Raw genomic sequence first — 43396 nt, forward strand, 5'->3', positions numbered from 1 at the left:
GTGCGGGCGTTGTGCTGATGATCCTGGGGCTGCCCAATGCGGGCCTGCCCCTGGTGGGAGTCGTCGGCGCGTGGACGATTGTGGACCTCTTCCTGCTGCTGTCAGGCACCATGCGGGACCGAGCCGACCACCGGTTGCAGGGCTTCACTCGGTTCGGAGGCATCTGCGCTGCGGCTACCGTATTGGTCCTTGTCGGCTGGCTGATCGTCGCGCTCGTCATCGGCACCAGCTCTGGGGTAGCTGGGTAACTAGCCCTCGGGGTCGATCTTGCCCAGCGCCGTCTTCTTCTCGGCTTGGAACTGGTCTTCAATCCGCCCATAGGCCCAGTAGGCGGAGAGGGACATCCCTTTGCGCGCCATCCCCCAGTCCTGAACAAGCAGCTTCCGGATACGCTTCATCTGCTCGCGTTCGCCATGAATAAAGACCTGGACATCCCCCTCCGGCAACTCCAGTGTCAGAAGGCGGTCCGTCAGCAGAGTGGACTCCGGAGTGAAATCACCTCCGCGGTGGAGCCACTGCACCTCAACACCCGTCGGAGCCGTCAGTGGCACCTCTTCTGAGGCGTCACGGACTTCAATCACGGCGACGCCGCGGGCCTCCTCAGCCATCCCCTCCAACGCGGCAGCGATTGCCGGCAGGGCTGCCTCATCACCGGCGAGGAGGTGAAAGTCGGCCTCTGGCCTGGGTGTGTAGCCGACCCCGGGGCCGAAGAAGCTGATCCGGTCCCCCGGCTGCGCCGCCGCGGCCCAGGGTCCGGCGACTCCCTCGTCTCCGTGGATGACGAAATCCACCCAAATGTGCTGGTGGCCCCAGTCAATGTGCCGGATGGTGTAAGTCCGCTGCACCGGCATCTGCTCTGCGGGAAGCCTCTCGCGCAGTTCCTCCATGTCATAGGGCCGCTCCAGCCCCAGCGCCGGATCGGCGAACAGCAGCTTGATGTACTGGTCCGTGCCGTCCTTGAATTCGATCGCCTCAAACTGGTCGCCTCCGAGGACCACCCGCACCATATGCGGAGTGAGTTGCTCGGTGCGGATCACTTCCAACACTGACTGAACGCGGCGCTTTCGCCCCTTCGTGGGACCCGAGGAAGAGGGGGAGGCATTGGCCTGATTGGGCATATCCACCACACTACAAGAACGCTGGTGCGGACCTGGTGCTCGGATCGGCGAACTGAACATGGGCTGGCAGTTCCGGAATAGTGTCATGAATTTGCCGTTTGGGGCTTTCACCTGTCGGAGGCGCTGTGATTGCATAACTCGGTGGTTACGATCCGATCACGGCGTACAAAGCGACGAGGTCGGCAGCACTGACCCGGGTCTCTCCTAGGAGAAGCCAAAGCGGAGGAGCGCATGCTCTTTGGCTGCGGCTTTTGAATTCGGACCCATACGTCAGGGCTTGCCCCACCAGGGGGTCGCAATCACGTGTCATTATCCCGACAGAAAAGGTGAAAACCGGATGAACGTCAGGCACAGGATTCTCACGACAAGCGCGGTCACTGCCCTAGGGTTGACCGCAGGCATCGGCTCCGCAGTGGCCCAGCCAGCAGAGGTCACCGAGCCTCCAGGTGAGGCTATCTCGGTCAGCGCCCACGAGAAGGAGCAGGGCGAAAGCAACCGAGATGCGGCCCACGCTCACGCACCGGGCCAGCAGAAGAGCGACGACGATGCCCCCGTCGAGGAAACCGAAGACGACGAGGCGCCCGCCGAGGACACCGAGGATGAGGCGCCCGCCGAGGACACCGACGCAATCGTCGACGACGCCGAAGACGAGGCACCCGTCGAAGACACCGACGCAATCGTCGACGACGCCGAAGACGAGGCACCCGTCGAAGACACCGACGCAATCGTCGACGACGCCGAAGACGAGGCACCCGTCGAAGACACCGACGCAATCGTCGACGACGCCGAAGACGAGGCACCCGTCGAAGACACCGACGCAATCGTCGACGACGCCGAAGACGAGGCACCCGTCGAAGACACCGACGCAATCGTCGACGACGCCGAAGACGAGGCACCCGTCGAAGACACCGACGCAATCGTCGACGACGCCGAAGACGAGGCACCCGTCGAAGACACCGACGCAGTCCTTGACGAGGCCGACACGGTCCTCGATGAGGCTGACACGGTTCTCGAGGACGCTGAGGCCGACATCCTCAGCGCTCTGGAAGAGATCGGTGCCCTGCTGGATTCCATCGACGCCCCAGTCGAGGATGACGCAGACGCTGAGACCGAGACCACGGTCGAAGCAGAAGGCGACGTCACTGTCGAGTGACACCAGTCTTGAAGCTCAATGGCCCGGCACCCCAACTGGGGGCCGGGCCATTGGCCTCTTAAGGGCCTATAAAAAGGGTGTGCGCCGCGCCCTCAACGACTCCTCTTCTGCGCAGGCAGGGCACCCAACCTCGACTCTTACAAACTTGAGCGTCTTTGACTCACATTTGGGAATAACTCGCCGCGCGGGACCGTTGAGTCTCCATGACAGTGCCGCAGTGGCACAGTCCACCGTTGTAGGTGATGAGTTGCTTCCCGAAAGGAGCTGATTACTGATGATCAACTCAACGTTTACCCGCCTTGATCCCTTCGCTCTGGTGGACGACTTCCTCCGCCAGTCCCGCATGCCGCAGTTCGACGACGAACAGCGCCGCTCCGGCTTTGTGCCACCGGTAGATGCACGCCGGGAGGGTGAAGACTTAGTCGCAAGCGTCGACCTACCCGGGGTTGACCCAGAGAAAGACATCTCGGTGGAACTGTCCAACGGAGGGCGCACGCTGACCGTCTCCGGCGAGCGGAAAGTCCGGCATGAGGCCGAAGGATTCCGCGAGGTCCGCTACGGCAGCTTCTCCCGCACTATGCATCTTCCGGAAGCTGTCCAGGACAGCGCCATCTCCGCCGATTACGAATCCGGGGTGCTCACTGTTCGCGTGGCAGGTGTCTACGCCGAAGAGCGCCCACAGCGGATCCGCGTCACGTCAAACGCGGGCTCCCAGCAGGTGGGCACTGGAGGGCAGGAGGCCAAAGAGATCCACCAGTAGGGCTGCTGCGCCGAGCAGACACGGAAGCAACAGTAAGGGCCGCTCCTTCCGGCGGCCCTTACTGCTCTTTAACCCTGAAAGACGATGGTGGTGGCTCCGTGCCGGATGACCCGGTCCTCACAGTGCCATTTCACCGCTCTGGAGAGGACCGCGCGCTCCACGTCCGCACCGAATCGGGTGAGCTGGGCGACGTCGTCGGCGTGCGAGACCCGGATCACATCCTGCTCGATGATGGGCCCCTCATCCAGGTCTTCGGTGACATAGTGTGCGGTGGCACCGATAAGCTTCACGCCGCGATCCTTGGCCTTCTGATAGGGACCCGCGCCGATGAACGCGGGGAGAAAGCTGTGGTGAATATTGATCACCGGCACTCCGACCTGATCCAGAAATTCCGGCGAGAGTATCTGCATGTAGCGGGCCAGCACCACCAGATCGACCTTGCCGTGCAGCAGGTTGAGGTGCTCGGACTCGGCGGCCGCTTTGTTCTCGCGATCCACCGGCACATGGTGGAATTCGATACCGAAGCGCTGCACGTCAGCTTCCAGGTCCGGGTGGTTCGACACCACCATGGCGATGTCCATAGGCAGGTCCCCACGGCGGTGGCGCCACAACAAGTCAAGCAGGCAGTGGTCCGTCTTAGAGGCGAAGATCGCCACGCGCTTCGGCTCAGCAGCCGCCGTGAGCTCAAGCTGCATGGAGAAGCGTGGCACAAGCCGCTCTTCAAGCTGTCGCTGCACCTGGTGACGGCGGCGGGCAAAGTCCGGAAGGTGGAAGACTGTGCGCTGGAAGAATTGACCATCCTCCACCCCGGTGGAGTACTGGTCAAGGGTGATGATGTTGCCACCGAGGTCGGCGATCAGTTCCGAGACTGCGGCCACGATCCCATGCTGGTCCGGGCAGGAGATCACCAATCGGGCGATATCGGGGTGCTGCTCAGTGTTCACCGGGACCTCCGAGCTCGTGCTGCCAGCGAAACCAAAATGCCCCCCGCCTGAGGGGCAGAGGGCTCTTGGTGCTTGGCTCCCCCGGCTGGACTCGAACCAGCAACCACCCGATTAACAGTCGGGTGCTCTGCCATTGAGCTACGGAGGAATGGACCTGGAAATTCTAGCAGGCCCGGCAGTCCCATGGAAAATCGGCCACTGCTGTGGTCCCCCTTATAGGATGGGGGCGTGACTGACCTCCACCGCATCACCGTGTTCACCGGCGGGGCATCGGGCCACGATCTGGCGTACCAGCAGCATGTGCGCACCCTGGGGGCCGAGCTGGCCAAGGGCGCTATCGGACTGGTCTACGGCGGCGGAAAAGTGGGGCTGATGGGACAGATCGCGGATGCCGCCTTGGAGGCCCGCGGCGAAGTCATCGGGGTCATCCCCGATGTCCTGATGGAGCGGGAAGTTGCCCACCGCGACCTGACGTACCTGGAGATCGTGCCCGACATGCACTTCCGCAAGGCCCGGCTCGGCGAACTCGGTGACGCGTTTGTGGCACTGCCCGGCGGGATGGGCACTCTGGAGGAACTCTTTGAGGTGTGGACCTGGCAGTATCTGGGGATTCACGCCAAGCCGGTGGCGCTGTACAACATCAAGGGGTTCTGGAACCCGCTGTTGACCATGATCGACCACCAGGTCGCCGAAGGCTTCATCGCCGGGTGGCGGCGCGACGCCCTGGTCATCGCAGACACCCCGGGGGATCTGATTACCCAGCTGCGTGCCTGGCGTCCGCCGGTACAGGACCGGTGAGCCCGGGTTCAGTGATTGACCGGGCTCAGGGGTTGACCGGCTGGATCGTCAACTCACTGATGGCCGACGCAGCCTCATTCTCCACCGCTAGGCGAGCAGTCTTGGCCACCGCCTCCGGAGAGATGAAACGGGCGCCGTCGTACTGTGTGTTTCCCAATGCGGTCTGCAGCGCCACCTGCATATCAGTGTCCACCTGCCCGGGATGCAGTGATGTGACCCGGATCTTGCCGCGCTCCTCCTCACGCAGAGCATCGGTGAAGGCTCGGAGCGCGAACTTGGAGCCGGAGTACAGCGCGCCGTTGGCGCGCGAGCGGTAGCCGGCCCCGGAGTTGATGGCCACCACGTGACCGGAGGCGGCCCGCAGCGCAGGCAGAGCCAGACGCGTCAGCTCCGCTACGGCGAACACATTGAGCTCAAACATGTCCCGCCAGTGCTGCGGTGAGGACTCAGCCACCGGGGAGAGCCAGGCCACGCCCGCTGAATGGACCAATACGTCCAACTGGTCCACCCCTGTGGTATCCCATGCCTCCCGCACGGCTTGAGCGTCGGTGAGGTCCGCCAGGAACGGCGCCGCATTTGGCAGCGCTGAGACCACCTCCTGCACCCGTTCTGGGTTGGTGCCGCCGACCAGCACCCTGTAGTCGGGGGCCAGCTCCTGGGCGATCGCCCTCCCGATGCCGCGCGAACCACCTGTGATCAGTGCAACCTTTTCAGCCATGCCAGACACCCTATCGCCCCCACCCCATGCCGTTCAGTGGCAGGACGATACAGTGGGTTCATGACCTCCCCAGACAACTCCCCCGCCGAACAGCTGACGCTCAGCTCCGGGCTGATCGTTCGTCAACTCAGCAATTACGGGGAGCTGAAGCAGGCTTGCCAACTCTACCGCGGGGTCTTCGGTTACACGGGCGAAGACGAGTCGCTCAATCCGCGCATGCTGAGCTCACTGCTGCGTCACTCGGGTTCGGTAGTCGGAGCAGTTGATCCTTCCGGAACCGTGTTGGCCTTTGCCTACGGGTGGGCTGCAGTCGATACCGGCGAGGACCCGCACATCTATCACTTTTCACAGGCCGCAGTGGTCTCTTCTGTGCTGCAGGGACAGGGTGTGGGCCGGTCTCTGAAGAGGGTTCAAGCGGCCATGGCGGACCGGTCGGGTGCGCAGCGGATGCGGTGGACCTATGACCCGCTTCTGGCCCGGAACGCTCACTTTAATCTGGACGTGCTCGGCGCCCGCGGACGCTGGTACACCCCCGACGCGCAGGGCTTGCCAGGCACCGATCGCGTCACCGTGGAGTGGCGCTTCGCCGACGACGTCGAAGCCTCGCCGCAGACTGCCGCAGAGGCCCACACCCCCCACGTACCGGTGGGTCAGGTGCACACTGACGCTAGCGGAACCCACCTAGGGGTCCCCGCCGCGAAACCGGTGGACCCCGACCTCGCCGCCCGGCTGCGCCAACAGATCCGTGAGATGTTCGAGGAGGGCTTTGCTGCCATCTCCTGCTTCCGCACCGACCCACACACTGCCGTCTACACCTTTGTGAAGGACTGATTCATGCGCATCGTCAACGCGGCGCTCCATGATGTGGAGTTGCCTCTGGTCCACTCGTTCGAGACCTCCAGCCACCGCAAGTCCTCACTGAGACATCTTCTGGTGGAACTCACCGACGAGTCCGGCGCCACAGGGTGGGGAGAGATTGCCTCACCGGCGGGGCCCTACTATGCGTCTGAAACCACGACCATCGCCTGGCACACCTCGACTCAGTACCTCCTGCCCGCAGTGCTGGGCGCCCAATGGGACCACCCGGATCAGGTCACGGAGCTGTTCTCCAAGGTCCGCGGGCACTGGTTCGCCAAGGCCGGTGTCGACATCGCGGCGTGGACGCTGTACGCCGACCAGATCCAGCAGCCGCTGGCGCAGGCACTGGGCGGGAGCCGCAGCACAGTGGTGGCGGGGGTGTCCCTGGGCATCGAGCCGAGCATCGACGCGCTGCTGGAGCAGGTCGCTACCCACGTGGAATCGGGCTATCCCCGAGTGAAGCTGAAGATCGCCCCGGGCTGGGACGTGGAACCGGTCCGGGCGGTGCGTGGAGCCTATCCCGACCTCGACGTTCATGTGGATGCCAACGGTGCATACCCTGGCGATGCAGAGGCCTTCGAGGTTTTCCGCGCCTTGGACCAGCACCGTCTGACGATGATCGAACAACCCTTTGCCCCACGGAATTTCCTCGACTCCGCGCGCCTCCAGGCGGAGCTGGAGACGCCCGTATGTCTGGACGAATCAGTAGAGACATTGGACGACCTGCGGACGGCTCTGCAGCTCCGGGCCGGCGGGGTGCTGAACATCAAGGTCTCCCGCATGGGTGGGCTCAGCGCCGCTCGGGCAGCTCACGACCTTGCTCAGGAGGCCGGCTGGCCGGTCTGGTGCGGCGGGATGCACGAGTTCGGCATCGGCCGGCTGGCCAATGTGGCGATCTCCTCCCTGCCCGGGTTCACTCTGCCCTCGGACGTGTCTGCAAGTTCGAAGTACTACGCCGAGGACATTATTGACCCGGCCGTCAGCGCCGACCACGGAGTGGTCACCGTCCCCACGGTCCCGGGACTGGGTGCTGCGGTGCGCACCGACCTGATCGCAGCCCACGCGGCACGGACCGAGACCTTCACTGCTTAGCCTCGCTCACTGCGAGGCGGCGGTGCCCTCACTCAGGTCGATGTGCACTTCCTCAGCGGAATCCATGTCAGCCTTGTAGCCGCGCGCACGGAGCACAGCCTGAATGGCGACGCCGGCTGCCACGACCCCCAGGCCTACGCCAGAGATAATCACGTCGGGGTAGATCAGCATGATCCCGCCGACGACCAGCAGCGTCCGATCCAGCACCCGGCCTCGGGCGATGAGGTAGCCCGCCAAACCTGAGGACACACCGATCATTCCCAGAATCACGGTGCCGAGGGCCAGCATCAGCTCGGTGAACGTGCCTTCCAGCAGCAGCGCCGGCTCCAAAATGAAGGCGTAGGGGATGAGGAAGCCCGCCACCGCCATGCGCAGCGCGCTGACGCCGGCCCGCATCGGATTGGCTCCAGCGATACCCGCACCCGCGAAGGCCGCAAGACACACTGGTGGCGTGACATCGGCCAGAATGCCGAAGAAGAAGACGAACATATGCGCCGCGATGAGCGGGACGTCAAAGTTCTGATAGAGGATCGGCGCGGCGACGGTTGCCGTCACCACGTAGTTCGCCGTGGTCGGCAGGCCCATGCCAAGGATGATGCAGGCGACCATCACCATGACAAGCACCAGCAAGAAGTTTCCGCCGGCGAGATTCACCAGGCCGGCGCCCAATTGGCCGCCGAGTCCGGTGGAGGTCACCGTTCCGGCGACCATTCCTGCAGTGGCACAGGCCGCAATGACCGGCAGCGCCGTCCGAGCACCTGCGACCAGCATCTGGGCCACCACGTAGACCAGAGCCAGCAGCAGCTTCCCAGTTTCGGTCACGGGGCTCTTGCCGTCTTTGGTCGCTTCACTGAGTACGGGAATCAGGTGGTCGAAGACCGCCCGGAGCAGGCTCAGTGCCAGTGCGGTACCGATTCCGAAGAGCGCGGCCCGCATGGGGCTGGCCCCGCCTAAGAGGGTGCTGATGATCACGACCAGCGGCAGCAGCATGTCGATGCGAGTAATGATGGACTTCCAGCTGGGCAGCTCCGCGGGCGGGATGCCCTTGAGCTCGTTGCGCTTAGCCTCAAAGTGCACCGAGAGGAACGCCCCGGTGAAGTAGAGGGCAGCCGGGATGATCGCGATCACGATCAGCTCGTTGTACTCCAGTCCCGAGATGTTCTGCGCCATGATGAACGCAGCTGCGCCCATGATGGGCGGGACCATTTGGCCACCTGTGGAGGCTGTTGCCTCCGTCGCGGCGGCCACGTGCGGCTTGAAACCTGCTCGCTTCATAATCGGGATGGTGAAGGAGCCGGAGGCCACGGTATTGGCCACTGAGGATCCGGACACCATGCCCTGGAGGCCGGAGGCGGCTACCGCAGCCTTGGCCGGGCCGCCGCTGAACCGTCCGGCAGCCCGGAAAGCGAGATCGTTGAAGAACTGACCGATGTTCGTGCGAAGCAGCACCACGGCAAAGAAGAGGAAGAGGAAGATGAACTCGGAGGAGACCCGGATGGGGGTGCCGAACACACCCTGGTTCGCCGAGAGGAACATGTTGGTGGCGAACTCGCTCCAGTCCTGCCCGCGATGACCCCAGTCCCCTGGCATGCGGGCCCCAGTGGCGAAGAGGGCGTAGGCAATAGCCACACCGGCCACCACCACGATGGGGGTGCCGACGCAGCGCCGGCTCGCTTCCAGCACGAGGAGGACGCCGAGCGTAGCCACCAGGATGTCGGTGTCGCTGTAACCCAGGATCGCGACCTGGTTCGAGACCAGGTACTCGTAGTTGAAGAAGATGTAGAAGCTGCAGACGGTGGCCACCGCTGCGAGCACGACGTCGTACCACGGCACGCCACGGTGCCGTCCGGTGAGCACATCGACCACTTTGTTGCCGGTGGGCTCGACGTGCAGCAGCCGCTTCGACGCGGGATAGAGCAGGAAGGTCAGTGCCAGGGCACCGGCCACGTGCAGGGAGCCGTGCATCCACGCGTTGTACGGCCGCTCGAAAGCGGCATACAGATGGTAGACGGTGAAGACGATGGCCACGCCGCCGACGATCCAGCCCCACCAACCGAGGTCGGTGCGGAATCGGCTGGAGATGTCATGCGCGCGCAGGACCTCTTCAGCCTTCTGCTGAGCCGCAGCCCCGGAGGCGGCATCCTCAGTCTGGGAGGATGCCGACCCCCGGGGTTGCTCGGCTGCGGCAGAGTGGGTCACGGCAGGTCGATGCCCTGCTCGTCGTAGTACCGCTCAGCGCCGGGGTGCAGCGGAATGTCGCCCAGGCCCAGCAGCGCCTCGTCGGTGCTGATGTTCTCGCCGACATCCAGGGTGATGCTGTCGGCGTTGTCGAACAGCGCAGCGGTGATGTCGTAGGCCAAGTCCTCGCTCACCTGGGTGGTGGATGCGGCCAAGGCTGCGAAGACCGACAGGGTGGTGACGTCCTCGTCGAGGAAGTCGTAGGTGTCGGCCTCAATGGCGTAGGTGTCGAACAGACCGCCTTCGGCGATCTCCTCGGCATCGGCCTCATCCAAGGACAGCAGCGTCACATCGGTGGTCGCAGCCAGCGACGTCAGAGCCGCCACCGGAGGACCGGCGACGAACATGGAGGCGTCGATCTGGTCATCGCCGAGCATCTCGGTGGAAGCCCCGAAGTCGGTGACTTCAGGGGTGTAGTCGATTTCGTAGTACTCGAGGATCGCATCGGAGATGGCGCGAGTGCCGGAGCCGGCGTCGCCCACGGCAATGGTCATGCCGTCCAGATCTTCAATGGACTCGACCCCGGCGTCCTCACGCACCACAATGTGCATAGCCTCGGGGTACAGGTTGGCAATCCAGCCCACATTGTCGATCGCAATGCCGTCGAGGTCCTCGAGCTCACCGTTAATGGCCTCGGCCGCGGTGTCGTTCTGAGTCAGAGCCAGCTGAGACTGCTCGTTGTAGATACGGCCCAGGTTCTCCCCGGATCCTCCGGACTCCACGTAGTTGACTGATGCCTCAGTTTCGGCGGAGAAGATTTCGGAAAGTTCACCACCGAGGGGGTAGTAGGTGCCGCCAGTGCCACCGGTGGTGAATTCAAGGTCCGTGATGAAGTCGTCTTCGCTGCCGACCTCGACCTCGCCCTCTTCACCATTGCCGTTCTCATCACCGTTGTCATCGCCACAGGCAGCGAGAGCGGTCATCGCGGCCACGGCAGTCATTGCTGCGGCTGTTCGACGGATAGTCATTGGTCCTCCTGGTAAAAAATGATTCATGGTGCGACCGTGCTGGTTCACCTGGACACAAGCTTACGTCGAGGATGTCCCCAGCCGACCCCGTGCAGATCACACTAGAGCAGGTCAGCAGCATTGGGCCAGTCCACCAGTGGGCTGCAACACAACCGTAACCTTCCTGCTTCTCGGGAGGGTGACTGACACCCCGAACGGGTGAGCATACGTAGGATGGGGGCCATGACTTCTTCAGCTCGTACTGCTTCCGGACATGGATTGGCGACGATCGCCGCCAACGGCAATGTCTTGGACACCTGGTTCCCCTCCCCCGCGCTGGCTCCGCTGGCGGAGAACGACGACGCCGCACTCACCCGTCAGCTCGAGGCGGCGGAGTCCGAGGACGCTGACCGTGGGGTGAAGGTCCGGGCAGTCTCGGTGGAGTCGGACCTCGACGCGGAGGTCACCGGCCCCTCCGATGCGTGGCTGCGCCTCCATCTGCTCTCACACCGGCTCTGTGCGCCGAACTCCATCAACTTGAATGGCATTTTTGGGCACCTCACCAATGTGGTGTGGACCAACTTCGGCCCCTGCAGCGTCGAGGGTTTCGAACGCACTCGGCTGAAGCTGCGCAGCCGAGGTCATGTGACGGTGTATTCGATCGATAAGTTCCCCCGGCTGGTCGACTATGTGACCCCCTCGGGCGTGCGGATCGCCGACGCCGACCGCGTGCGGCTGGGTGCGCACCTGGCGGAGGGCACCACCGTGATGCATGAAGGGTTCGTCAACTTCAACGCAGGCACGCTGGGCACATCCATGGTCGAGGGCCGGATCTCTGCTGGCGTGGTCGTCGGCGATGGCACAGACGTGGGGGGAAGCGCCTCCATCATGGGCACTCTCTCAGGCGGCGGGAAGGAGAAGATCTCGCTGGGTGAGCGGGTGCTGCTCGGGGCCAATTCCGGGGTGGGCATCTCGCTGGGCGACGACTGTGTGGTGGAGGCCGGGCTCTACGTCACCGCGGGCACCAAGGTGACGGTGCTGGACGGCGAGGGCGGGGTCAGCGGAACGGCGAAGGGCTCGGAGCTCTCCGGGTCCAGCGGACTGCTGTTCCTCCGGGACTCGGTGACCGGCCAGGTGCAGGCCCGCCCGCGCAAGGGCCAGAAGGTGGAGCTCAACGCCGCTCTGCACGCCAACTGAGGGCGCACCGTGAGTCCCGTCCGCAGACGCCGCACCACGGTGATCACACGCCCGATGGCCCGTCGCCGTCGGCGCCGCCGTGCACTGTTGGCGCTCGGAGTCACCACTGCGCTCGTGGCAGGAGCCGCCTACGGCACCTGGCGTTACATAGAGGAGAACGAGTTTCTCTTGGATGAGCGGTGCGCGGTGACCGTGGGTGACAGAGACTATGAGCTCAGTCCCACCCAGACTCGCAATGCGGCGCTGCTGGCAGTGACTGCGGTGAATCAGGGGCTTCCGCCGGAGGCAGGAGTCGATGCCTTAGCGATGTCGCTGCAGGAGACTGAGTTGAGCATTCGCGATTCCGGTGAGGAGCGCGGATCTGAGGCCCTGTTCGCCCGGGGCTCACCTGACTGGAACGCGGAGAACGGCGCACGGCCGGTGCAGGTCACCGTGGACGGATTCTATGAGGTGCTGGAGGAGTCGTGGCGCGCAGGGATCGAGGCAGCGGACGACGGTGAAGAGGATGCCGACCTCTTCTGGACGCCGGAGCTTGAGTTGGATGAGGCCTCGGCGGCCCTGCAACGTCCCCACAATCCACAGTTCTACCCGCAGCACGGTGCTGCCGCGCGCGCGTTTGCTTGGCCGCTGACGGGGCAGACTCAGGGGCCGGACATGACCTGTTATCTGTCTCAGCTGGAGGTCCCGGGCCCCGACCCTGAGGGGGTGACCGCAGATATGGTCAGCCGCATGTCGGCGATCCTGGAGATACCGTCAGTCGACAACGGTGAGGACGACGACGCCGCGGTGGAGTCCGCACTTGAAGGGATCATCGACTCCTCCGGCGACGGCGAGTCGGCGGAGCTGAGGGTGCACATGCCTGAGGATGCTGAAGGTGAGTTCAGTCATCAGTGGCTGACGGCGCACTGGGCGGTGGCCACCGCAGAGGAGTACGGCATTCAGACGGTGACGTCCGCGCCGTACCGCTGGGACCGTGACTCCGCGCGCTGGCAGCGCCTGACTGAGGATGAGGCCGACGCGGCGCCCGCCGGGACCGTGCTGATCGGGTTCGCTCGCGAACCCTGAGCCCGCTCACTCGCCGTGCGGCGTGGCACACCCCCGACTGCAATCCCACACACCCGCGGCTGCGCCCACGACTGCGCTGACTGGCCGATTCTGCCGCTTCTTGGGGCCAGCGGGTCCGGTTTTGCGGGCAGAATCGGCCACTGAAGAGCCCAAAGTTCCAGGCACACAGCTGCGGGGTGGACATGGTGATTGTGCTCGCTCCTGCCGCGGGCCCCTGACACGCCGCAGGCTCCACAGGGCGATGAAATGGGCTGGACTGCGTACCCCAGGCATGAAATCAGGGAGGTATGACCTCCGCCTCCCGCCCACCCGTTCGACGACGCCGCCGCCGGGACTATCCGCTGCCCCTCCGTGGTATGCGCTACGCGGTGCTGAACGACGTTCTGCCCCGGCGCGACATCAGGCACGCCACCTACGCCGGTGAGTTGCACGCCGCTGGCCACGGGCTCTACGTTCCCACGTCCGGCACCGCTGCAGAGCACCACCGGGCACTCCTTGATGCCCTGTGCGCTGGCTCCCCGCACTTGGTCAGCCATCACACTGCGGCGGCGCTGTGGGGCATACTCGATGACGATCCAGGCCCGCCCTATCACCTGACCACGCCGCCGGAGGTGGCCCGCATCAAACGTCCAGGGCTTGTCGTTTCTCACCGAGTACATGTCCCGGCAGCCGATCGGGCAACGCTTCACGGTCTTCCCCTCACTTCGGTGGCGCGGACATGGGTGGATGTGGCGCTGTCCTCGTCAGTGCTCGAGGCCGTCATCATGGCCGACCGCTGTCGCCGGCGCGGGAGGCGCGAGTTCGGCCAGGAGGCCCGGGCAAGATCCTCAGCGGCTGAGCTGGAGGCAGCGCTGTCCAGGCGCGGCAGGGCCCGTGGGATCGTACACGCCCGTACTGCTCTGGGACTGAGCCGGGACCGGGTGGATTCACCCCAGGAGACACGGCTGCGCTTCGCCATGGCGCAGGCCGGGCTGCCTGAGCCAGCGGTCAATGTGTGGATTCGCGACGCTCACGGCAGACCGGTGGTTCAGCCGGACCTGAGCATCAGCGCGTATCGGTTGGCCATCCAGTATGAGGGGTGGGAGTTTCACTCCCTACCGGAGCAGATGGCGAAGGATGTCCGCCGTCAGGAACTCACCGAAGCCCTGGGGTGGACGGAAGTGCGCATCACCCGCGGGCATATGCACCGCGGGGGTGCCCGGGCGGTCGACAAGATTGTTCGCGCGCTGCGTCGGCAGGGTTGGTCGGGGTGAGCCGCGCCCTGCTGCGGCTCAGTGGCCGAATCTTCCCCTCCAGCGACGCCTTAAGCGCCGGCAGACGGGCAGATTCGGCCAATGAGCAGAGGGCCGGGTCAGGAGGGGTAGTTGCGCAGACCCTCGCCGGTGTAGATCTGGCGCGGGCGGCCAATCTTCGTCGCTCCGTCGCTGTTCATCTCGCGCCACTGGGCGATCCAGCCCGGAAGCCGGCCCAGGGCGAAGAGCACGGTGAACATCTTCTCCGGGAAGCCGAGCGCTTTGTAGATCAGTCCGGTGTAGAAGTCCACGTTCGGGTAGAGCTTTCGCTCGACGAAATAGTCGTCCTCCAGGGCCTTGGACTCCAAGCGCTGAGCAATATCGAACAGCTCGTCGTCGCCGCCGAGCTTGGCCAGCAGGTCATCGGCCAGGCCTTTGACGATCCGGGCACGGGGGTCGTAATTCTTGTAGACCCGGTGGCCGAAGCCCATCAGGCGCACGCCGTCTTCCTTATTCTTGACCTTCTCCATGAAGGTCTCCGGCGTGACGTCACGGGCCTGGATCTCGCGAAGCATCTTCAGCACCGCCTCGTTCGCACCACCATGGGCGGGGCCGTAGAGTGCATTGACACCGGCGGAGACCGAGGCGAACAGGTTGGCCTGAGCCGAACCCACCAGCCGCACGGTGGAGGTCGAGCAGTTCTGCTCGTGGTCAGCATGCAGGATCAGCAGTGTGTCCAGCGCCTTCGCCACATCCGGGTCCACCTCATATGGCTCTGCAGGCACACCGAAGCAGCCGCGCAGCAGATTTTCCGCCAGGTTCAGGCTGTTGTCCGGGTACAGCATGGGCTGGCCGACGGATTTCTTGTACGCGTAGGCGGCGATGGTGGGGAGCTTGGCCAGCAGCCGGTAGGTGGAGCGTTCAACATGGTCGGGGTTGAACGGGTCAAGCGAGTCGGGGTAGTACGTCGACAGCGCGGAGACCGCCGAGGAGAGCACCGGCATGGGGTGGGCGTCGCGCGGGAAGCCGGAGAAGAAGTTCTTCAGCTCCTCGTGCAGCAGCGTGTGACGCCGGGTGACATTGTCGAAGTCGGCCAGCTCCTGATCGGTGGGCAGCTCTCCGTAGATCAGCAGGTAGCTGACCTCCAGGAAGCTGGACTGCTCGGCGAGCTGCTCGATCGGGTACCCGCGGTAGCGCAGGATCCCGTGATCACCGTCGATGTAGGTAATCGACGACTTGGTGTTGGCGGTGTTCATGAATCCGGGGTCGTAGGTGACCGCACCGGTCGTCTTCAGCAGCGAAGCTATGCTCAGCCCGTCATTTCCTTCCACGGCGGGCTCCACCGTGAGGTCAAGCTCGTGGCTCTGGTACTCCAAGTGCGCTCGGGTTTGTTCGCTCACTCGCTCTCCTTAGGATCTTGAGGACACACAACGGTGACAACAGTAAGTAACCTACCGTGTCGCTGCGCGCTCACGCGAATGCGACGGCGCCGCCTCAGCCGGGCATCCCCGCCTCTGAGCTGGAGCTCAACCGGCGCGCGGCCGCCTCGATGCGTTCGTCAGTGGCGGTCAGCGCCACCCGGATATGCCCCTGACCTGCGCCGCCGTAGAAGACTCCTGGGCCCACCAGAATGCCGTGCTGGGCCATCCGCTGCACCAAGTCCCAGGTGTCAGCCGGTTCCGGTGCACTGTCCCGGCACCAGAGGTAGAGCCCGGCCTCCGAATGCTCCACCGTGAGCCCGTACTCCTCCAGAGCGGGCTTGAGCACGGCACGGCGCCGCCGGTAGATCTCCCGCTGGACATCGACGTGGGCGTCGTCGCTGACCGCGGCCTCCAGCGCGGCCTGCACCGGTGCGGGCATAATCATCCCAGCGTGTTTGCGGGTGTTGACCAGGTTGGCGATCAGCTCCGGTGATCCTGCCGCGAACGCGGCCCGGTACCCGGCCAGATTGGACTGCTTGGACACTGAGTAGACCGACAGCAGATTGTCATGATTGTCTCCGCAGACACGGGGGTCCAGGATGGAGGGGACCTCTGCAGCTTCCCAGCCCAGCTCCGCGTAGCACTCGTCGCTGGCGACGACGGCTCCGATCCTCCGGGCCAGTTCCACGACAGCAGCGAGCCGGTCGGCCCCGAGCACTTCCCCGGTGGGGTTGCCTGGGGAGTTCAGCCAGATGAGCTTCACCCGGTTCAGTGTGGGCGGGTCGAGGGTATGGAGGTCATCGATCGGCACACCTTCAGCCCCGGCGAGCACCGCCCCCATCTCATAGGTGGGGTAGGCGATGCGGGGGTAGGCCACTATGTCTCCGGCACCCAGGCCGAGCAGTGTCGGCAGCCAGGCCACCAGCTCTTTGGAGCCGATGGTCGGCATCACGGCCCCGGGCTCCAGGGAGACGACCCCTCGGCGTCGGCTGTACCACTGAGCGACAGCTTCACGCAGGGCTGGTGTCCCGTGCGTGGTGGGATAACCGGGCGCGTCGGCGGCGTCGATCAGCGCTTGCTGCACCACATCTGGGGTGGGGTCGACCGGGGTGCCGATGGACAGATTGACGATCCCGTCGCGGTGCTGCTGGGCGAGCTCGCGGTAGGGCCCCATCGCGTCCCAGGGGTAATCCGGGAGTTTCAGCATCGTCCCCGCCGTCAGTCGAGGTTGTGCTCTTGGGGCGGCAGCGCCTGCACCACCTCATGGTCCTTTTCAATCAGGCCTAAGCGGGCCGCGCCTCCGGGGGATCCGATGTCATCGAAGAACTCCACATTGGCCCGGTAGTACTCGCTCCACTTTTCGGGAAGGTCATCTTCGTAATAGATGGCCTCCACCGGGCAGACCGGTTCGCAGGCGCCGCAGTCGACACATTCGTCCGGGTGAATGTAGAGGGCGCGTTCTCCCTCGTAGATGCAGTCGACAGGGCACTCGTCGATGCAGGCCTTGTCCTTGAGGTCTACGCAGGGAAGGGCGATCACATAGGTCATAGTGCGTTCAAGTCTACCGGTCTTTGGCCAAGATCCAGGAGGAGATCAGCATAGAGACCAATGTGACGACCCCTGCGCCGAGCCACCACACCAGAGAGGCGATCACCGGCCCCGGGAGGGTTTCCATCGCCAGCGGCGAATAGGGCACCACCAGCTGGTCAGGACCGGGCCACAAGTAGGCGATGGTCGCGACCGTGAACGCGGTGCCACCCAGGACCAGCGGCTCCAGCAGGGAACGGCCGGTGGTGCCGGCCCAGAGCAGCGCCAGCAGCAGGATCAGCAGTGCCGCGGCGGCGCCCCACGGAACGACGACGCCGGAACCTACCTCGCCGATGACAAGAATATTGCCGTGCAGCACCGTGCCGAGCACGCCAAGGACCACCCCTGAAGCGAAGCAGATGCCCAGCAGAACTGGTCGCGGCATCAGCAGCTCAGACTCCCGCGGCCTGCTTCTTGCGGCGGGAGGCTTTGAGACGCTCACTGGGGTCCAGGATCACCTTACGAATACGGATGGCCTCCGGGGTGACCTCGACGCACTCGTCGTCGTTGGCGAACTCGAGGGACTCTTCCAGGGTGAACTTGGTCGGCGGGGTGAGCCCCTCGAAGGAGTCAGCAGAGGCGGCTCGCATGTTCGTCAGCTTCTTCTCTTTGGTGATGTTGACTTCCATGTCCTCGTTGCGGGAGTTCTCGCCCACCACCTGGCCGCAGTAGACCTCGGAGGTCGCCTCGACGAAGAACGTGCCGCGCTCCTGCAGGTTGATCATGGCGAAGGGCGTGGCAGTGCCGGCACGGTCAGCCACCAAGGAGCCGGAGGTGCGGTATTCGATCTCACCCTTCCAAGGCTCGTAGCCGGCAGAGTACGACGACGCGATTCCCGCTCCCCGGGTCTCGGTGAGGAACCGGGTGCGGAATGCGATGAGCCCACGGGCCGGCACGGTGAACTCCATGCGGATCCACCCGGAGCCGGAGTTCGACATGGTGGTCATGGTGCCTTTGCGCGCGGCGAGCAGCTGCGTGATCGCCCCCATGTACTCCTCTGGCGCATCGATGATCATCGCTTCCATGGGCTCATGGAGCACACCGTCGATCTCTTTGGTGACCACCTGTGGTTTGCCGACGGTGAGTTCGAAGCCCTCGCGGCGCATCTGCTCGACCAGAATGGCCAGAGCCAGCTCTCCACGGCCCTGAACCTCCCACATATCGGGACGGTCAGTGGGAAAGACCTTGATGGAGACGTTGCCGATGAGCTCCTGGTCCAGGCGGTCCTTCACCTGGCGGGCAGTGACCTTCGCGCCTTTGACCCGGCCGGCCATCGGTGAGGTGTTGATGCCGATGGTCATGGAGATGGCCGGATCATCGACCACAATGTTCGGCAGCGGCTTCGGGTTCTCAAGATCCGTCAGGGTCTCGCCGATCATAATGTCCGAAATACCTGCCACCGCAACGATGTCACCGGGTCCGGCTGAGTCGGCCGGGACGCGCTCGAGCCCCTTGGTCGCCAGCAGCTCAGTGATCTTCACCGTCTTGATGGTGCCGTCTTTCCGCGCCCAGGCGACCTGCTGATTCTTCCGCAGGGTCCCGTTGAAGACGCGCAACAGGGCCAACCGACCCAGGAATGGTGAGGCGTCGAGGTTCGTCACATGGGCCTGAAGGACCTCGGCGTCGTCGTAGGTGGGGGCGGGCACGTGCTCCAGGATGGTCTCGAACAGCGGCTCGAGGTCCTCATTGTCGGGCAGCCCGCCGTCAGCCGGCTGGTTCTTCGACGCCCGACCGGCCTTGCCGGAGGCGTAGACGATGGGCAGCTCGAGGACCGCATCAATGTCCAGTTCCGGGTTCTCCTCGGCCACATCGGAGGCCAGGCCGAGCAGCAGATCCATCGTGTCGGAGACCACTCCGTCGATCCGCGCGTCCGGCCGGTCGGTCTTGTTGACCACCAGGATCACCGGCAGCGAGGCCTGCAACGCTTTGCGCAGCACGAACCGAGTTTGCGGCAGCGGACCCTCGGAGGCGTCAACCAGTAGGACCACACCGTCGACCATCGACAGCCCGCGCTCCACTTCACCGCCGAAGTCCGCGTGACCGGGAGTGTCGATGATGTTCATGGTGACCGACTCCGCCTTGGCCACATTTTCGGCCGCGGGCCCGGAGTAGAACACGGTGGTGTTCTTCGCCAGGATGGTGATGCCCTTCTCCTTCTCCAGGTCACCGGAGTCCATGACTCGGTCTTCGAGATCGCCGTGGCCGCCGACTGCTTTGGTCTGGCGCAGCATGGCGTCAACCAGTGTGGTCTTGCCGTGGTCGACGTGGGCGACGATCGCGACGTTGCGCAGATCATTGCGTGACACAGTGCTCATGGAAAAAGACGGGCCTTCCGAAAATAGGGATCAGCACCTCGACAGTCGGGTGCTCAACCACACTAGTGTACGCGAGGTCAACCGGTGATTTCTCACCGTCCGGGGCACACGCACTCAGTGGTCTTCGGCTGAGACCGCCGTGTTGGGCTCCGCATGATGACAGGCGACCTGCTGGGTCACGCCGGGCCGGACGATGAGTTCCGGCTCCTCGGTGATGCAGATCTCAGTGGCTTTCCAGCAACGTGTTCTGAATCGGCATCCGGAGGGCGGGTCAGCCGGGTTGGGGGGATCTCCCTGGAGGACGATCTCCTGCCGCTGGCCGCGCATCGTGGGGTCGGGCACCGGCACCGCAGACAGCAGCGCCTGGGTGTAGGGGTGCGCCGGTGCGCCGTAGAGCTCGTGGTCAGTGCCCAGCTCCGCGAGCTTTCCGAGGTACATCACGGCAAGCCGATCGGAGATGTGGCGGACAACCGACAGGTCGTGTGCGATGAAGATGTAGCTCATGCCGAACTCACCCTGCAGGTCCTTGAGCAGGTTCATCACCTGCGCCTGCACGGAGACGTCCAAGGCAGAGACTGGCTCGTCACAGATGATCACATCAGGGTTCAAAGCCAGGCCGCGGGCAATTCCGATTCGCTGCCGCTGCCCTCCGGAGAACTGGTGCGGATAGCGGTTGATGTGATCGGGGTTGAGCCCCACCACATCGAGCAGTTCCTTCACACGCTTCCGCACCCCGATGGCGGGCTTGGCCTCTGGGTGAAGCTTGAAGGGTTCAGCGACAATGTCCCCGACCGACATTCGTGGGTTCAGTGAGGTGTACGGATCCTGGAAGATGATCTGGATCTTCCGGCGCATGCGCCGCAGGGCCTCACCCCGCATGGCCAGGAAGTCCTCTCCGCGGAACCGGACGGCACCGGAGTCCGGCTCCTCCAGGCGCATCAGCAGCTTGGCCAAGGTGGACTTTCCGCAGCCGGACTCTCCCACGATGCCCAGAGTCTCTCCCCGGCGCAGCTGAAAACTCACTCCGTCCACCGCCTGCACGGCCCCAGTCTGGCGCTTGAAGATCAGCCCCTCTTTGAGTGGGAAATGCTTGACCAGGTCTTCGACCTCCAGCACCACCTCTGGGGATTCCTCCGGGAGCGCAGCTTCCGGTGTGGACGACGGGCTCATGCTTGGGCCTCCTCAGGAGTCTGCAGCCTTCCGCGGTACATATCGTCGCGGAAGTGGCAGGCCGAGGTATGCTCGGCGACGATGGGCAGCAGCCCGGGCAGCTCACTGCGGCACAGATCGGTGGCGTAGGGGCAGCGCGGACTGAACGGGCACCCCGGTGGCATATCGGTCAGCGACGGCGGCAGCCCGGGGATGGCATTGAGCCGCTCACCTGCGGCGTCGATGCGCGGCAGGGATTCCAGCAGGCCCTGAGTGTAGGGGTGACCGGGCCTGGCGTAGATGTCATAGACATCGGCGGCTTCCATGACACGTCCGGCATACATCACTGCGATCTTGTCAGCGACGTCGGCGACGACGCCCAAATCGTGGGTGATGAGGATCAGACCCATATTGTTTTCGGTCTGCAGCTCTTTCAACAACCGCATCACTTGGGCCTGGACGGTGACATCCAAGGCGGTGGTGGGCTCGTCGGCAATGAGCACGTCCGGATTCAGCGCGATCGCCATGGCGATCATGATCCGTTGGCGCATGCCGCCGGAGAACTGATGCGGGTAGTCACCCACGCGCCGTTCCGCGGCGGGAATACCTACGCGCCTCATCAGTTCGATTGCGCGCTGCCGAGCGGGTCGGCGGCGCATCTTCTGGTGGACGCGGAACATCTCGGCGATCTGCCAGCCCACCGGCAGCACCGGGTTCAGTGAAGAGAGCGCATCCTGAAAGATCATCGAGATGCTCACCCCGCGCAGCCGCCGGCGCTGCTCAGGTTTCATCGCCAGCAGGTCCTGGCCACGGTAGCGGATCTCCCCGCCGGCAATGTGACCCGGCGGCATATCGAGGATGCCCATGATGGTCTGGGCGGTCACTGATTTCCCTGACCCGGACTCACCCAGAATCGCGAGGGTCTCACCTGCCTCCAGAGTGAAGTTCAGCCCGTTGATGGCCTGCGCCACACCGTGCTTGGTGCGGAACTCCACGTGGAGGTCCTTGACCTCCAGCAGCGGTCCGTTGCCGGCGACGTCTGACCGGGAGTGCTGAGCTGAGGTGTTCTGCGGTGCGGTCGTCATCTCTGACTCACCTCTTCTTGGACTTAGGATCGAGGGCATCGCGCAGCGCCTCACCCATAGTGGTGAAGGCGAAGACGGTCAGCGCCACGAAGATCAGGGGGAAGGTCAGCAGGTGCGGCATCTGCTGGAGGTAACTCTGGGCGTCGTTGAGCTGCAGCCCCCAGGAGATGGCGGGGAGCTGAAGTCCGACGCCGAGGAATGTCAGCGTTGCCTCCGCACCGATGATGACCCCGGTATATACCGCCGCGTAACCGACCACTGGTCCCAAGGAGTTGGGGATGATGTGGCGACGCATGATAGTCAGCGGGCCCGCGCCGAGGGCGCGGGCGGCGGTGACGTAGTCATTGTTGATCACAGCCAGCACCGAGCCTCGCATGAGCCTGGCCATGGTGGGCCAAGTGAAGACAATGAGGATGAACGCCACATCCCAGACACTGCGTTCCTGGCGGGCGGCAAGGAACACCAGGGCTCCCAGCATGTAGGGGATGGCGAAGATCAGGTCCGTCAGGCGCATGAGGACCGCATCGACCCAGCCTCCGAAGTAGGCAGCCAGCAGCCCCAGCAGGGAACCCAAGACCAAAATGCTCAGGGTGACGATCACGCCCACGGCCATGGAGTTGCCTGCCCCGTAGATCACGCGCGTGTAGTAGTCGCAGCCCTGGATGTCGGTGCCGAACCAGTGCTCCGCTGAGGGTTCCTGCCTCGAGCGCGAGAGCGGACAGTCCCGGGGGTTGTGGTCGGTGAACAGCTGCGGAAACAGGGCCACCGCGATCAGCATCACCAGCAGAGTTGCCGAGACCACGAACCATGGGTTGCGCAGCAACGACCGCCAGGTGTCCATCCACAGGCTGGCGTCCTTCTGCGCACTGGCCTTGGGCGCCGGGGAGGGTGCTGGGTCCCCCGCTGGGACCACAGTGTGTGCTTTGTTGAGCTCAGTCATCGCGGCTGTCCTCACTCGTAGCGGATGCGGGGGTCGAGAACGGCGTAGAGCAGGTCAACCAGCAGGTTCACCACGACGTAGAAGAGCACCATGAGCGTCACGATGCCGACCACGATGGTGTTCTCCTGAGCCTGGATCGAGCGGAAGACCTGCCCGCCGAGTCCGGGCATGTTGAACACTGACTCCACCACGATGGCTCCCCCCATCATGGTGGCAAGGTCAGCGCCGAGGAAGGTCACCACGGGGATCAGCGAGTTGCGCAGACCGTGGCGGGTGACCACGCGGCTTCGCTTCATGCCTTTGGCGGTGGCGGTGCGCACGTAGTCCGACTGTAGTGCCTCGATGAGCTCACTGCGCAGCATGCGGGCCACGATTCCGGTGGAGACCGCGGCCAACACGATTCCGGGCAGGATGTAGCTCACCATGCCGTCACGGGTCCCCGCGATGGGGAACCATCCCAGATTCAGCCCGAATGTCAGCTGAAGCAGGAACGCGATGGCAAGGGTGGGCAGCGCCACGGCCACGACCAAGGAAACCTGGACAAACCGGTCGATGAAGCTGTCCTTGTAGACAGCGGCGAGGATCCCCGCGATAGCACCGATGATGGCTTGGAAGCAGAACGCCACTGCGGCCAACGTCAGGGTCACTGGGAGTCCCTGCTGGATGATGTCCAACACGGGGCGGCCCTGGAAGGTGGTGCCGAAGTCGCCCTGGGTGAAGACCCCCCACATGTATTTGCCGTACTGGATCAGAAACGGGTCATTGAGGTTGTACTGCTCGCGCAGCCGGTCCTGAACCTGCTCGCTCATGGGCCGGTCGCCCGACAGCGCCCGGATCGGATCTCCGGGCATGAGAAAGACCATGGCGTAGACGATCAGCGTCGCCACAATGACCACAGGGATGAACTGCAGCAGGCGCCGAATGATGTAACCGGTCATGGGTGGGTCAGTCCTCGAGAACTCTCACGTCTTCGACCCGGACATAGCTGGAGAGGTCGGAGTAGACGTTGTCCACACGGTCGGTGTGGACGATGAAGTAGTCCTGGAAGAACAGCGGCAGCACCGGAAGGTCCTCAAGCAGATGATCCTCAGCCGCCTGGTACAGCTCGTCCGCCTCCTCAGCGTCTGCCGAGTTAGCCTCTGCAATGGCGTCGTCGAAGTCCTCGCTGCTGTATTCAGCGTTGTTCGACGCCGCGCCGGTGGAGTAGAGCGGTTCCATCGCGTACTGAGCGCTGGGGTAGGCCAGCAGCCAGCCCAGGCGGTAGGGGCCGGTGACTTCACGGGAGTCGTGGAGGTCCAGGTACTGGGCGAATTCCAGCGACTGGAAGGTGATGTCCTCTACGGGCAGGTGGGAGATCCACTGATTCGCGATGGCCTCCACGTATTCATCATGCCCAGTGCCGATATCGGTGTAGACGGTGAACTCGGTCGGCCCACCGGCTTCTTCGTAGAGCTCAGCGGCCTGTTCGGGATCGAATTCGCAGTACTCGCAGGCGTCGTTACGGGACATCGGCAGAATGGGCGGAAGGATTCCATAGGCGGGTGTCATCGCGCCCTGGAAAATCTGCTCATTGATCTCTTCACGGTCCATCGCCATGGACAAGGCCCGGCGGACGTTCACATCTTCCCACTCCTGCTGATATGTGGGCAGTCCGATGTAGACAAACCGAGAGGATTCGTTCTGGGAGTAATTGTCGCCGAAATCGTCTTCAATCTGGCCGATTCGGCTGGGCGGAACTTCACCCAGGATGTCCAGCTCTCCGGCCTGCACGTCGAGATAGGCAGTTTCGATGTCATTGTAGATCCGCCATTCGATCCGTTCCGGTTCTCCGGGGTTCTCGCCTGGCCAGTCCTCGTACCGGTCCATGTTGATCTCAGAATCGTGGACCCACTCCCCGTCCATCTGATAACGCCCGTTGCCGATGGGAGAGCGTTGGAAGGCGTCCATATCCTCGAATGCGACCTCCGGCATTGGGTAAAAGCCGTTGTAGGTCAGGACGATTGGCAGCTGGCCGAAGGGCTCTACGAGCTCGATCTCCAGGGTGTAGTCGTCGACTGCCCGAACGCCTTCCATCTCTTCGGCGTCACCGTTGACCACGTCCTCGTAACCGAGGAACTTGTCGTGGAAGTTGGCGGTGGCCTGAGCGTTGTCCGGGTCCACCACCCAGTTCCAGGTGTCGACAAAGGACTGGGCAGTCACGGGGTCACCATTGTGGAAGGTGTATTCCTCAGACAGTTCAAATGTCCACTGGACCTGGTCTTCGGTATGCCAGTCGACAGCCATCGCAGGCTGAGCCTCGTAGGTGTCGTAATCAACCTCAGTCAACCCGGTGAACAGCTGCTGCAGCACCCGGGAGCCGCAATTCTCGGTATTGTTGCCCGGCTGCAGATTCTGGGGTTCACACGTGTAGGTGCTGATCACTCCTCCCCCGTCAGCAGGTTGGGTGTCTGCTGCGCCCTCCTCGGCGCCGTTGCCGCAGGCAGACAGCACCAGGGCCATGGCGGCTGTGACAGCGACAGTGCCACGNACGCGGCCACCAGCGTCAGCGCGAGCGCACCGCCCACCAAGGCTGAGGACTTGCCGCGACCTCGACAGAGGTGGAGTGGTTCTTGTACTGAGTTCATCGGTTCAACCTGCTCGTTTCGTCGTGGTGGGGCAGCAGGCACAGGCCCGCACCGTCCCAATGCTCAGGGCCGGTGCGGGCTGTGGCCTTCCAGTTATTAGTCCTCTTCGGTGACCTCGAGTTGCTCAACCCGCAGGAACGTCCGCGGGTCCATCGTCACCGAATCGTGGGCGATCCGATCACTGTGCACCACTCCCATGCTCTGGAACCACATGGGGATGACCGGCATCTCCTCCAGCAGGATGTCCTCGGCCTGCTGGTAGTAGTCGTCGGCCTCCTCAGGGTCGGAGGCATTGGCCTGGGCAATCAGGTCGTCGAATTCATCGTTGGCGAATGCGGTGTAGTTCGATGACTGACCGGTGGTGTAGATAGGCTCCATCGCGTACTGCGGGCTGGGGTAGGACAGCACCCATCCGAGCCGGAAGGGGCCGGTGACGGACTGTTCGTCGTGGAGGTCCAGGTACTGGGCGAACTCCAGGGACTGGAAGGTGACGTCTTCAATGCCGAGGTGCTGCTGCCACTGGTTGCTGACGGCCTCTACCCAGTCCTCGTGTCCGGCACCTGAATTGAAGTACACGGTCAGCTCGCTGGGGCCGCCAGCCTCCTCGTACAGCTCTGCTGCGGCGTCGGGATCGAACTCGCAGTGCTCGCAGGCATCTTCGCGCGCCTGCGGCAGCATCGGCGGAATGATGTTGCGTGCTGGCACCTGGGCGCCGTCGAAGATGTTGTCGATGATCTCTTCGCGGTCGATGGCCATGGAGAGCGCGTGCCGGACGTCCACATCCTGAAACTCTTCCTGGTACAGCGGGAAGCCCATGTAGGTGAAGGATGAGGTCTCGAAGAGCGCCTGGTTGTCCCCGAAATCGTCTTCCATAGTGCCCAGGCGGTTGGGCGGCACTGTGTCCAAGATATCCAGTGCGCCGGCTTGGACGTCGAGGTAGGCGGTTTCGATGTCATTGTAGATCTGCCACTCGATGCGGTCCGGGAGGCCCGGGTCCTCGCCCGGCCAGTCCTCGTATCGCTCCACGGCGATCTGGACATCGTGCTCCCATTCGCCGTCCATCTGATAGCGGCCGTTGCCGATGGGCGCGGACTCGAAGGCTTCGGGATCGTCAAACGCTTCCTGCGGCATCGGGTAGAAGCCGGTGTAGGACAGCATCATCGGCAGGGGGGAGAACGGCTCGTTGAGCTCCAGCTCGAGTGTGTAGTCATCGACGGCGCTGACGCCCTCAAGCTCTTCGGCCTCCCCTTCGACCAATTCGTCATATCCGACGAACACGTCGTAGAAGTCGTTGTTCTGCTGGGCGTTGTCCGGATCCACAGTCCAGTTGAAGGTGTCCACGAAAGTCTGGGCGGTGATTTCCTCACCGTTGTGGAAGGTCCAGCCTTCACCGATCTCGAAGGTCCACACCGTCTGGTCCTCGTTGGAGTCCCAACTGGTGGCCACCCCGGGGCCTGCCTCAAAGGTGTCGTAGTCCACCTGGGTCAGGCCGGTGAAAAGTTGTTCCAGCACCCACGAGCCGCACACCTCGGAGGAGTTCGACGGCATGAGGTTCTGCGGTTCACAGTTGTAGACGGTGACGGTGCCTCCGCCTGCGGCCTGCTCCCCGTTCTCCGCACCGTTGGCGTCCGTCTCATCCGCGGTGTCGTCGCCGTTGCCGCAGGCAGACAGCACCAGGGCCATGGCGGCTGTGACAGCGACAGTGCCANCAGGGCCATGGCGGCTGTGACAGCGACAGTGCCACGGCGCCAACGCTGCCTGTGGTTTGTTTTGTTGCTCATGAGAGATCTCCTCATCATTGGGTCGATCGAGTGGTACAGCCCACGCTAGTACAGATTTCTTTACGGTGATGTTTCGACACTGTTCAGCGGCTTCCGCGTGGTCACCGACGCCACAGCTAACACGTTTTTCCTGCAGTATCTGTTCACGATGTCCGTCCTGTGTATGCCCCTTGTCCTGTCATGTACTGCCGAGTAGGACATAACCGGCTTCCCAAGTCAGCAGGTAATGGCTCTCCCCCAGCCGCGTCAGACGCTCAAGATCGTGCCGGGCGGCCTGGTACGCCTCTTCCGGAATGTCGATCTGCTCGGCGGGGTCGGAAAAATCGTGCCGGTGCCTGGTAGCGGGCTGCGCCTCGGCAGCGGGCACGTCCAGGACGGACAATGTGTGCTGCGGACTGCCCGAATGCACACCGTGATGAACCAATAATTCGTGGCCAGAGGGTTGCCCGGCATTGAGATTGAGAGTCTGGCTCCAGGCGCGCACGGGTTCAGGCTGGGCAGAGAGCACCTCGAGGGTGTCCACCGCGCCATCCAGCCGCACACAGTCTTTGCCAGTATCGGAGCTCGGGTCGGCGATGACGAGGTCGGTGTCTCCTCGGTAGGTGGGAGTTTGGAGTACCACGAGGTCCTCGGCGGTGCCCACTCCGTAGAGGAGCTGGGGACGCTCCTCCCCGGCGAGACTGGGGTCGTGTACCGGGTGTGTCAGCTCAGCGGTCCACGTGACCTCTCGTGTCTGGACATCGAAGACTGACACTCGGTCAGTGCGTGACCACGACTGATCGTGATGACCGATCACCAGGTCCGCCCCGGCGACGGTGGCGGAGATCTCCCGCTGGGTAAGGGCCTCGTGGAACTGCCCCATCAGCGGTTGCGCCCCCACGGCCGTGGCTAGGAGCTCCACGGCAGCGAGCACTCCCTCGCCGTCGAGGTCCTCAGCCTCAGCGAGCGCCTGCCGGTGAGCTTCCCACTGCTCCAGCGGTGCTGGCACCGCGTGGGGGTCCCCGATCTGGACGTATTCACCACAGGTCAGACCGAGTACGTCCGTGAGCCCGGACTTGCGCGGATAGTCGTAGATGACGAAAACCGCGATCAGGGCCGCTGCGGCGGCACCGGAGCCGATGCCGAGCATCCGGCGGCGCCACCGGTGGTGACGCTGACGCTGTTGGTGGTGCCATTGGTCGTCCCTCGCCCTCGCATAGAATCCGGTCAGGCTCCCCTGCGGTTCTGTCACTGGAGGACCCCTGCCGCTTCCGGTCTGCGGAGACAGCAGCCCATCGTCAGATCAGACCCTGCGCCGCCAGCAGCTGATGCCGGGCCTCCCGGCGTTCACGCTGCTCCTGCGGGTGGGGCACCGGAGCGGCAGCCAGCAGGCGCTTGGTGTAGTCCCTTCTCGGCTCGCGCAGTATCTGGTGCTTTTCTCCCTGCTCCACCACGCGTCCTTTTTCCAGCACCATGATCTGATTGGCCAACTGGTCCACCACCGCGAGGTCGTGCGTGACGAACAGACAGGCGAATTCGAACTGTTCCTGCAGTTCGATGAACATCTCCAACACCCGGGCCTGCACCGAAACGTCCAATGCAGAGGTGGGCTCATCGGCAATGAGAATTGAAGGACTCAATGACAGTGCCCGGGCAATGCTGATGCGTTGCCGCTGCCCCCCGGACAGTTCGTGCGGATACCGGTTGGTGACGCTTCTGGGCAGTTTGACCGCATCCAGCAGTTCGGCGGCCCGTTCCTTCCTGTCTTTGGGAGACCCCACTTTGTGCACCACCATAGGCTCGGCGATGATGTCACCTATCGGGAACCGGGGGTCCAGAGACGCCGCTGGGTCCTGGAAGACAACGCCGATATCTTTCCGCACCGCCTTACGTTCTTTCCTGGACAGAGCCGGCAGGTTGCGACCGCGGATCAGCAGCTCGCCGTGATCGACCTCCAGGAGGCCGAGCACGGCTTTGGCGATCGTCGACTTCCCGGAGCCGGATTCGCCGACAAGGCCCAGGATCTCACCTCGTGGGACAGAAAAGTTCACCCCTTCGACCACGCGAATCCCCTTGCCGCGGTGTTTGTACGCCAGCGCGAGGTCTCGGGCTTCGATCGCAGTCTCAGCGGTCGCCGACGCATCGGAGGGAGTCACCGGTTCCGGTGGTGCAGCCGTCTCCACTGCAGGCCCGTCCAGCACCGTCTTCTGGTGCAGCTTGGGCATGGCCTCCAGCAGCCGGCGGGTGTAGGGGTGCTTGGGCGAGAGCAGAATCTCCTCTGCGGTGCCCGACTCCACCACCTGCCCCTGGAACATCACCACCACACGGTCAGCCATGTCCGCCACGACGCCCATATTGTGGGTGATGAGCATAATGGCGGTATTGATCTCCTCTTTCAGCCGGCGCAGCAGATCCAGGATGTCTGCCTGGACTGTGACGTCCAACGCTGTGGTGGGCTCATCAGCGATGATCATGGACGGATTGCAGGCGATGGCCATCGCGATGACGATCCGCTGCCGCTGCCCGCCGGAGAACTGGTGAGGGTATTCAGAGATTCGACGCGCCGGGTCGGGGATCCCCACCAATTCCAGCAGCTCCACGCCCTTGGCCAAGGCATCCTTGCCGAAGGCCACCCCGTGCACTTCCATGGCTTCCTTGAGCTGGTCGGAGACCCGCAGGACCGGGTTCAGCGCGGTCATCGGCTCCTGGAACACCATGGAGACCTCTGAGCCGCGCAGGCGGCGCAGCTGCCCTGCGTCCATGGCGGTGACCTCCACGCCGTTGAGGTGAATCCTGCCGGTGACGGTGCCGTTCTTGGGAACGAGGCCCATAGCAGCTGCCGAGGTCACGGACTTGCCGGAACCGGACTCGCCCACCACAGCGACCACTTCACCTGGCATCACATCGAAGCTCACCCCCTTGACCGCCTCGACGGTGCTGAACTCGGTCGCGAAGCTGACGTGAACGTCTTGGAAGCTCAGTGCGGCTTCTGGGGCCTTGGCCGTCGCGGCCTCGGCCACCGCCTCCTGAGCCTCCGGGGAAGCACTGCGGTATGCCATCACTGCCGCGTAGGCTGCGATGAGCAGGCCGATGCCGATGGCGGAGAGCGCCACCGTGTCCGCCAGGGTCACCGCCGCGCGGTTGACCTGGGTGCCGGAGAGTCTCAGGGGGGTCATCACCAGTGTCGGACCGAGGGCGATGACCAGCCACGCGATGAGCAGCTTGAGTCCAAGGTCCCGCTCTTTGAGCACCACCAGCTGCCCGAGCCCGGGCACCACCAGTGACAGCGCCGCTGGTATCCACGGCGACGAGGTGCGGGGCCTCGTGGCTGCATTGTCTTCAGTGACTGGGGATTGACTCATGACTCCCTCCGGGCCGGCCGATGGTCGAAGTTGGGGTTGTGGTGCACAGTCACTGAGCTCACTCCTGATTGTTTCCTGGGCTGCCTGTTCCGGCCCCACCCCGGCGCTGCTGAGACATGGCAAAGCCGCGCAAACCCAGCACCTGCCGAAGTCCGGGGCGGCGATCGCCCTTTCGCTGCTGACGGGGATCGAAAGCATCGCGGAGGCCGTCACCGATGAAATTCACACAGAGTGTGATGGTGAGGATGAAGAGTCCGGGAATCCAGAAGAGATGCGGCCGAGTGTTGATTGCCGCCTCACCCTGGGAGACCAGCATGCCCAGGGATACCTCCGGGGCCTGAATGCCCATGCCGAGGTAAGAGAGCACGGACTCCAGCAGGATCACCGCAGCGACGGTGAACGAGGCATTGACAATGATGACTCCGACGGCATTGGGCAGCATGTGTTTGAGGATGATGCGCCATGGGGAGGCGCCCATCGCAATCGCGGCGGCGACGTATTCCTTCTCCCGCAGGGAGAGCACCTCAGCACGCACCAGACGCGCCATTCCGGTCCAGAGCGCAAGCCCGAGAGCGATGGCAAGCGGGAACGGGGCGAACGGCATGTCACTGACGTAGCTGCCCAAAATAGCTGCGATGACCAGCAGCGGAACCACAATGACGAAATCGGTCAGGGTCATCAGGATCGACTCGACTTTGCCTCGGAAATACCCCGCGATTGCTCCAACGAGGATGCCGATCACCGAAGAGACCAGGGCCACCACCGCGCCGATGATCAGCGACTGCTGTGTTCCGCGCATCACCCGGGCAAAGATGTCGCGCGGGAGCCCGTCCTGCCCGAACGGGTGTGGGCCGAAGAGCTGGCCGTCTTGGAACATGGTCGGCTGGCCATTGTTCACCAGCTGAGCGCCCTGTGGGAGCCGGAACGGGTGCTGCCACCAGCCGGGGATGATGCCGTACCCCACTGAGGTGAACGCGACGATGGTGACGATCGACAGCACCACCAGTGAGATCATTGCCGGCACGTGGGAGAAGAATCTTCTCCGGATGAGCTGGTTCTGAGAGTATGACTTCTGGTCTGAGGTGAGTTTGGCGTCCTCGACCTCCGCGAGGTCCACCATCTGCTGCTCAAGCTCTGAGTCTGGAGTCGGTTCGTTACTCATACTCGGATCCTTGGGTCGAGGACGGCATAGAGGATGTCAGCGATGAAGTTGAATATCACCGCGATCCCCCCGGTAAAGATGATGACTGCCATGACCGGTGCAGGATCCACGTTGCTCAGTCCGGTGATGAACATGGTGCCCATCGAGTTCCAGGCAAAGACACGCTCCACAATGATCGCTCCCCCGACCAGTCCGGCGAAGTCGAAGGCCACCAAGGTCGCCAGCGGGATCATCGCGTTGCGGAAGGCGTGCTTGAGCACCACGGTGCGCTCGGTGACGCCCTTGGCGCGGGCGGTGCGGATGAAATCCTGCTGGACGACTTCCAGCATAGAGCTGCGCGTGTAACGCGTGTAGGTCGCGAGAGACGTCAGCATCATCACCAGCGTGGGAAGCCACAGCTGGCTGAGGTGATCCAGCGAGATGATCCAGAAATCGTCAGCCCGGAGGTTGGGCGTGGACGCTCCCACGGTGCGAATAGGCCGTGGCTTCACTGACAGCAGACCCGGCCAGGTGTACATGTAGTGGTCGAGCAGGATGATCCCGGAGGTCAACACCCCGGTCAGCAGCGTCACGGCTGTCGCCTGGCCTTTGGCGTAACCGCCGAACAGACGGCCGATGGCCACGCAGATCACCAGCGTGAGGGCGAACAGGCCCAGTGGGAGCAGGTAACTCTGCGCACCACGCATCAGATCCCAGGTGAGGAAGTACGAGACAACACCCAACACGGCCACAGCAAGCCCGCAGTAGAGCACTTTCAGGTTTTGCATCCCAGCAATCAGCGCCGTGAAACCCACCGCGAGCATGACCGCCGCCACGGCGATGAACCCCGTGCCGAGCCGAGGCTGCTCCATGAAATGAATGTGATCCAAGAAAGGCATCACCGTGCAGGTGTAGATGAACATCACCACCCCGGTGGCGACTCGCCGGCGAGGCCCTCCACCGATGACGGTGGGCACCACCACGGCCAGTAATAGTGCCACGGCAAAGATGTTCCCGGCAGTGAAGTGCGGGTCCGCCATCCAATTGTTGTACCGGATGGCCAAGTATTCCTTGGCGATGACTGCAGCCCAGAACAGCGGCAGCGACCAGAAGAGGAACATCACAAAGCTCATCGAGTAGTCGAACACCGAGTACTGCCGCATGGCGGAGACGATCCCGGTGAGCACACCGAGAACGATGGCCAGCAGCGTGGCGATCAGAACCAGCCGCAAGGAGACCTGAGCGGCGTTGGCGATCTGCGCAGTGACATCTCCGCCATTGACGGTAGTGCCCCAGTCGCAGGGCCCGATGATGCGGTCGGTGGGGTCGAGACAGCCCAGAACGCCGACCAGCCAGTCCCAGTAGCGTTCGTACCACGGGAGGTAATACTGGTCAGTCCAGGGCAGGGCAAGGTTCAGCTGCTGCGCTCTGAGCTCCATCTGGTACTCGGCGTCAGCGTCAGTGGACTCCCGCAGGTCCTGCAGCGGGTCACCAGAGTGCACCACCAGGGCATACGAGACAATCGAGGCGCCGAAAAGGACGAGGAAGAGCCGTCCGAAGCGCTTAAAGATGAATTTCAGCACGGTGCGTGATTCGCCTTCCGGTCTGTTCGGGTCGGGGGGCGCGGCACCAGCCGGGGCCCGGCAGAGAAACCTCTGCCGGGCCCCCTATGCCTGGTGCCGTGCCCTGAGTGGGAGGCCGGTCCCTAAGGGGACTGGCTCACTCAGCCCGCTGCCACTGCTCGGCGTTCCACGGAACGCTGGTCTGCGCGGCGGTCATCCGAACATTTGCGATGCTGGCATCGGCGGCGACGATGCCGGGGTGGACGTACAGCGGAATGCCGTGCAGGTCCTCCCACAGTGCCTGCTCAATTTCGATCAGCGCCTGCATACGCTCCTCGTCCGAGACGTTGTCGGCAACGACTCCCCACTGCTCATCGACAGTGTCGTTCGAGAAACCGGTGGCGTTCTGCGCACCGTCGGAGGAGTAGATGTTCTGCCCGGAGACGACCTGCCCGGATCCGGCCCAGGCGAACATCGCTACGCCGGACCAGTTGCCCTCGAGCAGCTCTGCGGAGAAGTCCGGAGTGCCAGCGTCGACGATGTCGAATCCGGCGCCCTCAGAACCGCAGTAAGTGTCGATGATTTCTACAGCGGCAGCCCGGCGCGGCTGCCCGAAGTGGTTGATCTCCACCGTGGTGCCAGCGGCGTCGTGCTCCTCAATGATTTCGGCGGCGGCATCGACGTCTGCCTCGTCATAGCGACCGTCGTAGGCCTCTTCGACAAACTCGTCGTAATCGTCTTCGAAGGAGAGAACTTCGCGAGCGTTGAGCACTTCGGCCTCAGGGTTGACCGGGGCGATGAGCTGATCAACGATCTCCTGGCGAGGCAGGCAGAGCGCAAACGCTTCGGCCAGCTCAGGAGTCTCGGCGAAGGGGCCCTGCTGGTACTGGAAGTCGATGTGCTCCCAGGTGGCCACATCGCCTTCGTGGACGACGAAGTCTCCGCTCTCAGCCAGGGAGTCGAGGCCCAGCTTGACGTCTTCGTCCCCCTGCGGCTCCACGATGTGGACGTCGAGGTTTTCCAGCGCCTGGACGTGAGTGTCCTCGTTGAGGAAGTCGAAGACCAGGTTTGCGGTTCCCGGTGGGGTGCCCCACCACTCGGGGTTGGGCTCTAAGGTCACCGAACCGCCGGTCTCCTCGCCTTCCCAGTTCCATTCGGCCAATTGGTAGGGGCCAGACGACAGTGCAATGTCGGGATCCCAGTCACCCTCGCTGCCCATGCCGGTGTTCCAGACCTCGGCGACAGGTTCAAGGGTTTCCAGATCTCCCTCGTCCATCGCCTCGTCAAGCTCCTCGACGCTGAGGCCCGCCTGTTCTGCCACGATGTGGGCCGGGACGTTAGGGCCACCGACCAGCAGCTCCCAATCGGCGTAGAACTCCGGAAGTTCCATGGTGAAGGTCTTGGCGTCGGGCTCCTCAGACTGGAAGCCGTCAGGAATGTACTGAGCCAAGGACGTGCCCGAGGGGCTGAAGCCTGCACCCGGCTCCTCATCCTCGTCGGTCCCGGCGTAGGCCTGGGCTGCCCAGTCGATCTGGTAGTCGCGGACAGTCACCGGGGTGCCGTCAGACCAGACCGCTTCCTCATTGATGGTGTACTCCACGGTGAAGGGGTCTTCTTCGCTGACGACCTCGTAACTGCCGAACTCTTCGTCAGGATTGATCGACAAGTCAGTCCCGAAGTAGAAGAATCCTGAACTCATCCGGCCCGCAACAATAGCGTTGCTGACGGAGTTGGCCCCGGAATAGTCATTGTTGACGTTGATGAATGGCGCCTCGCCGGGAGACACGATGATGGTGTCTTCCTGGGTTTCGAAGTCTTCCGGCATCTCCGCCTTCTGACCCGAGTCCGGAAGCGTTGAGTACAGGGCGCCCTCCTGGTCGAATTCCCCTCCGGTCCCCTCCTGGACACCGCCCTCGCCGTTACCGCCGTTGCCGTTCTCGCCATTTTCAGCACCATTGGCATCGCCGTTGCCGTTGTCGTCATCACCGCCAGGTGTGCAGCCTGACAGCACCAATGCGCTGGAGGCCAGAATGGCCGCAGCAGCAGAGAGTTTGCGTAGTTTCACGTGTTGCTCCTCATGGATTAGGTGCAGAGTAATAGTGGCGTACGCCACATTCGATACTCAGGTGACACCCAGGTTACGACCGACCGGACGGTCGGGTGAGCCAAATCATGGCCTGTAATCGAATTGTTACCGAGCCGTAGATGGCCTAAGAGGAGCGGCCCGCTCTTGCGACACAGCCGTGGACCGGCGGTGAGCGGCATGAATCTCGCATCGAGGGACGGAGCTTCGTGCAACTAAATATGCACAGAAAGCGCGTAAAACCGGGGCACTGCCCGAACAGCCGGTGCACAGCTCCACGTCAGGTTACTCAATGTTCACAAGCGACTGACATGGCATGAAACATTGCCGCTTTTCGAGGGGAGTGAAACCTGGACAAAAGCTGGTGGTTTCGAGAACCCGAATATTACAGAATGTTTCACTTTGTGATTCTGGTCACAGGATGAGCAACTAGGTGTGATTCCGCCACAGCTCGTCGGGATCGCTGACATCGCCCCGGGATACGCGCAGTGCCCTGCCAGCAGCGACGAGCTTCTCATGCTTGGCGTGCTTCTTCTCCGCAGCTTTGGTCTCCCTCGGAGGCAGCATAATGGTGCGCTCGGCTGCGATACCCGCTTGCAGCTGCCGCCCACGCTCCAGCTCGGCGTCGAGCTCGGCCCCCAGCAGCAACACGACATTCATGATGTAGATCCAGAAGAGGAAAATGATCACGCTGGCCAGCGCGCCATAGGTCGCCTCATAGTTGGCAAAGTTCATCACATAGACCGCGATGCCGATGGTGGTCAGGATCATGACCAGAATGGTGATCAGTGCCCCCGCGGAGGTCCATTTCACGCCCGACTGGCGAATGTTCGGCGTGGTGGAGTACAGCAGGGCGATCCCTCCGGCCGCCACCAGGATCAGCACCACCGGCGTGGCCCAGTTCCAGACGGTGACCGCGGTGTCCCCCAGCCCGATCACACTGCCCAGCGACCGGGCGATGGGACCGGAAACCACCAGCATCATGCCGGCGGCGGCCACCAGCAGGATCAGGACCACTGTGACGAGGTAGACCATCGGCCGCAGCTTGAGAATGGACCGTCCCTCTTCCACCTCCCAGATCCGGTTCAACGCCCGGGAGAAACCGTTGACGTAGTTCGACGCCGTCCACATCGCCAGCAGGATACCCACTGCGAGCCCCAGCCCGGCTCCACCCACACCCGTGACATTGCTCATCACCGTCTGGACTGTCTCCATGACGTCCTGGTTGCCGTCGGTGAGATCATCGACCATGTCGACGAAGAATCCGGTCACACGGTCGGCTTCTCCGATGATGCCCAGTATGGATACCAGGGCGATCATCGCAGGGAATATCGACAGGACCGCGTAGTAGGTCAGCCCAGCAGCCAGGTCAGTGCAGTGATCTCGCCCAAATTCGCTGAACGTTCGTTTGAGGCTGTACTTCCACGTCGCCCCAGTCAGCCGCAACGGCGACTCCGGTTTCTTCTGATGCTGGGTGGCTGGGTAGCCATCAACATATTCCTCACGCTGGCGCGCCTTGACCATGTACGGCTCGTCTGCCGCTGCTGAAATGGTCTCTGGCTGCGGTGCGTGCTCAGCGACCGTCGCCTCAGCGATGACCTGGCGGGCTTCGTCGTCGTGCCGGCGAGTCTGGTGGGGGGCGAGGCCTGGTGTTGCAGGCCCCTGACGGGAAGGGTTCATGGTTCCACAGTATCCGGATGGTTCCTGGACGGTCCGTGGGCAGCAGGTGTTGTTAAGTTGTGGATTGGTCCGGGGAGTCTGCGTGCTGGTCTCTGCGGGTCTTCAGCAGGTCGTCAGTGTGCGTAATCTCTGCCGGCAGGGAGTTGTTGAGGTACCCGGAGCGGGCAATCGCCATGGAACCCACCGCCGAGGTGAGCAGCTGGGCGATCATCGCCACCACGGCTTTGGCCAGGTTCAGCCAGCTGAAGTCCATCATCAGCACGCCGATCACAATGGAGGCGACACCCAGACCGGCAGAGGTGCCCACCGCCGAGGCACGCAGGTACAGGTCAGGAAGCCGGAAGAGCCCGATCCCAGCCACGATGATGGTGCCAATGCCCAAGAAGATAAAGACCAGCCCGGCACCGTGCAAGAAATCGTGAATATCCATCAGCGGCGACCTCCCGATCCGAGCCGTGCCATGGAGATGGCTGCCATGAATCCCAGCAATGTGGCGATGAGAATGATGTCGAAGAGCGCTTCCATATTGGTCCGCAGTCCGATCAGCGCAATGAACCCAATGAAGGCGAAGAAGATCAGGTCGGCGGCTACGGCCCGGTCGGTGATTTTTGGACCCAGGTAGGCTCGCACCCCGGCCAACAGCATCCCCAGACCCAGCAGGATCAGAGCGATCTCCAGTGTGACGTCGGATATCACTCCAGCTCACCTCCGGGCGGCTGATCAACGGGGACGACGTCGGGTACTCGCAGCGGCCTTGAGAGGTCACCTGGGTTACGCCGCAGGGCTTTGAGCATCCGGTCTTCCATCTCTTGGATTTCCCTCACCAGCGACTCCCGGGACGCCACGAACATGCCGTGGACATACAGGATCTGATGCTCCCGCGAGATTGAGAGCGTCAGTGTCCCAGGGGTCAGCGTGATCAGGCAGGAGATCAGGGTCCACTCGGTGTCCGATGTGCTGGCCGCCGGCACCGCGATAATGGCTGGGGCCATCTTCATCCGCTTCCGCGGCCGCAGCACGTCCAGGGTGACAAAGAGGTTTGCCAGCACAAAGGCTTTGGCGTACCAGAACAGGAAGCTGATCATGCGCCAGGGCCATGAGGCGAGGGCTGAGGTGGGGCTCACGAGTTCATCACCGCCTCCACGTACTCTTCGGGATTGAGCAGATTTTCTGCCGCCGTCTCGGAGAGCAGCATCAGAAGCTCGGCACCAAAGCCGAAGAACACGGTGATCCCAGCCAGGATGGCACCGGGAAGAATGAGCTTGGCCGGCACGCGAACCGCCCGTTCACGTGCGAGGACCGCAGACATCGCCGCAGTGGGCGGGCCGATGGTCAGCGTGGGCGTCTCCGCCTGCGCCTGAACCCGCAGGTACCGCTTGCCGTGCATCCTCTCCTGATACGCCAGGGCATTCTCCTCCAAGTCCGGAGGAGGCTTGCCCATGAAGACTCCCACCCAAATTTTCAGCATGGACAGCAGAGTGAACACGCTGACGATTACCGCCACCGCAGCCACCCAGTAGTGGGAGAGCTCCAGGGTGCCCTGAATGATGGTGAACTTGGCCACGAACCCGGAGAACGGCGGCAGCCCGGCCAGGGAGAGGGCGGCGATCATGAAGGTGAGCGCGACCAGCGGCTCCCGTTTGAGCATTCCTCCGAGTTTGTCGATCTCCCCGGTGCCATAGGTCTCCTCGATGGCGCCGGTGGACATGAAGAGGCTTGCTTTCACAATCATGTGGTGCAGCAGGTAGAAAATACCGGCTGTCAGACCGAGCCCGGTGAACAGACCGACTCCGATGAGAATGTAGCCGATCTGGCTGATCATGTGGAACACGAGGATGGATCGGGTTGTCTTCTCTCCGATGGCGCCGAGCACGCCGATCAGCATGGTCAGGCTGGTGACCACCAGTGCTATCCAGAGGAATCTCTCATCCCCCTCGAACATCACCGAGTAGATGCGGTAGATGGCGTAGATGGAGACTTTGGTGTGGATTCCGGAGAAGAGCGCCGTCACCGCCGGTGAGGTCATCGGGTAGGTGCGGGTCAGCCACCCGTGCACCGGGACCACTGCGGCCTTGATCCCGATGGCGGTGAGGATGACCGCACCGCCGACCGCGACCGCGGGGTCCTCGACCCCGGCGCCATGCAGCTCAGCAAGATTCACTGTCCCGGCAGTGCCGTAGACCAGTCCGACGCCGAAGAGCAGCAGAGTGGAGGCCAGCAGATTGACCGAGACGTAGATGCGCGCCCCGTGCGCGCCCAGCTTAGCCCCCATCATCGCCAGCAGGCCGTAGCTGGGCAGCAGCATGACCTCGATGAAGACGAAGAGGTTGAAGATGTCCCCGGTCATCAGGGCGCCCGCGACGCCGGCCATGAGGATCAGCACGAAGGGGTGGTAGAAGCGGGACCGAGCCTCGTGGGTCGCCATGGCGAACATGACGCTGGTGATGCCAAGGATGGTGATGATCATCAGCACCAGAGAGTTCAAGGCATCCACAACGAACGGGATGGCCACCTGTGGCGTGAAGTCCCAGAACCCGACTTTGTGGGCCAGCACAGTGCCGTCGTGGGTCGCGATCACCAGCAGTACGGAGAAGGCAAACATGGCCCCCAGAGTCCCGAGGCTGATGATGTGCCGGGCACGTTTGCTCTTGCGCAGAGCAGCACCGAGTGCCCCCATCAGGAGCGGGATGCCGACCAGCAGCGGCAGCAGCGGTGGAAGGGTCTCGGTCACGGCAGGTCCTTCCTTGTCTGGCGCTGGCCCGTCTGCTGATCAGCGTTCGGAGCCTCGGCAGAGTCGTCGTCCCGGCCTTCGAAGTCGTGCACTGGGCTCATCGGGGAGGCGTGCGCACCTCCGGTGCCTGCAGCCATCGCTCCCGTGATCAAGGTGTTGCGGGAGAATTCGGTGTCGGCTGAGGTCAGCAGCTTCGCCGGGGATTCCTCGGCGTTCTCCGTGTCATCATCCTTGGTGGTGGTGATGGCCAAGGTGATCATGAACATCGTGATGGAGAAGGCGATGACGATGGCTGTGAGGACGAAGGCCTGGGGCAGTGGGTCCCCTCCGACCCCATAGTCCGAGGTTCCGATGTACGGCACACCGCGGAAGGCGGTGTTGCCAGCTGCGAACAGGAGCAGGTTGGCGGCATGGCTGGCCATGACGAAGCCGAGCACAATGCGGACCATGCCGCGCTGCATGAACAGGTAGACGGCTGCGGCAGTCAGCAGCCCGATCGCGATGGAGATACTCATGGGGTCTCATCTCCCCTATTGGTGTGGTCTCTGCCGCGGAGCGGTTCGGGGTGCCAGCCTTCGCCTTCCGCTTCCAACGGCACGTCCCCCGGGTCAGCGCCGGCGTGCATTTCGATGCATTCGATCTGACCGGTCTTCTGTCCCTGTGACTTCATGTGAGCTTTGAGCAGTTCAGCCGGATACCGCTGGGCTTGGCCAAGCCGGTCCAGCGCCACCAGGACGGCCCCGATGACCGCCAAGTAGATGCCGACGTCGAAGATCAGCGCGGTGGTGAGTGTGAAGCCGGCTTCGGTCCCCCAGGGCAGCGGCAGGCCCTCCCAGATGACGATGGGCCGCAGGTAGGACCCTTCCGCGCCGTCGAGGAAACCGGCAAGCCCGATCACCGCGCCGATGGCGATGCCGCCGACGATCACCAGCGCGTAGTCGAAACGCAGCTTCACCGCAGAGTCTGACGGTGCCACCAAGTACCGCAGTGCGAAGAATCCGCCGAGCACGAGGGCGGAGATGAAGCCGCCGCCGGAGTCGTAGTGTCCACGCAGCAGCAGCACCACCGAGAGCAGCACAATGAAGGGTGCCATCCAGTTGAATACGCTGCGCATGGCCTGGGTGTTGTCGGCGGCGTGGTCCAAGGGTGTGCCGATCCACAGCCGGGACTCAGCCGGGTGCGAGTCGGAGGTGGAGAAGGCGGAGTTCAGGACCGCCAGGATGGCGAACCCGGCCACTCCGAGCACGGTGAGCTCACCGAAGGTGTCCAGGGCGCGGAAGTCGACCAGGATGGAGTTGACCGTGTTCAGCGCCCCGACGGTCTCGTAGGTCTCCTCCAGATACCACTGCGCTGCGGGTGACTGTCCCCTCCGGCCGGTGAGTGCGTAGGCCGCCACGAAGGCAGCGACACCAAAGGCGATGGCCACCACTGCGGAAACGGCGGTGCGCGAACGCGAGACTTGATGGAACTTTCGCGGCAGCTTGCGCAGCACCAGCACCAGCACCACGACAGTGAGAATCTCCACCAGCAGCTGGGTCATACCCACATCGACCGCGCCCAGGGCGAAGTACCAGGCGCCGACCACAAAACCTGCCCCGCCGGCGAGGACGACTGCTGCGGTCCGGGATTCCGAGATCACGGTTCCCACCAGGAAGAGGGCCAGCAGACCGATCAGGACCCAGTCGGTCATCCTGGTGTGACCGGCGGTGAACTCGCCGACATCGCCCACATGGAGGACCCCGGCGACGAAAATGCCGGCCAGGAAGATGCCCGGCGCAATGAGGTGCACTGCGTGCATATCCGTGCGGGTGATATCCCCGACGCGGCGTCCGAATGCAATGCTGCCGATGCGCAGCCGCTCCACGACCGCCACTCCCGTCCACGGGAGGACCTCACGCGGGATGAAGCTGTCAAGCCGGGTGCGGCCCAACACCGCGACGAGGCCGAGCCCCATGATGATGACCGAGAGCATCAGATCGGTGCTCAGACCCCCATAGAGGTAAAAATAAGGCTCATAGTCCGAGGTGGTTGAGGCATGGGTGGAAGCGGTGACCAGACCGTCGAACAGGAAGGGGACCAGGCCAAGCACGGCACCCGCCACGGCGGGCAGCAGTGCTGGGGTGTAAAAGGCCAGGGGCGCCTCATGGGCGTTGGTGGGCTCCAGTGGGTCCTTGACGTCGTCGTTCCTGCCGGTACCGGTGTAGCTGGTGAAGACACCCAGCACGATCCGCCCGCAGTAGGCGAAGGTGCCCACCGCAGCGAGGACACCAAGCACGGTGATGGTCCAGGTCAGTCCGGGGCCGAACAGGGCGGGCTGCTCACCGGCGGAGAGGAAGCCTTTGAGGAGGTTCTCCTTGGAGACGAAGCCGAACAGCGGTGGGATGCCGGCCATCGACAGGCAGCCCAGCACGGTGATGATGAAACTGACCGGCATCACCCGGCGCAGCCCGTTGAGCTGGCGAATGTCCCGAGAGTGAGTGCCGTGTTCAATCACTCCGACCATCATGAACAAGCTGGACTTGAAGAGTGCGTGGGCGATGACATGGATGGTCGCCGCTGCGATCGCCGTCGGTGTGCCGATGCCGATCACCGCCACCAGGAACCCCAGCTGGGAGACAGTGGAGTACGCCATGATCTCTTTGATGTCGTGGCGCTGCAGCGCGAACAACGCGCCGATCAGCGCAGTGATGAGTCCGCAGATGATCAGCATGGCGTGCCAGATCAGGACACCCTCGAAGACCGGGGAAAAGCGCAGCAGCAGGTAGATGCCAGCTTTGACCATCGCCGCCGCATGCAGATAGGCGCTGACCGGCGCCGGGGCGACCATCGCATCCGGCAGCCACAGGTGAAAGGGGAACTGGGCGGACTTGGTGAAGGCGGCGAATGCAATCAGGACCGCCACGGCACCGGTGAAGACGGGATTCTCGCCCCAGACCTGGTGCTGCAGAGCTTCTGACAGGCTGGTGGTGCCGGTGCGGACGATGATCAGCAGCACCGCCGTCAGCAGCCCGAGGCCGCCGGCCATCGTGATCAGCAGTGTGCGCTGGGCGGGAGCGGGGGCTTGGTCCCCGGAGCGGTTGATCAGGAAGAACGAGCACAGGGTGGTGAACTCCCAGAACACGAACAGCAGGATCATGTCATCGGCCAACACCATCCCGGACATCGCGAAGACGAACAGCAGCATCCAGATGTAGTAGTCGCTGGTCTTCTTCTTCAGGGTGAAGTATCGGGCGCTGTAGGCCATCACCAGCGCCCCGATGAACAGCACCAGCAGCAGGAAGACCATGCCGAGCCCGTCCAGCCGCAGCCTGATGCCGACATCCACGGTGGGAATCCACGGCAGGTATTCGTCGATGGTCTGGCCTGCGAGGATCTCAGGCAGCCAGATGAGGCACAGTCCGCCGAGGATGAGAAGCCCAGCACCGGCGAACCACCCGGTATCGCGACCCAATCGTGTGTGCACTGCCGCCGCGGCGGGGACCAGCAGCAGGGTGAGGAACAGCAGCACCAGCAGGGTCACCGCACACCTCCTGCGGGACGAGGCACAATGGTCGGCGCCGATGGGCACACGGCGGGCAGGGGTTTCCGCGACATGTCCGCCTCCTGTGTGCTCGTGGTAGATCGATCGGGTGCGATCCAGCGCAGCATGCGCTCAGTGCATCCTACATTTCGACCCAATGAACGCAGCGCTGCGCTGCCTCCGCCGACCAGACTTCCCGGCACACCGTCCCTTACCCTAGCGAGTTCTGAGGCCGCCGGGCAACGAGAGCGTCATCACCGGTCGGTGCGGCAGGCTCCTTCCGGGACTAGGGCATGTCTCCCATATGTGAGGTGAT

At 63.5% G+C, this 43396-nt stretch carries 37 protein-coding genes and 1 tRNA gene (1 of these 38 cut by a window edge); 9 read left to right on the forward strand and 29 right to left on the reverse strand.

Annotated features, from left to right (window positions below; translation table 11 throughout):
- A protein-coding gene (locus tag FEF27_RS07255; protein ID WP_138170180.1) for a TM2 domain-containing protein crosses the window boundary here: on the forward strand, window positions 1-248 show its 3' portion. It extends 199 nt beyond the left edge of the window; 248 of the gene's 447 nt are visible here — the last part of the coding sequence; its start codon lies beyond the left edge, outside the window; the stop codon is at window positions 246-248.
- On the opposite strand, the gene FEF27_RS07260 is transcribed toward FEF27_RS07255, so the two are convergent.
- Window positions 249-1118 carry a siderophore-interacting protein gene (locus tag FEF27_RS07260; RefSeq protein ID WP_138170181.1) on the reverse strand — a complete coding sequence of 290 codons (870 nt, stop codon included), beginning with the start codon at window positions 1116-1118 and terminating at the stop codon, window positions 249-251.
- Between the two features lie 337 nt (window positions 1119-1455).
- Between FEF27_RS07260 and FEF27_RS07265 the strand changes: the two genes are divergently transcribed.
- Together FEF27_RS07265 and FEF27_RS07270 are read left to right on the forward strand one after the other, a co-directional pair.
- Window positions 1456-2271: a midas domain-containing protein gene (locus tag FEF27_RS07265; protein WP_138170182.1), complete on the forward strand. Its 816-nt coding sequence runs from the start codon at window positions 1456-1458 to the stop codon at window positions 2269-2271.
- A 274-nt stretch (window positions 2272-2545) separates the two neighbouring features.
- On the forward strand, window positions 2546-3031 hold the full coding sequence (locus tag FEF27_RS07270; protein WP_138170183.1) for an Hsp20/alpha crystallin family protein: 486 nt from the start codon (window positions 2546-2548) through the stop codon (window positions 3029-3031).
- A gap of 68 nt (window positions 3032-3099) precedes the next feature.
- Here FEF27_RS07270 and purU read toward each other — a convergent pair whose 3' ends face one another.
- Together purU and FEF27_RS07280 are read right to left on the reverse strand one after the other, a co-directional pair.
- Entirely contained in the window at window positions 3100-3975 is an 876-nt protein-coding gene (purU, locus tag FEF27_RS07275) for a formyltetrahydrofolate deformylase (protein WP_138170184.1), read from the reverse strand.
- Between the two features lie 73 nt (window positions 3976-4048).
- Window positions 4049-4123 (reverse strand) — tRNA-Asn (locus tag FEF27_RS07280).
- Window positions 4124-4203: 80 nt separating this feature from the next.
- Here FEF27_RS07280 and FEF27_RS07285 point away from each other — a divergent pair.
- On the forward strand, window positions 4204-4773 hold the full coding sequence (locus tag FEF27_RS07285; protein WP_138170185.1) for an LOG family protein: 570 nt from the start codon (window positions 4204-4206) through the stop codon (window positions 4771-4773).
- Between the two features lie 25 nt (window positions 4774-4798).
- Here FEF27_RS07285 and FEF27_RS07290 read toward each other — a convergent pair whose 3' ends face one another.
- A complete protein-coding gene (locus tag FEF27_RS07290) occupies window positions 4799-5491 on the reverse strand; it encodes an SDR family oxidoreductase (RefSeq protein WP_138170186.1) in 693 nt (230 codons plus the stop codon).
- Window positions 5492-5551: 60 nt separating this feature from the next.
- Between FEF27_RS07290 and FEF27_RS07295 the strand changes: the two genes are divergently transcribed.
- Window positions 5552-6322 carry a GNAT family N-acetyltransferase gene (locus FEF27_RS07295; RefSeq protein ID WP_138170187.1) on the forward strand — a complete coding sequence of 257 codons (771 nt, stop codon included), beginning with the start codon at window positions 5552-5554 and terminating at the stop codon, window positions 6320-6322.
- A gap of 3 nt (window positions 6323-6325) precedes the next feature.
- Window positions 6326-7441, forward strand: a complete 1116-nt coding sequence (gene menC / locus FEF27_RS07300) for an o-succinylbenzoate synthase (protein WP_138170188.1) — start codon at window positions 6326-6328, stop codon at window positions 7439-7441.
- A 6-nt stretch (window positions 7442-7447) separates the two neighbouring features.
- Here menC and FEF27_RS07305 read toward each other — a convergent pair whose 3' ends face one another.
- Complete coding sequence (locus tag FEF27_RS07305; RefSeq protein WP_138170189.1) at window positions 7448-9640, reverse strand: TRAP transporter permease; 2193 nt, start codon at window positions 9638-9640, stop codon at window positions 7448-7450.
- The gene (locus tag FEF27_RS07310; protein ID WP_138170190.1) at window positions 9637-10647 is read right to left on the reverse strand and encodes a TAXI family TRAP transporter solute-binding subunit; all 1011 of its coding nucleotides are present in this window, start codon (window positions 10645-10647) and stop codon (window positions 9637-9639) included. Before FEF27_RS07310 ends, FEF27_RS07305 begins: the two co-directional genes overlap by 4 nt.
- 222 nt (window positions 10648-10869) lie before the next feature.
- Between FEF27_RS07310 and dapD the strand changes: the two genes are divergently transcribed.
- The 3 genes from dapD to FEF27_RS07325 all read left to right on the forward strand — a co-directional run bounded on the left by dapD (window position 10870) and on the right by FEF27_RS07325 (window position 14141).
- The gene (gene dapD, locus FEF27_RS07315; RefSeq protein WP_424991672.1) at window positions 10870-11823 is read left to right on the forward strand and encodes a 2,3,4,5-tetrahydropyridine-2,6-dicarboxylate N-succinyltransferase; all 954 of its coding nucleotides are present in this window, start codon (window positions 10870-10872) and stop codon (window positions 11821-11823) included.
- A 9-nt stretch (window positions 11824-11832) separates the two neighbouring features.
- Window positions 11833-12888 carry a hypothetical protein gene (locus tag FEF27_RS07320; protein ID WP_138170192.1) on the forward strand — a complete coding sequence of 352 codons (1056 nt, stop codon included), beginning with the start codon at window positions 11833-11835 and terminating at the stop codon, window positions 12886-12888.
- Between the two features lie 287 nt (window positions 12889-13175).
- On the forward strand, window positions 13176-14141 hold the full coding sequence (locus FEF27_RS07325; protein ID WP_138170193.1) for a hypothetical protein: 966 nt from the start codon (window positions 13176-13178) through the stop codon (window positions 14139-14141).
- A 98-nt stretch (window positions 14142-14239) separates the two neighbouring features.
- On the opposite strand, the gene FEF27_RS07330 is transcribed toward FEF27_RS07325, so the two are convergent.
- From FEF27_RS07330 to FEF27_RS07440, 23 genes are all read right to left on the reverse strand, one after another.
- On the reverse strand, window positions 14240-15520 hold the full coding sequence (locus tag FEF27_RS07330) for a citrate synthase (RefSeq protein ID WP_138170194.1): 1281 nt from the start codon (window positions 15518-15520) through the stop codon (window positions 14240-14242).
- A 94-nt stretch (window positions 15521-15614) separates the two neighbouring features.
- The gene (dapC, locus tag FEF27_RS07335) at window positions 15615-16748 is read right to left on the reverse strand and encodes a succinyldiaminopimelate transaminase (RefSeq protein ID WP_138170195.1); all 1134 of its coding nucleotides are present in this window, start codon (window positions 16746-16748) and stop codon (window positions 15615-15617) included.
- Window positions 16749-16759: 11 nt separating this feature from the next.
- On the reverse strand, window positions 16760-17089 hold the full coding sequence (gene fdxA / locus FEF27_RS07340; protein ID WP_138170196.1) for a ferredoxin: 330 nt from the start codon (window positions 17087-17089) through the stop codon (window positions 16760-16762).
- A 13-nt stretch (window positions 17090-17102) separates the two neighbouring features.
- Complete coding sequence (locus tag FEF27_RS07345) at window positions 17103-17513, reverse strand: hypothetical protein (protein WP_138170197.1); 411 nt, start codon at window positions 17511-17513, stop codon at window positions 17103-17105.
- 7 nt (window positions 17514-17520) lie between these two features.
- On the reverse strand, window positions 17521-19443 hold the full coding sequence (typA, locus tag FEF27_RS07350) for a translational GTPase TypA (RefSeq protein ID WP_138170198.1): 1923 nt from the start codon (window positions 19441-19443) through the stop codon (window positions 17521-17523).
- 114 nt (window positions 19444-19557) lie between these two features.
- Window positions 19558-20613, reverse strand: a complete 1056-nt coding sequence (locus FEF27_RS07355; protein ID WP_138170199.1) for an ABC transporter ATP-binding protein — start codon at window positions 20611-20613, stop codon at window positions 19558-19560.
- Window positions 20610-21677, reverse strand: a complete 1068-nt coding sequence (locus FEF27_RS07360) for an ABC transporter ATP-binding protein (RefSeq protein ID WP_138170200.1) — start codon at window positions 21675-21677, stop codon at window positions 20610-20612. Before FEF27_RS07360 ends, FEF27_RS07355 begins: the two co-directional genes overlap by 4 nt.
- Before the next feature lie 7 nt (window positions 21678-21684).
- Complete coding sequence (locus tag FEF27_RS07365; RefSeq protein WP_138170201.1) at window positions 21685-22617, reverse strand: ABC transporter permease; 933 nt, start codon at window positions 22615-22617, stop codon at window positions 21685-21687.
- Between the two features lie 11 nt (window positions 22618-22628).
- A complete protein-coding gene (locus FEF27_RS07370; RefSeq protein WP_138170202.1) occupies window positions 22629-23555 on the reverse strand; it encodes an ABC transporter permease in 927 nt (308 codons plus the stop codon).
- Between the two features lie 7 nt (window positions 23556-23562).
- Window positions 23563-25116: a peptide ABC transporter substrate-binding protein gene (locus FEF27_RS07375; protein ID WP_138170203.1), complete on the reverse strand. Its 1554-nt coding sequence runs from the start codon at window positions 25114-25116 to the stop codon at window positions 23563-23565.
- Between the two features lie 221 nt (window positions 25117-25337).
- Window positions 25338-26924: a peptide ABC transporter substrate-binding protein gene (locus FEF27_RS07380; protein WP_138170204.1), complete on the reverse strand. Its 1587-nt coding sequence runs from the start codon at window positions 26922-26924 to the stop codon at window positions 25338-25340.
- A gap of 276 nt (window positions 26925-27200) precedes the next feature.
- Window positions 27201-28253 carry a hypothetical protein gene (locus tag FEF27_RS07385; protein ID WP_138170205.1) on the reverse strand — a complete coding sequence of 351 codons (1053 nt, stop codon included), beginning with the start codon at window positions 28251-28253 and terminating at the stop codon, window positions 27201-27203.
- 46 nt (window positions 28254-28299) lie between these two features.
- Window positions 28300-30363, reverse strand: coding sequence for an ABC transporter ATP-binding protein (locus tag FEF27_RS07390; RefSeq protein ID WP_243729138.1), 2064 nt, complete (start codon window positions 30361-30363; stop codon window positions 28300-28302).
- Between the two features lie 58 nt (window positions 30364-30421).
- Window positions 30422-31525, reverse strand: a complete 1104-nt coding sequence (locus FEF27_RS07395; RefSeq protein ID WP_138170206.1) for an ABC transporter permease — start codon at window positions 31523-31525, stop codon at window positions 30422-30424.
- On the reverse strand, window positions 31522-33087 hold the full coding sequence (locus FEF27_RS07400; protein WP_138170207.1) for an ABC transporter permease: 1566 nt from the start codon (window positions 33085-33087) through the stop codon (window positions 31522-31524). The genes FEF27_RS07395 and FEF27_RS07400 overlap by 4 nt, the downstream gene beginning before the upstream one ends.
- A 136-nt stretch (window positions 33088-33223) precedes the next feature.
- Window positions 33224-35131: an ABC transporter substrate-binding protein gene (locus tag FEF27_RS07405; protein WP_138170208.1), complete on the reverse strand. Its 1908-nt coding sequence runs from the start codon at window positions 35129-35131 to the stop codon at window positions 33224-33226.
- Window positions 35132-35578: 447 nt separating this feature from the next.
- Entirely contained in the window at window positions 35579-36829 is a 1251-nt protein-coding gene (locus tag FEF27_RS07410) for a YihY/virulence factor BrkB family protein (RefSeq protein ID WP_208009721.1), read from the reverse strand.
- 52 nt (window positions 36830-36881) lie between these two features.
- Window positions 36882-37259: a cation:proton antiporter gene (locus FEF27_RS07415; RefSeq protein ID WP_243729139.1), complete on the reverse strand. Its 378-nt coding sequence runs from the start codon at window positions 37257-37259 to the stop codon at window positions 36882-36884.
- On the reverse strand, window positions 37259-37525 hold the full coding sequence (locus tag FEF27_RS07420) for an MrpF/PhaF family protein (RefSeq protein ID WP_138170209.1): 267 nt from the start codon (window positions 37523-37525) through the stop codon (window positions 37259-37261). The genes FEF27_RS07415 and FEF27_RS07420 overlap by 1 nt, the downstream gene beginning before the upstream one ends.
- Entirely contained in the window at window positions 37522-37953 is a 432-nt protein-coding gene (locus FEF27_RS07425; protein WP_138170210.1) for a Na+/H+ antiporter subunit E, read from the reverse strand. The genes FEF27_RS07420 and FEF27_RS07425 overlap by 4 nt, the downstream gene beginning before the upstream one ends.
- Window positions 37950-39560, reverse strand: coding sequence for a monovalent cation/H+ antiporter subunit D family protein (locus FEF27_RS07430; RefSeq protein ID WP_243729140.1), 1611 nt, complete (start codon window positions 39558-39560; stop codon window positions 37950-37952). The genes FEF27_RS07425 and FEF27_RS07430 overlap by 4 nt, the downstream gene beginning before the upstream one ends.
- A complete protein-coding gene (locus FEF27_RS07435) occupies window positions 39557-40075 on the reverse strand; it encodes a sodium:proton antiporter (RefSeq protein WP_138170211.1) in 519 nt (172 codons plus the stop codon). The genes FEF27_RS07430 and FEF27_RS07435 overlap by 4 nt, the downstream gene beginning before the upstream one ends.
- Window positions 40072-43080, reverse strand: coding sequence for a DUF4040 family protein (locus FEF27_RS07440; RefSeq protein WP_138170212.1), 3009 nt, complete (start codon window positions 43078-43080; stop codon window positions 40072-40074). Before FEF27_RS07440 ends, FEF27_RS07435 begins: the two co-directional genes overlap by 4 nt.
- Between the last annotated feature and the right edge of the window lie 316 nt (window positions 43081-43396).

The sequence above is a fragment of the Nesterenkonia sphaerica genome, from assembly GCF_005771565.1.
Taxonomy (GTDB): Bacteria; Actinomycetota; Actinomycetes; order Actinomycetales; family Micrococcaceae; genus Nesterenkonia; species Nesterenkonia sphaerica.

Excerpts from the sequence above, each read along its gene's own strand:
- FEF27_RS07295 (WP_138170187.1), top strand. The coding sequence starts at position 5,552 with ATGACCTCCCCAGACAACTCCCCCGCCGAACAGCTGACGCTCAGCTCC.
- FEF27_RS07415 (WP_243729139.1), bottom strand. The coding sequence starts at position 37,259 with ATGGATATTCACGATTTCTTGCACGGTGCCGGGCTGGTCTTTATCTTC.
- FEF27_RS07435 (WP_138170211.1), bottom strand. The coding sequence starts at position 40,075 with ATGAGTATCTCCATCGCGATCGGGCTGCTGACTGCCGCAGCCGTCTAC.
- dapD (WP_424991672.1), top strand. The coding sequence starts at position 10,870 with ATGACTTCTTCAGCTCGTACTGCTTCCGGACATGGATTGGCGACGATC.
- FEF27_RS07270 (WP_138170183.1), top strand. The coding sequence starts at position 2,546 with ATGATCAACTCAACGTTTACCCGCCTTGATCCCTTCGCTCTGGTGGAC.
- FEF27_RS07410 (WP_208009721.1), bottom strand. The coding sequence starts at position 36,829 with ATGAACCCTTCCCGTCAGGGGCCTGCAACACCAGGCCTCGCCCCCCAC.
- FEF27_RS07345 (WP_138170197.1), bottom strand. The coding sequence starts at position 17,513 with ATGCCGCGACCAGTTCTGCTGGGCATCTGCTTCGCTTCAGGGGTGGTC.
- menC (WP_138170188.1), top strand. The coding sequence starts at position 6,326 with ATGCGCATCGTCAACGCGGCGCTCCATGATGTGGAGTTGCCTCTGGTC.
- FEF27_RS07360 (WP_138170200.1), bottom strand. The coding sequence starts at position 21,677 with ATGACGACCGCACCGCAGAACACCTCAGCTCAGCACTCCCGGTCAGAC.
- FEF27_RS07355 (WP_138170199.1), bottom strand. The coding sequence starts at position 20,613 with ATGAGCCCGTCGTCCACACCGGAAGCTGCGCTCCCGGAGGAATCCCCA.
- FEF27_RS07260 (WP_138170181.1), bottom strand. The coding sequence starts at position 1,118 with ATGCCCAATCAGGCCAATGCCTCCCCCTCTTCCTCGGGTCCCACGAAG.
- dapC (WP_138170195.1), bottom strand. The coding sequence starts at position 16,748 with ATGCTGAAACTCCCGGATTACCCCTGGGACGCGATGGGGCCCTACCGC.
- FEF27_RS07325 (WP_138170193.1), top strand. The coding sequence starts at position 13,176 with ATGACCTCCGCCTCCCGCCCACCCGTTCGACGACGCCGCCGCCGGGAC.
- FEF27_RS07290 (WP_138170186.1), bottom strand. The coding sequence starts at position 5,491 with ATGGCTGAAAAGGTTGCACTGATCACAGGTGGTTCGCGCGGCATCGGG.
- typA (WP_138170198.1), bottom strand. The coding sequence starts at position 19,443 with ATGAGCACTGTGTCACGCAATGATCTGCGCAACGTCGCGATCGTCGCC.
- FEF27_RS07380 (WP_138170204.1), bottom strand. The coding sequence starts at position 26,924 with ATGGCCCTGGTGCTGTCTGCCTGCGGCAACGGCGACGACACCGCGGAT.
- fdxA (WP_138170196.1), bottom strand. The coding sequence starts at position 17,089 with ATGACCTATGTGATCGCCCTTCCCTGCGTAGACCTCAAGGACAAGGCC.
- FEF27_RS07395 (WP_138170206.1), bottom strand. The coding sequence starts at position 31,525 with ATGAGTAACGAACCGACTCCAGACTCAGAGCTTGAGCAGCAGATGGTG.
- FEF27_RS07370 (WP_138170202.1), bottom strand. The coding sequence starts at position 23,555 with ATGACCGGTTACATCATTCGGCGCCTGCTGCAGTTCATCCCTGTGGTC.
- FEF27_RS07365 (WP_138170201.1), bottom strand. The coding sequence starts at position 22,617 with ATGACTGAGCTCAACAAAGCACACACTGTGGTCCCAGCGGGGGACCCA.
- FEF27_RS07310 (WP_138170190.1), bottom strand. The coding sequence starts at position 10,647 with ATGACTATCCGTCGAACAGCCGCAGCAATGACTGCCGTGGCCGCGATG.
- FEF27_RS07390 (WP_243729138.1), bottom strand. The coding sequence starts at position 30,363 with ATGAGTCAATCCCCAGTCACTGAAGACAATGCAGCCACGAGGCCCCGC.
- FEF27_RS07375 (WP_138170203.1), bottom strand. The coding sequence starts at position 25,116 with ATGGCCCTGGTGCTGTCTGCCTGCGGCAACGGCGCCGAGGAGGGCGCA.
- FEF27_RS07265 (WP_138170182.1), top strand. The coding sequence starts at position 1,456 with ATGAACGTCAGGCACAGGATTCTCACGACAAGCGCGGTCACTGCCCTA.